Annotated in this window: 43 protein-coding genes and 1 tRNA gene; 38 read left to right on the forward strand and 6 right to left on the reverse strand. The window is 37.0% G+C overall.

Going from position 1 to position 48054, the window contains the following annotated elements:
• The first annotated feature begins 122 nt into the window (after nt 1–122).
• Nucleotides 123–195: transfer RNA gene (locus tag JUD45_RS05575), tRNA-Thr, on the forward strand.
• 41 nt (nt 196–236) lie between these two features.
• Here JUD45_RS05575 and helD read toward each other — a convergent pair.
• Nucleotides 237–2543, reverse strand: coding sequence for an RNA polymerase recycling motor HelD (gene helD / locus JUD45_RS05580; protein ID WP_203619827.1), 2307 nt, complete (start codon nt 2541–2543; stop codon nt 237–239).
• Between the two features lie 330 nt (nt 2544–2873).
• On the opposite strand from helD, the gene trpS reads away from it, so the two are divergent.
• The 16 genes from trpS to JUD45_RS05660 all read left to right on the forward strand — a co-directional run bounded on the left by trpS (nt 2874) and on the right by JUD45_RS05660 (nt 18308).
• Entirely contained in the window at nt 2874–3893 is a 1020-nt protein-coding gene (gene trpS / locus JUD45_RS05585) for a tryptophan--tRNA ligase (protein ID WP_054605383.1), read from the forward strand.
• 31 nt (nt 3894–3924) lie between these two features.
• Nucleotides 3925–4857, forward strand: coding sequence for a Ppx/GppA family phosphatase (locus JUD45_RS05590; RefSeq protein ID WP_034532451.1), 933 nt, complete (start codon nt 3925–3927; stop codon nt 4855–4857).
• Nucleotides 4858–4964: 107 nt separating this feature from the next.
• Entirely contained in the window at nt 4965–6230 is a 1266-nt protein-coding gene (locus JUD45_RS05595) for a hydroxymethylglutaryl-CoA reductase, degradative (RefSeq protein ID WP_203619828.1), read from the forward strand.
• Nucleotides 6230–7192 carry a hypothetical protein gene (locus tag JUD45_RS05600; protein WP_041152447.1) on the forward strand — a complete coding sequence of 321 codons (963 nt, stop codon included), beginning with the start codon at nt 6230–6232 and terminating at the stop codon, nt 7190–7192. The genes JUD45_RS05595 and JUD45_RS05600 overlap by 1 nt, the downstream gene beginning before the upstream one ends.
• 16 nt (nt 7193–7208) lie before the next feature.
• Entirely contained in the window at nt 7209–7913 is a 705-nt protein-coding gene (locus JUD45_RS05605) for an NAD-dependent protein deacylase (protein ID WP_190238349.1), read from the forward strand.
• Between the two features lie 19 nt (nt 7914–7932).
• Nucleotides 7933–8784 carry a DUF72 domain-containing protein gene (locus JUD45_RS05610; protein ID WP_138726645.1) on the forward strand — a complete coding sequence of 284 codons (852 nt, stop codon included), beginning with the start codon at nt 7933–7935 and terminating at the stop codon, nt 8782–8784.
• A gap of 74 nt (nt 8785–8858) precedes the next feature.
• The gene (gene metG / locus JUD45_RS05615; RefSeq protein ID WP_203619829.1) at nt 8859–10895 is read left to right on the forward strand and encodes a methionine--tRNA ligase; all 2037 of its coding nucleotides are present in this window, start codon (nt 8859–8861) and stop codon (nt 10893–10895) included.
• 77 nt (nt 10896–10972) lie between these two features.
• Nucleotides 10973–11740 carry a TatD family hydrolase gene (locus JUD45_RS05620; protein WP_203619830.1) on the forward strand — a complete coding sequence of 256 codons (768 nt, stop codon included), beginning with the start codon at nt 10973–10975 and terminating at the stop codon, nt 11738–11740.
• A complete protein-coding gene (gene rnmV / locus JUD45_RS05625) occupies nt 11740–12291 on the forward strand; it encodes a ribonuclease M5 (RefSeq protein ID WP_203619831.1) in 552 nt (183 codons plus the stop codon). Before JUD45_RS05620 ends, rnmV begins: the two co-directional genes overlap by 1 nt.
• A gap of 3 nt (nt 12292–12294) precedes the next feature.
• A complete protein-coding gene (rsmA, locus tag JUD45_RS05630) occupies nt 12295–13182 on the forward strand; it encodes a 16S rRNA (adenine(1518)-N(6)/adenine(1519)-N(6))-dimethyltransferase RsmA (protein ID WP_187155897.1) in 888 nt (295 codons plus the stop codon).
• Between the two features lie 89 nt (nt 13183–13271).
• Nucleotides 13272–13523, forward strand: a complete 252-nt coding sequence (locus JUD45_RS05635) for a Veg family protein (RefSeq protein ID WP_034532463.1) — start codon at nt 13272–13274, stop codon at nt 13521–13523.
• Between the two features lie 133 nt (nt 13524–13656).
• Nucleotides 13657–14505 carry a 4-(cytidine 5'-diphospho)-2-C-methyl-D-erythritol kinase gene (ispE, locus tag JUD45_RS05640; RefSeq protein ID WP_138726642.1) on the forward strand — a complete coding sequence of 283 codons (849 nt, stop codon included), beginning with the start codon at nt 13657–13659 and terminating at the stop codon, nt 14503–14505.
• Between the two features lie 120 nt (nt 14506–14625).
• Entirely contained in the window at nt 14626–15471 is an 846-nt protein-coding gene (gene purR / locus JUD45_RS05645) for a pur operon repressor (protein ID WP_138726641.1), read from the forward strand.
• Entirely contained in the window at nt 15471–16844 is a 1374-nt protein-coding gene (gene glmU, locus JUD45_RS05650) for a bifunctional UDP-N-acetylglucosamine diphosphorylase/glucosamine-1-phosphate N-acetyltransferase GlmU (RefSeq protein WP_187155896.1), read from the forward strand. Before purR ends, glmU begins: the two co-directional genes overlap by 1 nt.
• A gap of 133 nt (nt 16845–16977) precedes the next feature.
• Nucleotides 16978–17958 (forward strand): ribose-phosphate diphosphokinase, encoded by a 981-nt coding sequence (locus JUD45_RS05655; protein WP_034532467.1) that lies wholly within the window; start codon nt 16978–16980, stop codon nt 17956–17958.
• On the forward strand, nt 17958–18308 hold the full coding sequence (locus JUD45_RS05660; protein ID WP_138726639.1) for a DUF3899 domain-containing protein: 351 nt from the start codon (nt 17958–17960) through the stop codon (nt 18306–18308). The genes JUD45_RS05655 and JUD45_RS05660 overlap by 1 nt, the downstream gene beginning before the upstream one ends.
• A 45-nt stretch (nt 18309–18353) precedes the next feature.
• On the opposite strand, the gene yidA is transcribed toward JUD45_RS05660, so the two are convergent.
• On the reverse strand, nt 18354–19166 hold the full coding sequence (yidA, locus tag JUD45_RS05665; RefSeq protein ID WP_203619832.1) for a sugar-phosphatase: 813 nt from the start codon (nt 19164–19166) through the stop codon (nt 18354–18356).
• Between the two features lie 13 nt (nt 19167–19179).
• Nucleotides 19180–20526: an HD domain-containing protein gene (locus JUD45_RS05670; RefSeq protein ID WP_187155893.1), complete on the reverse strand. Its 1347-nt coding sequence runs from the start codon at nt 20524–20526 to the stop codon at nt 19180–19182.
• Between the two features lie 163 nt (nt 20527–20689).
• On the opposite strand from JUD45_RS05670, the gene JUD45_RS05675 reads away from it, so the two are divergent.
• The 5 genes from JUD45_RS05675 to JUD45_RS05695 all read left to right on the forward strand — a co-directional run bounded on the left by JUD45_RS05675 (nt 20690) and on the right by JUD45_RS05695 (nt 25342).
• Nucleotides 20690–21130, forward strand: a complete 441-nt coding sequence (locus JUD45_RS05675; RefSeq protein WP_187155892.1) for a YwiB family protein — start codon at nt 20690–20692, stop codon at nt 21128–21130.
• A 43-nt stretch (nt 21131–21173) separates the two neighbouring features.
• Nucleotides 21174–21755, forward strand: a complete 582-nt coding sequence (gene rpoE, locus JUD45_RS05680; protein ID WP_203619833.1) for a DNA-directed RNA polymerase subunit delta — start codon at nt 21174–21176, stop codon at nt 21753–21755.
• Between the two features lie 188 nt (nt 21756–21943).
• On the forward strand, nt 21944–23560 hold the full coding sequence (pyrG, locus tag JUD45_RS05685) for a CTP synthase (RefSeq protein ID WP_053791506.1): 1617 nt from the start codon (nt 21944–21946) through the stop codon (nt 23558–23560).
• A 159-nt stretch (nt 23561–23719) separates the two neighbouring features.
• A complete protein-coding gene (gene murA, locus JUD45_RS05690) occupies nt 23720–24994 on the forward strand; it encodes a UDP-N-acetylglucosamine 1-carboxyvinyltransferase (protein WP_187155891.1) in 1275 nt (424 codons plus the stop codon).
• Between the two features lie 102 nt (nt 24995–25096).
• Complete coding sequence (locus JUD45_RS05695; protein ID WP_053791508.1) at nt 25097–25342, forward strand: type B 50S ribosomal protein L31; 246 nt, start codon at nt 25097–25099, stop codon at nt 25340–25342.
• Between the two features lie 40 nt (nt 25343–25382).
• On the opposite strand, the gene JUD45_RS05700 is transcribed toward JUD45_RS05695, so the two are convergent.
• A complete protein-coding gene (locus tag JUD45_RS05700; RefSeq protein ID WP_203619834.1) occupies nt 25383–25844 on the reverse strand; it encodes a low molecular weight protein-tyrosine-phosphatase in 462 nt (153 codons plus the stop codon).
• A gap of 201 nt (nt 25845–26045) precedes the next feature.
• Between JUD45_RS05700 and JUD45_RS05705 the strand changes: the two genes are divergently transcribed.
• The 4 genes from JUD45_RS05705 (at nt 26046) to JUD45_RS05720 (ending at nt 31000) form a co-directional block, all read left to right on the forward strand.
• The gene (locus tag JUD45_RS05705; protein WP_203619835.1) at nt 26046–27416 is read left to right on the forward strand and encodes a UDP-N-acetylmuramoyl-tripeptide--D-alanyl-D-alanine ligase; all 1371 of its coding nucleotides are present in this window, start codon (nt 26046–26048) and stop codon (nt 27414–27416) included.
• A gap of 168 nt (nt 27417–27584) precedes the next feature.
• Nucleotides 27585–29111: a degradosome RNA helicase CshA gene (gene cshA, locus JUD45_RS05710; RefSeq protein ID WP_034532475.1), complete on the forward strand. Its 1527-nt coding sequence runs from the start codon at nt 27585–27587 to the stop codon at nt 29109–29111.
• Between the two features lie 102 nt (nt 29112–29213).
• The gene (alr, locus tag JUD45_RS05715) at nt 29214–30332 is read left to right on the forward strand and encodes an alanine racemase (RefSeq protein WP_203619836.1); all 1119 of its coding nucleotides are present in this window, start codon (nt 29214–29216) and stop codon (nt 30330–30332) included.
• Nucleotides 30333–30646: 314 nt separating this feature from the next.
• Nucleotides 30647–31000 carry a type II toxin-antitoxin system PemK/MazF family toxin gene (locus tag JUD45_RS05720; protein WP_034532478.1) on the forward strand — a complete coding sequence of 118 codons (354 nt, stop codon included), beginning with the start codon at nt 30647–30649 and terminating at the stop codon, nt 30998–31000.
• Between the two features lie 57 nt (nt 31001–31057).
• Here JUD45_RS05720 and cbpA read toward each other — a convergent pair whose 3' ends face one another.
• Together cbpA and JUD45_RS05730 are read right to left on the reverse strand one after the other, a co-directional pair.
• Entirely contained in the window at nt 31058–31699 is a 642-nt protein-coding gene (gene cbpA, locus JUD45_RS05725) for a cyclic di-AMP binding protein CbpA (RefSeq protein WP_203619837.1), read from the reverse strand.
• A 151-nt stretch (nt 31700–31850) separates the two neighbouring features.
• Nucleotides 31851–32801 carry an L-lactate dehydrogenase gene (locus JUD45_RS05730; protein WP_187155886.1) on the reverse strand — a complete coding sequence of 317 codons (951 nt, stop codon included), beginning with the start codon at nt 32799–32801 and terminating at the stop codon, nt 31851–31853.
• 191 nt (nt 32802–32992) lie between these two features.
• Here JUD45_RS05730 and pth point away from each other — a divergent pair, with 191 nt between their 5' ends.
• The 12 genes from pth to lysS all read left to right on the forward strand — a co-directional run bounded on the left by pth (nt 32993) and on the right by lysS (nt 47685).
• Nucleotides 32993–33550 carry an aminoacyl-tRNA hydrolase gene (gene pth, locus JUD45_RS05735; protein ID WP_034532481.1) on the forward strand — a complete coding sequence of 186 codons (558 nt, stop codon included), beginning with the start codon at nt 32993–32995 and terminating at the stop codon, nt 33548–33550.
• A 21-nt stretch (nt 33551–33571) separates the two neighbouring features.
• Nucleotides 33572–37099: a transcription-repair coupling factor gene (gene mfd / locus JUD45_RS05740; protein WP_236018492.1), complete on the forward strand. Its 3528-nt coding sequence runs from the start codon at nt 33572–33574 to the stop codon at nt 37097–37099.
• Nucleotides 37089–38666, forward strand: a complete 1578-nt coding sequence (locus JUD45_RS05745; protein WP_203619838.1) for a putative polysaccharide biosynthesis protein — start codon at nt 37089–37091, stop codon at nt 38664–38666. The genes mfd and JUD45_RS05745 overlap by 11 nt, the downstream gene beginning before the upstream one ends.
• On the forward strand, nt 38663–38935 hold the full coding sequence (locus tag JUD45_RS05750) for an RNA-binding S4 domain-containing protein (RefSeq protein WP_053795163.1): 273 nt from the start codon (nt 38663–38665) through the stop codon (nt 38933–38935). The genes JUD45_RS05745 and JUD45_RS05750 overlap by 4 nt, the downstream gene beginning before the upstream one ends.
• 87 nt (nt 38936–39022) lie before the next feature.
• Nucleotides 39023–39400 carry an FtsB family cell division protein gene (locus JUD45_RS05755; protein ID WP_138726631.1) on the forward strand — a complete coding sequence of 126 codons (378 nt, stop codon included), beginning with the start codon at nt 39023–39025 and terminating at the stop codon, nt 39398–39400.
• Nucleotides 39401–39495: 95 nt separating this feature from the next.
• Nucleotides 39496–39954, forward strand: a complete 459-nt coding sequence (locus tag JUD45_RS05760) for a S1 domain-containing RNA-binding protein (protein ID WP_138726630.1) — start codon at nt 39496–39498, stop codon at nt 39952–39954.
• Nucleotides 39955–40033: 79 nt separating this feature from the next.
• Nucleotides 40034–41401, forward strand: coding sequence for a tRNA lysidine(34) synthetase TilS (gene tilS, locus JUD45_RS05765; protein WP_203619839.1), 1368 nt, complete (start codon nt 40034–40036; stop codon nt 41399–41401).
• 21 nt (nt 41402–41422) lie between these two features.
• Nucleotides 41423–41965 (forward strand): hypoxanthine phosphoribosyltransferase, encoded by a 543-nt coding sequence (gene hpt / locus JUD45_RS05770; protein WP_041152423.1) that lies wholly within the window; start codon nt 41423–41425, stop codon nt 41963–41965.
• Nucleotides 41966–42082: 117 nt separating this feature from the next.
• On the forward strand, nt 42083–44068 hold the full coding sequence (gene ftsH, locus JUD45_RS05775) for an ATP-dependent zinc metalloprotease FtsH (RefSeq protein WP_138726628.1): 1986 nt from the start codon (nt 42083–42085) through the stop codon (nt 44066–44068).
• 67 nt (nt 44069–44135) lie between these two features.
• A complete protein-coding gene (gene hslO, locus JUD45_RS05780) occupies nt 44136–45026 on the forward strand; it encodes an Hsp33 family molecular chaperone HslO (RefSeq protein ID WP_203619840.1) in 891 nt (296 codons plus the stop codon).
• A 75-nt stretch (nt 45027–45101) separates the two neighbouring features.
• The gene (gene dusB / locus JUD45_RS05785) at nt 45102–46112 is read left to right on the forward strand and encodes a tRNA dihydrouridine synthase DusB (RefSeq protein WP_138726626.1); all 1011 of its coding nucleotides are present in this window, start codon (nt 45102–45104) and stop codon (nt 46110–46112) included.
• Nucleotides 46113–46176: 64 nt separating this feature from the next.
• Nucleotides 46177–47685 carry a lysine--tRNA ligase gene (gene lysS, locus JUD45_RS05790; protein ID WP_203619841.1) on the forward strand — a complete coding sequence of 503 codons (1509 nt, stop codon included), beginning with the start codon at nt 46177–46179 and terminating at the stop codon, nt 47683–47685.
• Nucleotides 47686–48054 lie beyond the last annotated feature (369 nt).

Here is a 48054-nt window from a genome sequence, read left to right on the forward strand (position 1 = left end):
GAACACAGAAGTTAAGCTTCTAAACGCCGAGAGTAGTTGAGGGATCGCCCTCTGCAAGGGTAGGACGTTGCCGCGCGAATAAAAAAGTCTTCGATGTAAATCGAAGGCTTTTTGTTAATATTGCCGTTTTAGCTCAGGAGGTAGAGCGTTTCCATGGTAAGGAAGAGGTCCCGGGTTCAAATCCCGGAAACGGCTTATATAAAAAGACCAATCGATTGATTGGTCTTTTTTGTTTGTTATTTAATTTTTCTATCAATTTTAACTTCATTAATTGGTAAGTTTGCGTTAGCAATAATTGGTGAAACAGGACCATTACTAATTAATGTAAGATGGTGCATCGCACGAGTAGCAATCGTGTAGAGTGTTCCGACATAATCATCATTTGGATAGTTATCTTTGGAGACATTCCAAGCAATGACAGAATCAAATTCTAACCCCTTAGCTAGATAGATTGGCATGATTACTACACCCTTTGGAAGTGATCTATCTGTATCTGCTAATAGGGTTGGATTAAGTTGATTATAGGTGTGTTGATGAAGTTGCTTAGCTTCTGTTAAGTTCTTGGTAACAATCGCTACGGTACCTTCATCCTCTAGTTCTTTCTTAGCGCATTCAATCAATGCATCAATACATTCATTTTCATTATGACGAATAAATATTTCTGGAGATTTACCAGGTCGATTAAACGCTTCAATTTCATCTCCATTTGGTAACAACGATTTAGCGAAGTTAGTAATTGGATAAGTTGAACGATATGAACGATTTAAAGTAATCAATCTTGATTTTTTAGTAGCAAAAGCTTCGTTTAACTTATTTAGTAATTCTTGAGGAGCCTCAACAGCCTTAAACAATGCCTGTTCACTATCACCAATCAAGTTAATCTTAGTTTGTGGGAAAGCATGCTTGATGTAAATCAATTGGGAAATTGAGTAGTCTTGCATTTCATCAACGAATAGATATTGCATTGTTTGATTTTGACCCCCACCAATCATTAAGTCACGCATGTATAGAAGTGGGGCGGCATCGTCCAATCGCACTTGATGTAATTCGATTGAATCAGCAAAACTATCGACATCATCATTCCATGCATCGACATTAACATCCTTAGGTAGGACAACTTGTTGCATGAAACGTTGGTATTGAAGATATGGATCAAAGAATGAACCATTATACAAAGCATCGTATACTTTTCTGAAATGTTCAGTCACGATTTGTTTAGCGATGAAGTATCTTTCGTCGTCTTCATCTTGGAAGCTACCTAGTTGGTGTCCTTCCATGAAATCATGATATTGTTCAGAATTAAGTTGGTCAATTGCATCATCAACCCATGGTTTATAAACTTCGACTTCAATTCGTTTCTTCAAGATTTCAATTAAACGGTTCTTAGTCTTTAAGAACTTGTCAGCCGGTTTCATTTGTTTAGGCTGAGAAGCGTAGATGTCCTTAATTACTTCGGAATCAAAGAACATCTTTCCGTCAATTAGAATGCTTTGAAAGGCGATGTCATCATTGAAAACTGTATTGATGTAATTCTCAATTGAGGTCATATATTGATGACTACGTTTGAATGATTGGATTGCCTTTTCATCATCGGTGTAGGATTGTTCAGTTTCATATTGATCAAATAAACTTTGGACATTTACACCTTCAAGACGATGATCAATGAATTCTTGAAGTGTTACCTGTCTCATATTGCGTTCACCCAAACTAGGTAAAACGTCTGAAATATAATGTGAGAACAAGCGGTTAGGGGAGAATAAAATAATTTGGTCGGCTTGAAGTGAACTTCTACTGTGATACAACAAGAATGCAATTCTTTGTAGAATAGCAGAAGTTTTTCCGGAACCGGCAACCCCTTGAACAACTAACAAATCACTATAAGTATCCCTAATGATATCGTTTTGTTCTTTTTGAATTGTTGAAACGATGTTTTGCATTACTTCATCGTGTTGTTGTCCTAACACAGATTGAAGCATTTCATCACCAACAGTCTCATTGGTATCAAACATGTTGTTGATTTCACCATGACTAATTTGGAACTGACGCTTCTTTTCTAGGTCGGTGCTTTGTTTACCGGCAGGGGTTTGATATGAAACCTTTCCCAACGTTCCGTTGTAATAGATACTAGAGATTGGAGCTCGCCAATCGTAAACTAGGAAATTTTCGTTATCGTCTACGAATGAGGCGGTGCCAATGTACAAGCTTTCGGTATCATCGTCACCATCATCTTTGATATCGATTCGACCAAAGTATGGAGAATCAGCTAATTTTTTGTATGTTTCCAGTTGATTTTTAATAATTGCTTCGCTTTGGACTACCTTATTAACAAGTCCTCTTTGTTGTTGGAGGTCGGCAGAAGTTTCAATTCTATCATCGACTTCGACGTAGTTAACAGAAGTATTATTACCGTAGTTTTGTTGAACACGCTTTGTTTCATTGTGTGCCTTTTGGTATTCAGCTTCTGTCTTATCGATTCGTTTGTGTAATTTGGCGACAACTTTATCGACACGATTTTGTTCATTTGTAAGATCGTTATTAGCCATTTTTACCTCCTAATTTATTGTTAAATCCGTTCATTTATGCTCAATAATTCTAATTAGATTTTACCGTCATGTCAATTAATATCCTTTTTGACATGTCAATTTAAATCCAGTAAAATATAGGTAATATTAAAGTAAGTAGCGATGTCATTTACAGAGAGATTATGTATTACTGAAAGTAATCACGACTAGCGAAATGGATGAATTTATGGGATTGCACCCTTATCGCAGAGTGGCAAATGATGAAACATTTGCAAGTTAGGTGGTACCGCGCTCAAGCGTCCTATTGTTTTTTTAACAATGGGGCGCTTTTTTTGGAAAGGAAGTAACAAAATGGCAGATAAAAAAGTAATTCTAACTGGTGATCGACCAACTGGTAAACTACATATCGGACACTACGTTGGATCATTAAAGAACAGAGTTGCACTACAAAACTCAGGTGAATACGACACCAATATCATGATTGCGGACATGCAAGCATTGACTGATAATGCGCGTGACCCAGAAAAAATCAGAAACTCACTATTACAAGTAGCTTTGGATTACTTAGCTGTCGGAATTGACCCAGAAAAATCAACAATCTTGGTTCAATCACAAATTCCTGCACTAAACGAATTAACAATGCACTACTTAAACTTAGTTTCAGTTAACCGTTTGAAGAGAAACCCAACTGTTAAGACTGAAATTCAACAAAAGAAGTTTGGTGAAAGTGTTCCTGCTGGATTCTTCATTTACCCAGTCAGCCAAGCTGCAGATATTACTGCATTTAAGGCCGACACTGTTCCAGTTGGTGAAGACCAAGAACCAATGCTAGAACAAACCAGAGAAATCGTTAGAAGCATTAACGGTATCTATGGTAAGGACGTATTAGTTGAACCAGAAGGATACTTCCCACCAAAGGGAATGGGTAGAATTCCTGGTCTAGATGGTAACGCTAAGATGAGTAAATCATTGAACAATGCCATCTACTTAGCAGACGATGCTGATACCATTCAAAAGAAAGTCATGTCAATGTACACAGACCCTAACCACATTCACGTTGAAGATCCTGGTCAAGTTGAAGGAAACACTGTATTTACTTACCTAGACATCTTTGCTGACGACAAGCAAAAGGTTGCTGAATTAAAGGAACAATACAGACACGGTGGTTTAGGTGATGTGAAGATTAAGCGTTACTTAAATGAAGTATTACAAGCTGAATTGGCTCCAATCAGAGAACGTCGTGAACAATTCGAAAAAGATCCACAAGCTGTTTATGACATTCTAAAGGCTGGTAGTGATAAAGCGAATAAGGTAGCCAACCAAACCCTAGATGAAGTAAGGGATGCTATTGGTATTAATTACTTTAAATAAAAAACTATTTTAGGAGTTTAGGGTGAATCGGATGGAGAACTTAGTAATTGTTGACATCGGTTCGAATTCTGCTCGAATGTCCATCTATCGGATTGAAAATGACGGTTATTGCGTTGAGCTAAAACGTAGTAAGAGTGATAGTCGTTTATCCGAAGGGATGGGGAAAGAAAAGATTCTACAACCGGTTGCAATTAATCGGACAATTAATGCTTTAAAGTCTTTCAAAAGAATTTATAGCTCAATGAATAATGCCACTGTGATTACCATTGCAACTGCTGCGGTTCGACAAGCTGAAAACCAAAAAGCTTTTATTCGCAAGGTAAGAAAGAAAGTTGGCTTAGACGTTAGAGTTTTATCAGGTCGTGAAGAAGCTTATTACGATTATTTAGGTGTCGTTAATAAGATTAAGATGAACGACTACATGGTGATGGATATTGGTGGTGCCAGTATCGAATTAGTCCGCGTTCAAGGAAAGAAACGTCGTGACTTAATCAGTTTACCAATTGGCGCCGTTAATATTTCAGAACGTTTTAAATTGAATAACTCAGTTCATGCAGCTGACTTGTTCAACGCGCAACGCTTCTTAAAGGAAAACATACATCGTGTTCCTTGGCTTAAAAAAGCCGATCACTATCAACTAGTTGTTTTGGGAGGAGCTGCCAGAAGTTTAGCGAGAATTAATCGCAGCCACCAACACTTCAAGAACTCTGATAACCTAAATGGCTATCACCTAAATCAACGCCAAGTGATGGGAACGTATGAATTACTTTTACGTAAGAACTTACACAATCGAAAAGAAATTCACGGATTAGAAAACGAGCGAGCTGATATTATACTAGGTGGTCTATTACCTCTTATTACAGTCATCGATGAAATTGATTCAAGACGAATCGTATTTTCTGAAGGTGGGGTAAGAGAAGGACTTATTGCTGAATATATAAAGAAGCACTATCGAAACTATTAGAGAGGTTTTTAATCCAATGGCGGGTTAAAAACCTTTTTAAATGCCTGAAATTTAAATAATGTTATTATAAATATCAGATATGAATACCGCATCCGGGGGGACTAATAATGGGAACTTTCAAACATTTCTATCATCGTAATTATGATGATAGAATGAAACTAATCAGTGAATTTGCTGGATTAGACACGAATCAAAAACATGAAATGACTAGCGACTATCATCAATCAAGTGATAGTTTAGTTGAAAACTATGTAACTGATTACTCCATTCCAGAAGGAGTGGCCGTTAATTTTATGATTAATGGCACTGAGAAAATTGTTCCAATGGTAACAGAAGAACCATCCGTGATTGCGGCGGCTAGTAATGGTGCCCGCTTATTTGCTAAGGGTACAGGGATTACTGCCGAAGTATTGGGTCGTAATCTAATGGGCCAAATCGTTGTTAAAACACATGATATTAACCTATTAATTGGAATCGTCAATACACATCAAGAACATATTATTGATATCGCTAACCAATCACATCCATCGATTCTAGAATACGGTGGTGGTGCTAAGAAGGTTCGCGTTAGAAAACTAGACGATGATTATGCATCAGTCGACTTGTTTGTTAACGTCGGAGAAGCGATGGGCGCAAACATCATCAATTCAATGCTAGAAGCTACTTCTGAGTTTATTGAAGAACACGTTAGTGGGGATGTTTTGATGAGTATCCTATCTAACTATGGTGAAGATAACCTGGTGAAGGTATCCGGATTCATTCCTGTTAGCCAACTGGGTAACCCTGATACTAACGGTAGTGATGTAGCGCAAAGAATTGTTGAAGCATCACACATCGCTCAAATCGATCCATATCGTGCTGCTACCCATAATAAGGGCATCATGAATGGAATCGATGCTGTGGTAATGGCAATGGGCAATGACTGGCGTGCTGTCGAAGCTGGCATTCATTCATATGCAAGTAAAGATGGCCAATACAAGGGCCTATCCAACTGGTCAGTTGAAGGTGACAAGTTAGTTGGTGAGATGACAATTCCATTGTCATTAGGTTTTATCGGTGGTGCCGTCAAGGTATTGCCAAAGGTTAAAATCAATCAACAATTATCTCAAGTAACCTCAAAGGAAGAGCTAAGCCAAATAGTTGCATCAGTTGGGTTAGCCCAAAACCTAGCGGCACTAAAGGCATTAGTTACCGATGGAATTCAAAAGGGGCACATGAGCTTACAATTGAATTCATTAGTAATGAGCGCCGGAGCTAAGGGTGAAGAAATCAAACAAGTGGTTTCAGAAATGAGAGCCAATCATTTAAACGACTTAAAGTCTGCACAAAAAATCTTAAACCAAATTAGAAATAATAATGAAGGTGAATTTTAATGGAAATCGAATTAAATCAAGATACACAAAGTTTAATTAACGTTGTAAATAAATTTTTCCCAGGTAAAATCGAAGTACAATTTATCGGACAACTTCAATCTGGATACGTTAGACATGATCAAGCACAAGTGGTGCAAGATGGTAAGAACCTATTTGTTCAAATCTCAGATATGTCAGCTCCTAACTACACTGCTTCACATGAACTAATTCACTTGTTGATGACACTACGTGGTTTCCCACAAGTATTCTTCTCACTATCAACTGGTCAAGATGAATTAGACGAACAACTAGAAGTAATGGGAACTGAATTATTTGATATCGTTGCCCACTTTGTTGTTGTTTCAGAACAAAGAAAACACGGACTAATCAACGAAGACATCGAAAAGATGTACCTAAAGGGAATCCAAAACACCATTGAACCTGAGCCAGAAGAATTAGACAACGCAATGGAATTACGTTTATTAACACTAATCGATGCTCACGTATTCTACGGTGACAAATTCGATTCATTTGCTCGTCCAACTCTTGAAAAAGATTACCCAGTTGCCTTAAAGGCTGCTGATGAAATCTACAAGATTATCACTGAAAAACCAACTGATTCACCATTTGGTTTCAGAAGAAACGTTGTTAAGTTATTCAAGGCCTTTGATGAACAACTAAAGAAGTGGGGACTACCTGCATTGCATAACTCAGAATTTGCAACTATCTCCAGTGTTGTTTCAGAAAGACAACTAAACTTAAACGTAAAACAACAATTTGAAATCTTCCATTCAGAACTACATGATAAGGAAACTGGTCGTCGTGCATACGTTGGTTTCAACAAGTCAGATGATCAAAACTCATTCGTGATTCCTGCTCCAACCGGTATGGATGACAGTCCAGAATACTTCAAAAAGTTATACGCTATGACTGTTCAAGAATTATTTAAAGAACTAAAAATGCCATATATCATTAGAAAATAAGGCAGGAGGCAATCTGATGGATAAGGAAATTCAATCATTATTTGATAATGCAAAAAATATCGTATATTTGACAGGAGCCGGGGTATCGACAGCTTCCAACATTCCAGACTATCGTTCTAAGAATGGATTATATGCAACTGATACAACTGGAAAACCAGCTGAATATTATTTAAGTCATGCATGTTTAGTTAATGAACCAGATGTGTTTTACACATTTGTGAAAGAAAATATGTACTATCCAGATGCCAAGCCCAATGTAATTCACGAAAAGCAAGCTGAACTTACTAGGGAAGGTAGAGCTAGTGTAATTACGCAAAATGTTGATGGGTTATACGGAGCTGCCGACACTAAGAACTTAATTGAATTTCACGGCAATCTATATGATGTATATTGCCAAAAGTGCCATCAAAGAGTTGATTGGCATGAATATATGCAAAACGATAAACACGCCGATTGTGGTGGTACTCTTCGTCCCGGAATTGTTTTATACGATGAAGGACTTAACCAAGCCAAAGTGGTTAACAGTGTTCAACTAATGGAAAAGGCTGACTTGGTAGTAATCGTTGGAACTTCCATGCGTGTCTATCCATTTGCTGGACTATTGGACTACCGAAATCCGGGTGCTAAAGTAATTGCGGTAAACCAAGAAAAGTTAAACTTAGGAATCGATTTTACAATGATTCAAGAGGATGCAACAAAATTCTTTAGCGAATTGAAATAAGAAGGAAGATGATGGTTTCATGATAACTTTAGGAGTAACGACTTGGAGTGAACATCCAGCATTGATTAATGGTGAGGACCGTGCCGTTAAGTTAAACGAATACGCAGCTCATTTTCCAGTTGTGGAAGTTGATAATCCGTTTTACGGCATTCCACAGGAAAAAACAGTGCGTCAATGGATGCGCCAAGTTCCAGAATCGTTCCAATTTATCTTAAAAGCCAATCAATTAATGACTAAGCATGATATGCGTTCGCAGATGGCTGCCGATGATGATCAAAGAAGACAGGCATTTAGTGATTACGTTAAAATGCTGAAACCATTAATTCAGACTAATCAATTAAAGACGGTCTTATTTCAATTCCCACCATATTTCCAACGCAATAACGACAACATTCGCTATCTAATGACCATCCGTGAAATGATGGGAAGAAAGGTGCCAATTGCAGTTGAGTTTAGAAACCCAACATGGACGGAAAAGTCGATGCAAAGCTCAATTCAAAATTATTTAAAACGCCTAGGGATGACTTTTGTGATTGCTGACGAGCCACATAATTTAAACGATGGCATTGAGTTATTACCAATGGTCACTACTTCTAAGATGGCGATGTTAAGACTGCATGGAAGAAACGCCCAGGGATGGTTTAACCAAGACAAAAACTGGCGTAGTCAAAGAACGTTGTACAAGTATAGTGAGGACGAACTAAAGCAATTTGCTGACATCGTCACTAAGTTAAATAAAGAAGTCGATGAGGTGTGTGTCATCTTTAACAATAACTCAGGTAGGGATGCTGCACCGAACGCACTACAATTAAAAGAGATGTTGCACGTGTCATTTAACGATTTGGCACCGATGCAATTAGATTTGTTCTAAGAGCAATATTATTGACAATTCAAGTATGATATACTAATAGTTAATATTAATTACTGGTTGAAAGGATGATTTACATGGCTGATAACAATACTTTTTATGTTACAACGCCTATCTACTACCCATCAGGACGTTTACATATCGGGAACTCATACACAACTATTGCTTGTGATGCGTTAGCTCGTTACAAACGTGCTGAAGGTTTTGACGTGTTCTTCCTAACAGGAACAGATGAACACGGACTAAAAATCGAAGAAAAGGCAGAATCATTAAACACTACTCCACAAGCATACGTGGATAAGATGGCTGCACAAATTAAAGACTTATGGAAGAAATTGGACATCTCAAACGACAAGTTCATCAGAACCACTGATGCACAACACAGAGAAGTTGTTCAAAAGATTTTCCAACAATTATTAGATCAAGGTGACATTTACCTAGGTGAATACTCTGGTTGGTACTCAGTATCTGACGAAGAATACTTCACCGAATCACAATTAGCCGAAGTATACAAAGACGATAACGGTAACGTTATTGGTGGAAAGGCTCCATCAGGACACGAAGTTGAACTAGTGAACGAAAAGTCATACTTCTTCAAGATGAGCAAGTACGCTGATTGGTTACTACAATACTACAAAGATCATCCTGATTTTATTCAACCAGAATCAAGAATGAACGAAATGATTAATAACTTCATCAAACCAGGTCTAGAAGACTTAGCTGTTTCTAGAACATCATTTAGTTGGGGAATTCCTGTTAAATCAAATCCAGAACACGTTGTTTACGTATGGATTGATGCGCTATCAAACTATATTAGTGCACTAGGATACGACACTGATGATGATTCACTATTCCAAAAATTCTGGCCTGCTGATGTCCACATGGTAGGTAAGGAAATCGTTAGATTCCATACCATCTACTGGCCAATTATCCTACATGCTTTAGGTTTACCATTACCAAAACATGTTATCGGACATGGTTGGTTAACCATGAAAGACGGTAAGATGTCTAAGTCAAAGGGTAACGTTATTTACCCAGAAGTCTTAGCTGAAAGATACGGCTTGGATGCTGTAAGATACTACTTACTAAAGGCCGTTCCATTTGGTAACGATGGTGTGTTCACACCAGAAGACTTCGTTGATCGTATTAACTACGACCTAGCCAATGATTTAGGTAACTTATTAAACCGTACCGTTTCAATGATTAACAAGTACGAAGACGGTGTAATTCCAGAATTTAAGTCTAACTTCTTAGAACCTGATAAGGAACTAGAAGCATTAAGCAAGGATGTCATTGCTGAATACAAGACTAAGATGGATGACTCACGTTTCTCAGATGCTTTAGCCGCAGTTTGGCAATTAGTTTCACAAACTAACAAGTACATCGACCAAACCACACCATGGATTTTAGCTAAGAATGAAAACGATGGTGATGCTGAAAAGCTTGCTGATGTAATGGCTCATTTAGCTGCCAGCTTACGTGTAATCGGTCTATTAATTAGCCCAATTATGACTAACGCACCAAAGGAAATCTTCACTCAATTAGGTTTAGACAATCAAGCAATTGATTTAACTAACATCGCGATTGAAGACTTACCAACAGGTGGTAAAGTTGTTGCTAAGGGAACTCCAATCTTCCCACGTCTAGACAGGGAAGAAGAAGTTGACTTTATCAAGAACCAAATGACTAAGTCAGACAAGAAAAAGGGTCGTGCAGCCAAAGAAGAAGCTAAGAAACAAGCTCAAGTTGCCCAAGAAGGCGCTGAAAGTGCTGCTGATAAGAAAGAAATCAAGTTCGACACCTTTGAAAAAGTAGAACTAAAAGTTGCCGAAGTTAAGAACGTTGAACGTGTTGAAGGGGCAGACAAGCTATTGAAGTTCACCCTAGATGCAGGTAAGGAAGAAACTACTCAAATCCTTTCAGGAATTGCTAAGTGGTATCCTGACTTCGACAAACTAATCGGTAAGAAAGTAATCATAGTTTCCAATTTGAAACCTAGAATGATGCGTGGCCAATTGAGCCAAGGAATGTTACTATCTGTTGAACATGACGATGGCAACATTGAATTAGTTACAATTGGTAGCCAATTTGAAAATGGTGCCACTTTGGAATAATGGTGAGATAACAAACTAAAAAATAGCCATTAATTCAAAACGAATTGATGGCTATTTTTACGATAGGAGCAAATATAATGCAAATTTTTGATTCACATACGCATTTAAATGATGATGCTTTTAGAGGACAAGTGCCAGAATACATTGAACATGCCAAAAAACTGGGTGTTACCAAGATGGCAATTGTTGGATCAAACCGTCAAATGAACGAAAAAGCGATTGAATTAGCTCATCAATATGATAATCTTTATGCAATCGTTGGGTTCCATCCTGAAGATGCGTTGAACTATAACGATGAAGAAGAGGCTATTTTATACAAGCAACTACAAGATGATAAGGTGGTTGCACTAGGTGAAATCGGTCTTGATTACAATCAAAGCACCGCACCCAAGAAGGCTCAATTCAACGTATTCAAACGCCAAATCGATATCGCCCAAGAACTTGGGATGCCAATTTCAGTGCATAACCGTGATGCCTTTGAAGATACCTACGCCATTTTAAAAGAAAAAGGTGTTAACAACGGTATTATTCATAGTTTTAATGGTGATGCGCAATGGTTAAACAAGATTATGGACCTAGGGATGTACGTTTCATACTCTGGTGTTGCTAGTTTCAAAAAGACTAAGGAAATCCATGATTCCGTTTCTAAAACACCAATCGATAGAATGCTTGTGGAAACAGATGCACCTTATTTAGCACCTGAACCATTACGTGGTCACCAAAATGAACCAGGGTATACTCTATATACTGTCGAAGCAGTCGCTCGTTTTAGAGATACAACTCCAGATAAGATTGCTGATGCAACTTATCAAAACGCACTACGAATTTTTGGATTGGATGAATAATGGAAAAAATCAAAGAAGTAATCGTGGTAGAAGGCCGCGATGATACCAAAAGAATTAAAATGGCGGTAGACTGTGACACCATCGAAACAAGGGGATCAGCAATTGATGAAAAGACGTTGGCGTTGATTAAGAAACTAGACAAGCAACGTGGTGTAATCGTATTTACTGACCCGGATTTTTCTGGTGAACGCATTAGAAAAATTATCACGCAGGCAGTACCAAATGCTAAACACGCGTTTGTTGACCGTAAAAAGTCGGTACCAACCAAGAGTGATGGTTCACTAGGTGTTGAACATGCCAGCGTCGAAACCATCAGAGAAGCACTAAAAAATGTCTATACAGCAGACACTAATCATGAAAGTGAAATTTCAGTTTCTGATTTAAATGCTGCAAGGGTCATTAATGATTCAGAGGCGAAAATCAGACGCACTCAATTATGTAATGAACTAAAGATTGGATATGTTAATGGGAAACAACTATTGAAACGACTATCCATGTTTGGAATTACTAAAGAACAATTTAACGAAGCACTAAGTCATATTAAGGAGTAAACAATGCCAAATAATCCAGAAATCGCTAGCCCAGCTAGAACACAAGCAATTTTAAATCGTTTCCATTTATCAGCTAAGAAGAGTTTAGGACAAAACTTCTTAACTGACCTAAATGTATTAACTAAGATTGTCGATGCTGCGCATTTAACAGATACAGATAATGTAATCGAAATTGGACCAGGTATCGGTGGATTAACCGAATTCCTAGCTCGTAGTTCAAAACGTGTTTTAGCGTTTGAAATTGACCAAAATTTATTGCCTGTATTGGATGAAACATTAAGTCCTTATGATAATGTCGAAGTAATTAATCAAGACATCTTACAAGCAAATTTGCCCGCTATTATCGAAGAAAAGTTCAATAACGAACGTCCAATTAAGGTTGTTGCTAACTTACCTTACTACATCACAACTCCAATCATTTTGGATCTATTGAAGGGCAATGCTGAATTCGACAACATTACCGTTATGATGCAAAAAGAAGTTGCTCAAAGACTAGAAGCCAAACCAGGTAGCAAGGATTACGGTTCACTATCAGTGATTATCCAATACCTAAATGATGTTAAGTTAGCATTTGAAGTATCTAGAAAATCATTTATCCCTGCACCAAATGTCGATTCAGCAATCGTGACTTTGGAAAGAAAAGAAACCATTGAAAACGAAGTGTTTGACGAAAAGGCATTTGCTAGTTTCGTAAGGGGATGCTTTGCCCACCGTCGAAAGACTCTATGGAACAACCTACAAGGATTGTTTGGTAAGGACGCTGAAACTAAAGAAAAGGTTCAAACTGTCCTAGATGAATTCGACATTCAACCAAGCATTCGTCCTGAAAAACTGACTGTTGATCAATACGTCGATTTAACAAATAAATTTCATTCTATAAAATTGGTATAATATTATTTGATTATTAAAAAACACTGTGATATAATTTTGATTTTTAATATTTTCCGTGGTATAATAAACATACTAGAGAGGTGAATATTATGCCAACCAGTTTGACTGACATTAAGAGCCACTTGGACACTCGCCTAGGCGAAAAAGTTGTTGTAACTGTTCAAGTAGGAAGAAACAAAACATTAGAACGCCATGGGATGTTAGCTGAAACATTCCCAGCAGTGTTTGTTGTTGAGTTAGAAGAAGATGAAAATCTTAAGAGAGTATCTTACAGCTACACTGATATTCTAACCAAGAACATTGAAATGGATTTTACCGACGAAGTAAGTGAAGAAGCTTAAAACTAAGAGCTAATAATGTTTATTAGCTCTTTTTATTTTGCACTTTTGACAAAATCCGAAAGTTTCACTGACTTTTCATTTTAACTTTAGTATAATGTTATTAAATAATTTAGTTAAATTGGGGGTGTGATACTTGAGAACCGTAGAGAAAGCATGCGCCAAACTTAACCTAGGCTTGGATACGCCGTATCGTCACAAGGACGGCAAAATTGAGTGGAATATGATAATGACCTCGATTGAATTATCTGATTACGTCGAGATTGTTACCGAAAAGGGAAACGGAATTTCCGTTCACTGTAATCGTGTGTTTTTACCACAAGATCATCGCAACTTAGCATATCAAGCAGCATTTCTACTTAAAAAGAAATTTGGAATTCAACAAAAAGTGGATATCCATATCAGAAAGAATATTCCTGTTGCTGCCGGAATGGGTGGAGGATCATCTGATGCTGCGGCTGTTATTCGAGGCCTGAATCGTCTCTGGGACCTACATATGACCGATCAAGAGATGGCAACATTCGGATTACAACTTGATTCTGATGTTCCTTATTGTGTATACAGTCAGACTGCGATGGTAACCGGTAAGGGTGATAATATTGAGTTAATGCCAAAATTGCCAAAGATGTATTTCGTAATTGTGAAACCAAAAGTTAGCGTTTCGACACCAGAAATCTTAAACAAGATTGATTACGACAAGTTAGAACATGTAAATGTTAACGAACTGGCGGCCGCGGTTGAAACACAAGATTATGACCAAATTGTTTCCCACATGGGAAATGTATTGGAGCCATTGTCTGCAAAGCATCACAGTGAGATTAAAAAGATTAAAGAAAAATTCGAAAAATACGGTGCTGATAGTGCTCAAATGAGTGGAACTGGTCCAACTGTCTTTGGAATTTGTAAGACAGAAAGCCAAGCAAAACACATTTTTAACAGCATTCGTGGATTCTGTTCCGAAGTATATATTGTAAGACCTGTATAAAAATATCCGTTTAGGTGAAAGCTTAAACGGATATTTTTTTATTATTTCGTTTAAAAAGTATCTTAAATCCGAACATTATGATAAAATTTAGATGTAGTTTTTACTTAATGAGGTGAAAGAATGAAAGCAAAGCGTAGTGCGCGTCTAGTAGATATGACTCGCTACTTAATGGAGAATCCTAATACGGTAGTACCATTGACTTTTTTTGCAAATCGTTATGATTCTGCTAAGTCATCTATTAGTGAAGACCTAACCATTTTACGAAAAACATTTATGGAAACAGGGACTGGTGTATTAGAAACCATTCCAGGTGCCGCTGGTGGAAGTATGTTTATGCCCGGCATTCAAAAACATGAAGCAAGTCTATTCATTGACGAAGTTCAATCAGCATTAGCTGACAATTCAAGAGTTCTACCTGGTGGATATGTATATATGAACGACCTACTTAACCGTCCATCAATTTTGAGACAAATTGGTCGAATTATTGCAACATTATACAGTGACAAGAAAATTGACGCTGTATTAACAGTTGCCACTAAGGGTATTCCGGTTGCACAAAGCGTTGCAACCTTATTAAACGTTCCATTCGTAATCGCTAGACATGATTCTAGAATTACCGATGGTTCTACTATCAGTGTGAACTATATTTCTGGTTCTCAAAAGAGAATTGAAAAGATGGTTCTTTCAAAACGTAGTTTACCTGCTAATTCCAACGTTTTAATCGTAGATGATTTTCTACGTGGTGGTGGATCAGCTGATGGACTATGCAGTTTAATCAAAGAATTTGATAGTGAAGTCGCTGGAATTGCATTCGTTGCTGAACGTGATTATGAAGGTCAACGTAAGATTAGCGAAGATGATTACACTTCATTATTCAAGATTGATACTAATGACGGTGATATTAAAGTTGATTTAGGTAATTTTACCTACGATAACTTTAGTGAGGTCACCAAGGAGGAAGAATAATGACGACTAGAAATACAATTATTTTAGCTGCCGGTAAAGGTACGCGAATGAAGTCAAAACTATACAAAGTTTTGCATCGAGTTTGTGGTCGTACAATGGTTGATTGTGTATTAACACAAGTTGAAAAAATTCATATGGACAATATTGTTACTGTTGTTGGTTTTGGTGCCGAAGACGTTAAAACTCAACTAGGTGACAGAAGCCAATATGCATTACAAGAAAAACAACTAGGAACAGGGGATGCAGTTAAAAAGACTGCTGACATTCTAGAAAACGTTGATGGATCAACAATGGTTGTTAGTGGAGATACTCCATTATTCACTGCTGAAACCTTTGATCACTTATTTACTCAACACGAAGAAAGCGGTGCTGTTGCAACCGTATTAACTTCTAAGGCACCTAACCCATTTGGTTATGGTCGTGTTGTAAGAGACGATAAGGGTAACGTTAACAAGATTGTTGAACAAAAAGATGCCTCAGTTGCCGAACAACACATCGATGAAATTAACACAGGTGTATATGTTTTCGATAACCATGAATTATTCGAAGCGCTTAAGAAAGTTAAAAACGATAACGCTCAAGGTGAATACTACCTACCAGACGTTATTGGTATTTTCAAAGAAGAAGGTAAGAACGTTGGGGCTTACCAAATGAAAGACTTTGATGAATCAATGGGTGTAAATGATAGAATTGCACTTTCAAAGGCTAACCAAGTAATGCAACAACGCATTAACGAATATCACATGTCAAACGGTGTTACTATGCCAAATCCTAATGACACATACATTGATTTTGGCGTTGAAATTGGCCAAGACACAATCGTAGAACCTGGTGTTCACATTAGTGGTAATACCAAGATTGGTAGCGACTGTAAGATTGGTGCTAACTCAGAAATTAGAGATTGTATCATTCATGACAATGTTACTGTGACATCATCACTACTTGAAGAATCAGAAATGATGGAAGGCTCAAACATTGGACCTTACTCACATCTTCGTCCAGAAGCTAAGATTGGTGAAAACGTTCATCTTGGAAACTTCGTTGAAGTTAAGAAGGCCCAAATTGATGAAGGTACTAAGGTAGGTCACTTAACTTACGTTGGTAACGCTCATCTAGGCAAGAACATTAACGTTGGTTGTGGTGTTATCTTCGCTAACTACGATGGTAAGAACAAACACAATACCGAAGTTGGTGACAACTCATTTATTGGTAGTAACGCTAACTTGATTGCACCATTACACATTGATGACCACACATTTATTGCTGCTGGTTCAACAATTACTGATGACGTAAAACAATACGATATGGCGATTGCAAGACAACGTCAAACCAATAAACCAGGATATTTCAAAAAGCTTCCATATGCTGATTAAGAGATAATCCAATGACATTTTATTTATTATTTGTATAATTTTTGAATGAAAAATTATCAATTATAGTGTAAAATTAACTGTGAATTAAGAATATAGTTACGAATTATAGAATTTATTGTTAGGTGGAGGACTTATGGCTGAAAGATATTCTGATCCTAAATTGAAGATTTTCGCTTTAAACTCTAACATTCCTTTGGCAGAAAAGATTGCTGATCGTGTTGGTGTTGATTTAGGTGAAACATCTGTTGATAGATTTAGCGATGGCGAAATTAGAATTAACATTGAAGAAAGTATCCGTGGGGATAACTGTTATATCATTCAATCTACATCAGCTCCCGTTAATGATAATTTAATGGAATTAATGATTATGATTGATGCTCTTAGACGTGCAAGTGCTAAGACAATTAATGTGGTAATCCCATATTATGGTTACGCTAGACAAGACCGTAAGGCTCGTTCTAGAGAACCAATTACTGCAAAGCTAGTTGCTAACATGCTAGAAACTGCTGGAATTGACCGTGTAGTTGCATTGGACCTACATGCTGCTCAAATTCAAGGTTTCTTCGATGTTCCAGTTGATCACATGATGGGTGCACCATTATTAGCTGATCACTTTATTAACCACGGCTGGGACTCAAACGCAGTCGTAGTTTCACCTGACCATGGTGGTGTAGTTCGTGCCCGTGCATTGGCCGAATTCCTAAAGGCACCAATTGCCATTATCGACAAGCGTCGTCCTAAGGCAAACGTTGCTGAAATCATGAACATCATTGGTGATGTTAAAGGCAAGTCATGTTTGATGGTTGATGACATGATTGATACTGCTGGTACAATTACTTTAGGTGCTCAAGCATTGATGGATGCAGGTGCTAAAGAAGTATATGCATGTTGTACACACCCTGTATTATCAGGTCCTGCAATTGATCGTATCCAACAATCACCAATCAAGAAGCTAGTTGTTACTGATACAATTCGCTTACCAAAAGAAAAGCAAATTGATAAGATTGAACAAATCTCAGTTGCTCCATTAATTGGGGACGCAATTAAGCGTATTAACGAAGATCGTGCCGTTAGTCCATTATTCAGCAACCGTTTCAGAAGTAACGCAGAATAATGAATAAACCAAAAAGATTAGGGCTGTTAATAGCGTTAGCCGGAATCGTCATTGCTTTAATAGCAATGGTGTTTAAAGTTAGTGCTATTACGATTAGTAACTATCTATTCTTGATAGGGTTACTAATCACAGTCATTGGCTTAATTGGAGTATTATCCAAAGGACATCTTTTTACGGGATGGCGTATTTTTCACCGTAAAGGTGATGATGAACGTTTTGAAAACGAAAAGATTCCTGCCAATAAAATTGGTGGCATGAAGAATGCAAAAATTGTGGTACGTCCATTTGCACAGTTAATGTTAATAATTGGAATTATCTGGATTGCGTTTGCAATCATTATCACACTATAAAAAAGAACTCACTTCATTGAAGTGAGTTCTTTTGTTTATGATTAATTATTTTAAAGCAAAGTTTCTAATGGCGTATGCAACACCGTTTTCTTTGTTAGTTTTAGTAATCTTATTGGCAATCTTCTTTAATTCATCTGAAGCGTTACCCATTGCAACACCGGTACCTGCGTAGGTAACCATGCTGATGTCGTTTCCTTGATCACCGATAGCCATTACGTTATCAGCAGTTAATCCTAAACGAGTAGCAAGTTTACTTAATGAAGTACCTTTTGAAGCTTTTTGGTTAACGAATTCTAGAAATACTGGTTCGCTTCTAACCATTGTTAAGTGGTCTAAGAAACTTTCCGGAATATTTGGAATAGCTTTATCAATGATATCGGGATCAGCAATTAGCATTGCCTTAACGATTTCAGTTTCATCAGTGATTTCTTGTGGTTCACGAACGCGGATTGGCATTCTTACAAGGTAACTTTCAGCAACACTGTATGGACTTAGGTCGCGGTTAGTAGTGTAGATGTAGTCAGTAGTTTCGATTTGGAAGTTAGTGTTTAACTTGTGACTTAATTTTTCTAGTCCAACGAAGTCGTTGTAATCTAGATCGAATTTTTCAATGATGTTAGCATCAGCATCTTGCACTTGGGCACCATTGAATGTGATTGCGTATTCATCATTACCTGAAATGTTTAATTTCTTTAGGTATGGTTTAACACCAGTCAAAGGACGACCAGTACATAGAACAACCTTGATGCCGTTGTTTCTTGCTTCAGTAACTGCATCGATTGTTTCTTGAGCTAAAATGTTTTCTTCGTTTAAAAGGGTACCATCGATATCAATGGCGATTAATTTGATTTCACTCATGGAGAAATCCTCCTTACTTAATTAATTCATCGTTTTTAATGTGTTTTTGAAACTCTTGATAGACTGGTTCGAATAAGTCGATGTCACTATCTTTAGATAACATTTCCTTAGGGAAGAAGAAGCGTTCGTCACCTAAGTGTTTACCAGTAACGGCACTAACTAGTTGAGAAATCTTGGATAGTTCAATCATTGTGCCATCGTTTCTTCTAAGTTCAATTTGCGTAGCATGATGTTTTTTGTTTGGATCATAAGCATCATATGGCAAGTCAAAACTGTTATTAACGGCGGTGTAGTAAGTAGTTTCAAACCCAGCTTCTTGAATCCATTTTTGCATGGTTGGAATCAATGATTCAGTTTCATTATTGTATTCTACAGATTTAAGTGGCTTTCTGTTAATAAAACGATCAGCTAAATCAGATAGAATCTTGTCGTCTGAATCAATCCAGTTAATGAAGTAGGTGTTTAAGACACCATCATCTAGTTTCAAATAGTCATCGATAGTAAAGTCATTCTTGAAGAATGGCATTAACAGATGAGGAGTTAGACGGTCATTTTTATCCAATTGACTGGCTAGTTCCTTGGCTCTTTGAAGAAGGTGACTTAGGATAACTTCCATTGAGCGTGATACTGGATGGAAGTACACTTGCATGTACATTTGTAAACGAGAGATGATGTAATCTTCAACGGCATGCATCCCGTTAATTTCAAAACAGATACCACCTTCGTAAGGTCTCATCACACGCAAAATTCTGGTTAGGTCAAAGTTACCGTAGTTGGCACCAGTGTTGTATGCATCCCTCAATAGGTAATCCATTCTATCAGCATCGCATTGACTGGAAATCATTTGAACCACTTGTTGGTTTGGATAAGTGTGGTCGATTACACTAGCAACTTCCTTAGGGAAGTTAGGACTAATCTTACTTAGCACTTGGTTAACTTCAGTTTTTTCAGAAGTGATGATTTCTTGAGTAATTGCTTCGTGGTTGGTACCAAAGATGTGTTCAAAGGTATGTGAGTATGCACCGTGTCCGATGTCATGGAGCAATGCGGCACAAAGTGCGACTAATCTTTGGGAATCGTCCCACAAACCATCACCGGCAACTTTGCTAGGGTAGTTTCTAAGAAAACCGTCACAGATGCGACGAGTAATTTCGTACACTCCTAAACTGTGAGTAAATCTTGAATGTTCTGCACCATGGAATGTGTATGAAGCAGGACCTAATTGTTTAATTCGTCTTAATCGTTGAAATTCTTTAGTATTAATCAAATCTAAAATGACTTGGTGTTGTACGTAAATGTAGTTAAGAACCGGATCTCGAAAAACCTTTTCTCGAGGTAGTAGTTTTTCTTGGTATTCCAAATTCTTACCTCCTTACTATCTATATATAAGTTATTTATGCTTATTATAACAAAGTTTTAAATGAAATAATTAATTTTCCGACCAATAATTAATGCATTTATGTAGATGTCCGTATATAATATTAGTTTGTGATATATGAAATGAGGGAAGGTGAGTCAGTGTGATGGATAAAAATGAAAATGCTCAAAAGGTTGTTGTGAACTTAAAGACAACTATTTTCCAAGATGCAGAGCGCGAAGACTTTATATTTGAAGAAGTGGGTAGCCTGGTTCAAATGAACAACGGACTATACCTTCGCTTCACCGAACATCAAGATAATCAAGCGGTAGCAAACGTTACTTTGAAAATTACCGATGAACATGTTCAATTAACACGCCAAGCCAATGGTGGACATCACTCTAGAATGATTTTTGATGAAAACAAAGATCACGACACAATTTACCAAACTGAGTATGGACCAATAAAAATTTTGGTCAAAACAAAAGAGTTAAACTACAATTATAATGAAGATATAATGAATGGTAAGCTCGGGATTGACTATGAATTACATTCTGGCGGAATGATTGTAGGAGAATACAATCTTACATTGCAATTTTCTGCTTAAAAAGGTATGATATTAATAGTATTTTGAAAGGACGTGCACCGATTTGAAATTACAAGCCTTAGAAGGTAAAGACAAAAAAGAATTATCAATGGTCGAAGTTGCTCACGCAATTCTTTCTGAACGTGGGGAAGTAATGGCCTTTGCTGATATCGCCAACGAAATCCAAAAATATTTGGGTGATTCTGATGAAGAAATTCGTAAACGATTGGTACAGTTCTACACAGATATGAACGTTGATGGTAGTTTTATTTCTTTAGGTGATAATCTTTGGGGACTAAGAACTTGGTATCCATATGATTCAATCGATGAAGCTACAGTTCATCCTGAAGACGAAGATATCGATCGTCCTAGAAAGAAAAAGCGTCGTAAGGTTAACGCATTCTTAGCTGATGCTTCTGACGATGATGACGTTATCGATTACGATGATGATGATCCAGAAGACCAAGACGACGAATTTGAAGATGCCGATGAAGGTGTCGACGAAACCGACAAGTATCACAAAGATTTAGATGAAATTGACGAAGAGAACGATGTCGAAGACGATAACATCCCTGATGGTATCGAAGGCGAATTGTCAGAATTACATGATGATGACGATGACATCGACGATGATTCTAAAGATTAATTTTTCCTAGAAATAATAATTATATTTCTTGACTATAAACCTAGAACAATGTAATATTATTTTTGGGCTCCTTACAAAAGAGTTTGTAAGGACAATTGATCGATTATAGTAATCAATGACTCCCTATTCTCAATGAATAGGGAGTTTTTAATTTTTACCCTAATAGATTTTATGAGGAGTTTTTTCACATGACTAAATATGTTTTTGTTACTGGTGGGGTTGTTTCTTCACTAGGAAAAGGAATTGTTTCTGCATCACTAGGACGTTTATTAAAAAACCGTGGAATCAACATTACTATTCAAAAGTTTGATCCATACGTTAACGTCGACCCAGGTACTATGAGCCCATACCAACACGGTGAAGTGTTTGTTACTAATGATGGTACTGAAACTGACCTTGATTTAGGTCACTATGAACGTTTCATTGATAATGACTTAAATAAATACTCAAATGTAACTACTGGTAAAATTTATTCAGAAGTATTGAGAAAAGAACGCCGCGGTGACTACTTGGGTGCAACTGTTCAAGTTATTCCTCATATCACTGGTATGATTAAAGAAAAAATCATGCGTGCAGCTAAGGTATCAAACGCTGATATCGTAATTACTGAAATTGGTGGTACTGTTGGTGATATCGAATCACTACCATTCCTAGAAGCTATTCGTCAAATGAAGAGCGAAGTAGGGGATGAAAATGTATTCTACATCCACACCACTTTAATTCCTTACTTACGTGCTGCTGGCGAAATGAAGACCAAGCCAACACAACACTCAGTTAAAGAACTACGTGGTTTAGGTATCCAACCAAACCTATTAGTTGTTAGAACTGAACAAGATGTTACTGATGCAATGAAGAGAAAGATTGCTTTATTCTGTGACGTTAAGCCAGAAGCTGTTGTTGAATCAAAAGATGCTCCAACACTTTACACTGTTCCATTGATGCTAGAAGCTCAAGGTATGGATCAACAAGTTGTTGACCACTTTGGTATCGATGCTCCTAAGGCTGACATGACAGAATGGAAAGCACTAGAACAAAAAGTTCAAAACTTAAAGAATGTTGTTAACATTACTTTAGTTGGTAAATACGTAAAACTAAAGGATGCTTACATCTCAATTACTGAATCATTACGCCATGCTGGTTACCCAGTTGATGCAAAGATTAACCTAAAGATGTTAAATTCAGAACTAGTTACTGAAGATAACGTTGAAGAATTACTTGGTGATGCTGATGGTATCATCGTTCCTGGTGGATTCGGTGACCGTGGTATCGAAGGTATGATTACTGCAGTTAAGTACGCTCGTGAAAACGACGTTCCTTACCTAGGTGTATGTTTAGGTATGCAAATTGCAAGTATCGAATTTGCTCGTGATGTTTTAGGTTACAAAGATGCTAACACTACTGAAATTGACCCAGAAACTCCACACAAGATTATTGACTTAATGGCTGATCAAGCTGATATTGATGGTATGGGTGGAACTCAACGTCTAGGTGCTTACCCATGTAAGTTAAAACCTGGTACTGTAACTGCTGCAGCTTACGGTAACAAGGCTGAAATTTCAGAACGTCACAGACACCGTTACGAATACAACAACGAATACAGAGAAGAAATGGAAGCTCACGGTCTTGTTATTGCCGGTACTTCTCCTGATGATCACTTGGTAGAAGTTGTTGAAATTCCTACTAACAAGTTCTTCGTTGCTGCTCAATACCACCCAGAATTCCTATCACGTCCAACTAGACCTGAAGGATTATTCAAGGCATTCGTTGCAGCTGCTCATGAACAACATGAAGAAAACAACAAATAATATGTTTTAAAAAAAAGGCCAGGATATTTCCGGCCTTTTTTATTGTTTTTATTAAATGTATGTTTAATTTGTATGAAACTATTGTATTTTTAATATTTATTATTTAATATTGTTATTGTTCACTATTATTAGTGAAACTGTAAGCGAGGAATTTAAACAATGAATAAAATGATAATAAAGGGTGGCCATCGTCTATCTGGTAACGTGACCATTGGTGGAGCTAAAAATAGTACAGTTGCATTAATCCCAGCTGCTATTCTAGCCGACACACCGGTGCAATTCGATATGGTGCCAAACATCTTGGATGTTCATAATCTAATGGTGATTTTGGAATCAATGAATGTCTCATCAGATTTTGCCGATGGAATATTAAACGTCGACCCAACAACAATAAATGAAAGTGCTTTACCAAGTAAGGCAATTAAAAGTTTAAGAGCATCATACTACTTCATGGGTGCATTATTAGGACGCTTTGGTCGTGCTAAGATTACTTTCCCTGGTGGAGATAACATCGGTCCTAGACCAATCGATCAACACATTAAGGCTTTTGAAGCAATGGGTGCAAAGGTTGAAAATGATGGTGACGAAATCATCATTACAACTGATGAAGATGGTTTACATGGCGCACAAATCTTCTTAGATGTTGTGTCTGTGGGGGCAACCATCAACGCCATTTTAGCTGCTGTAAAAGCAAAGGGTTTAACTGTCATCAGAAATGCTGCCAAGGAACCTGAAATTATTGATGTTGTTACATTCTTAAATAACATGGGTGCAAAGGTTAGAGGTGCTGGTACAGATGTTATTAGAATCGAAGGGGTAGACTCACTTCGTGCCAAGAATACTCACATCATTATTCCTGATCGAATTGAAGCTGGAACATACTTATCCATGGCTGCGGCATATGGTGACGGTGTGAAGATTCAAAACGTGATTCCTGAACATTTAGAATCATTTATCGCAAAGCTTCAAGAAATGGGCATCAATTTGGAAATCAATGAAGATAGCATTTATGTTCCAAAGACTGAAGAACTAAAGAATATCGAAATTAAGACAATGCCATATCCAGGTTTTGCCACTGATTTACAACAACCAATCACACCACTACTACTAATGGCTGCTGGTGATAGTACTATCATTGATACTATTTATCCAAAGAGAACTAAGCATATCTCTGAACTAAAGAAGATGGGTGCCAAGATTAGATATGACGAAGGTAACGGTACAATTATCGTTAGTCATACTGATGGACTTGTTGGTTCAAAAATTGAAGCAGGAGAAATCCGTGCCGGAGCATCAGAAATGATTGCTGGTTTAATGGCTCAAGGAACTACTGTGATTGACAATGCTGATAACATTTTACGTGGTTATGATAACATTATTGATAAGCTAACTAATCTAAACGCTGTCGTTGAATTAGTTAATGATGAAAGTTAATTTTCGTGTTGAATTAACTTCTATTTAGTGTTACTATAATCAAGTCGACTAAACGATAATCTCTGAATCAACATATGATGCAGGGCAAAGGAGCGATTTATAATGAAACAAGGAATTCATCCAGAATACCGCCAAGTGGTATTCCAAGATACAAGTACTGGTTTTAAATTCATGGCTGGTTCAACTATGAACTCAGCTGAAACTATCACTATGGATGATGGTAATGAATACCCATTAGTACGTCTTGAAATTTCTTCAGATTCTCATCCATTCTACACTGGCCGTGAAAAGTTCACTCAAGCCGATGGTGCTGTGGATCGTTTCAACAAGAAATACGGTTTCAAGTAAAGATAAAAAAAGACATATCCGTTTCGGATATGTCTTTTTTTTACATATTTAATACGTAGTCAATCCATTTTGGCATTGCTTCTTTAATTTGATCAAAGGTTAAATCAAAATTACCGGTATACCAAGGATCTGCGATTTCTTTACCTTGCATTCCATCAATAACATCTAAGCAAAGATGAATCTTGTGAGCTTGGTCTTTAGGTGCCCAGTGAAGAAGGTTGTTAATGTTTTCGAAGTCCATTCCAATGATTAAATCGTATTTTTGGAAGTCCGATGATTCGATTTGTCTAGAGTGTTGACCAGCATAACTGATTTGTTTTTGATCTAACAACTTACGAACTTCTGGGTGTGGCGGATTGCCAATTTCTTCGGTACTTGTTGCAGCAGAGTCTACTGCGATTTGATTTTCTAGTCCACGTTCTTTAATGATTTTACTAAAAATAGCCTGAGCCATTGCAGAACGACAAACGTTTCCATGGCACACAAATAAGACTTTTTTCAAAGTAGTCACGTCCCCATTAATTATTATCCAATAAACATATTAACAGTGTTTTGACAATTAGTTAATAGTTTTTATAAGACCTCATTAAAAACAAAGTTTTGTCTCATAAAGGATTGGAAAATCAGGTTTAAAATAATTTCTCGTTTCATGTTATAATATGTGTAACAATTATCGAACTGATGAAATGGAGATTTATTAGATATGAAAATGTCACTTACAGAAGTTGCTCGTGCAGTTTCTGCGCAAAACGATATTAGCGAATATGAAGATATTGATATTACTAGTGTTGCTTTTGATAGCAGGGAACTAACAAACGGGGCACTATTTGTGCCACTTGTGAGTCAAAACGATGGTCACGACTACATTCAAAGTGCAATTGATAATGGTGCCGTTGCAACTTTCTGGCAAAAAGACCACGAAAATGCTCCAACAGATTTTCCAATTATCGTTGTTGATAATACTTTAGAAGCACTACAAAGATTAAGCCAATACTACTTGGCAAAGATTAATCCTAAGGTAGTCGCAATTACTGGAAGTAATGGAAAAACTACTACTAAGGATATGGTTGCTTCAGTATTATCAACTCAATTCAATGTTACTAAGACCCATGCCAACTTCAACAATGAAATTGGTGTTCCAATGACTATTTTAGATATGGAACCAAACACCGAAGTATTGGTTGTTGAAATGGGAATGGATCGTCCAGGTCAACTAGACTTCCTAAGTCATTTGGTTGAACCAGACATTGCTGCCATCACAATGATTGGTGAAGCACATATTGAATTCTTTGGCACTCGTGACAAGATTGCCGATGCCAAGATGGAAATTGTTAACGGGCTAAAAGAAGATGGTATTTTTGTCTACAATGGTGACGAACCATTGCTAACTAGTCGAAGCGAAAACTTGCCATTTAAACGTACGTTTGGATTGGCTGAAGATGATGATTTTTATGCTTACGATATTGCTGGAACAGAAGTGCAAACTACATTCAAGGTTAATAAGTATCCAGATGTTGAATTCAAGATTCCAATGATTGGTAAATACAACGTTAACAACGCATTGGTTGCTATCACCATCGGTGACTTATACAGGATCAGAGAAGAAAACATCCAAAAAGCATTATTAAATGTTAATTTGACTAATAACCGTACTGAATGGATTGAAGGAAGTAAACACGAAATGATCCTTTCAGACGTTTATAATTCAAATCCTACTGCTGTTAAAGAAGTAGTGAACGCATTTACTCGTGAAAAAATTGATGGCCGTAAAATTGCCGTTTTAGGTGATATGTTGGAGCTAGGTGATCAATCAATCGAATTACACGAGTCATTAGCCGAAGTATTGGATCCAAATGAAGTACAAAGCGTTTACTTAATTGGTCCAGATATGAAGTACTTGTACGACAAGTTAAGTTCAGTTTATCCATCAGAAAATCTTTTCTACTTTAAGGCAGACCAATTGGATGATTTATATGACCAATTAAATGCTGAAATTTATGAAGGTGACCAAGTACTATTAAAAGCTAGTCACGGAATTCATTTAGAAAAACTATTAGATAAACTAACAAATTAATATAGGTAATTCATTTGCTAATTTGACCCAAAAGGGTTATATTAGTCTAGTTACATTTTTTAGAACACGGAATTTTTATAATCAAGTGATTAGCGCATTAACGGGAACGGACTCTTCCTTAGCTAATGACGGTATTATATTGAATGTTTCGTTTAGGAGGAAACATATTTGAAGTTTAGAGAATTAGGTCTTTCAGAAGACCTATTAAAAGCGATTGAAGACAAGGGTTTTAAGGAAGCCACTCCAATCCAAGCAGAAACAATTCCTTTATCACTACAAGGTAAGGATGTTTTAGGACAAGCACAAACAGGTACAGGTAAGACAGCTGCTTTTGCTCTTCCTATTATTGAACACGTTGATTTAGATAATCCAAACGTGCAAGCATTAGTTATTTCACCAACTCGTGAATTAGCTATTCAAACACAAGGCGAAATTAGTCGTTTTGGAAAAGAAAAGGGCGTTAAGGCTGTATCAGTTTTTGGTGGTTCTGACATCAGAAGACAAATCCAAAGCTTAAAGCGTAAACCACAAGTTGTTGTGGGTACTCCTGGACGTTTATTGGATCATATCAACAGACGTACATTAAAATTAGACCATGTTAAGACATTGGTTCTAGATGAAGCCGATGACATGTTGGACATGGGATTCCTAGATGATATTGAAAGTATCGTAAAACAAGTTCCAGAAGAAAGACAAACATTGTTATTCTCTGCAACTATGCCACCACAAATCAAACGTGTTGGTGTTCAATTCATGAAGGACCCTCAACAAGTTACTATTAAGGCTAAAGAATTAACTACTGATTTAGTTGATCAATACTACATCAGAGTAAAACAATTTGAAAAGTTTGATATCATGACTAGATTTTTTGATATCCAAGCACCTAAGGTAACTATTGTATTCTGTCGTACTAAGCGTCGTGTTGACGAAGTTTCTAAGGGACTTCTACTACGTGGATACCGTGCAGCAGGAATTCATGGTGACCTAACTCAAAACCGTCGTTCACAAATCATGAAGGACTTCAAGCATGACAAGGTTGACGTTTTAGTTGCAACCGACGTTGCTGCTAGAGGTATTGATATCTCAAGTGTTACTCACGTATACAACTACGATATCCCTCAAGATTCAGAAAGTTACGTTCACAGAATTGGTCGTACCGGTCGTGCCGGACGCCATGGTGTTTCAATGACTTTTGTTGAACCAAACGAAACTAGTTACTTAAGAGATATTGAAAAGCTAACTAAGGTTAGAATGTTACCTCTTAAGCCACCTTCAGCTGATGAAGCATTGAAGGGTCAACTAGAAGTAGCTACTAAGGAAATTGGTTCATTAATCGAAAAGACTAAGATGGAACCATTCTCAGAAGCTTCTGACGAATTGTTAGAAAAATACGATGCTAAAGAATTAGTATCAGTGCTATTAAGCAAGATGACTAGAAACCAAGTTAAGGTTCACATTACTGCTGAAAAGCCACTTCCTAACAAGAACAAGCGCGGTCATGGTGGTGGATATCACCGTGGTGGTGGTAACCGTCGTGGCGGATTCAAACGTGGTGGTAACAGAAATGGTGGCGGAAACCGTCGTCGTTACAATGGTAATGGCGGTGGCAACCATCGTGATGATCACAAGAAGGGTAACCGTTCATCAAACCACAAACGTCCAAACAAGTCATTTACAATTAAAAACAAAGATTAATAATAAAAAAGCTGTTGATATGAAAATTTGTCAATAGCTTTTTTTTACATAAAGAACTACAATAAAAGGAAATGCCCATTATTAATTGGAGGAAAGATTAATATGGTAGTAGGAACTCATAGAAATGCACAAATACTAATTAGTAAGAGTGCTTTATATCATAATATTAGTAACGAAAAGAAACGTTTGAAAAATAACGAATATTTATTCATGGTCGTAAAGGCCAATGGATACGGTCACGGGGCGGTCGCAGTAGCACATGAAGCGAAGAAGGCTGGCGCCGATGGCTTTTGTGTGGCCATTTTAGATGAAGCATTACAACTAAGGGATGCTGGTTTTGACGAACCTATCTTAGTGCTAGGTATCACCGACGTTCAACATGCATCATTAATGGCAGAGAAAAACATTTCAGCAACCGTTTCATCTAAAGAATGGTTGAAAGAAGCTGATGAACAACTAGCTAAAAAGAATCTACCAAAACTAAACGTTCATATCGGTTTGGATACTGGGATGGGCAGAATTGGTTTTCAAGATAAAGATTCACTTAAAGAAGCTGTCGATTTCTTGAATCAATCTGACAATTTAAACTTTGAAGGAATCTTTACACACTTCTCAACCGCTGATACACATAACGTAGAGTATTTTGATTTGCAAGTTAAACGATTTAATGATTTAATTTCAGTTATAGGTACATTACCAAAATATGTGCATGTATCTAACTCAGCTACTAGCTTGTGGCATAGTGAATTTAATTGCAATATGATCAGATTTGGTGTTGCTGGTTATGGTTTGAATCCATCTGGTGGGGAACTAGACTTACCATATGAATTAAAACCAGCGCTTAGTTTAACAACAGAAGTTGTATACTGTAAGAAGATTGATGCAGGTCGTTCAGTTGGGTATGGCGCGACATACACATCCGATGAACCCGAATGGATTGCTACAGTTCCTGTTGGTTATGCCGACGGAATTGTTCGCGCAATGCAAGGATTCTCTCTACTAGTGAATGGAAAGTTCTGTCCAATCGTAGGAAGAGTCTGCATGGATCAACTAATGCTTAAACTAGATGAACCAGTAGAACCAGGCACAAAAGTTACAATTGTGGGTCAAGACGGTAAAGAAAAGATTACTTTACAAGACATTGCGTCATATTGTGATACAATTCATTATGAAGTAGCTTGCTTACTCACTGATAGACTACCACGCATTGTGGTAGAATGACCCGTTTTAAGAGGATTAATCAATGCAATCTAAGAATCGATACGTTTATTCACTTCTAAGCACAGCTACATCAAGTAACAAAGCAAAAATATCACATCCTAGAATGAATGTTTCATTTGATACACATACTAGGATTGTGATTAATCCATGTTTTAACGATTATTTGATAGTCCAGAATTTAATTGCTGGGTACACTGAGATGACCGATATTAATCGTGCTATTTCAAAGGAATTTACTTTTTGTGAATCCTCAAGTGTGCATCACATTACGTTTTAGAATTCAGATGAATTCATTACAGATAGGGGATGTTAGAATGGCTAACGTTGAAATCAAACGTGGCGACGTTTTTTATGCTGACCTATCACCAGTTGTTGGTTCCGAACAGGGTGGAATGAGACCGGTGTTAATCATTCAAAATAATATCGGGAATCACTACAGTCCTACCGTGATTGTTGCCGCAATTACTGCTAGAATTTCAAAGCCAAAGATGCCTACTCACGTAGCTATTAGTGCTGATAAGACCAGAATCGAAAAAGATTCAGTTATCCTATTAGAACAAATTAGAACAATTGATAAACAACGATTACATGATCGAGTTGATCACTTAAGTGATAAGTTTATGAAACGAGTGGACGAATCATTGAAATTAAGTATTGGTGTACAGTAAAACATACATAAAAAAAGGATGCGAATTTTATTCGCATCCTTTTTTGTTTTGATAATGTTATTTCTCGTCCGCTAAATCTTCAATCTCTGCGATTTTAAAACCTTTACGTTCTAATGCAGCGATGATTCGTTTTAACAATTTCTTATCTACCTCTTCGGGAAGGGTGAACATAACTCTATGTACCAATTCACCTTCTTGACCATCTAGACTGATAACACTGGCGATTGCAGTGTACTTAGTGATAATCTTAGACATTGATTCTAGATCACCACGATTACCAGGAGCTAGGACAGTAATTACATAACTGCCAACGTTTACGTTCCATGATTGTGAAAGCATGTCCAATAAACGAGTGTGGGTCAAGATACCGTAGAAACGATTATTATCATCCAATACAGCGATATAAGGTAAATCCTTAATCGAAAAGAAAATGTGGAAGAAGGCTGAATTAACATTGATGAACTTAGTGGCATTCTTTAGTAGGGTTGTAACAGGTTGAGACATATCACCACCGTTAGCTTTGTGACGGTAGATATGCATCTTGTAAATGTTTCCTCTAAAGATTGTACCTGTTTCGTCTAGGATAGGAATACATCTGTAACCAGATTCTTCCAATGTTTCAAGAGCTTGTTCTAATGAAACGTTTTCTGAAACGGTAACTAGGTTGCCCTTAGGTTTAACCAATGACTTCAATAGCATAACATAACCTCCTTTTTAATTATTAGAATTTTTCTCATATTCTAATTTTAACATAAAATGATGAATTTGTGGCGATAAATCAACAATTGTTCAAAATAAAAAGCCGGGGGCAAAGTGCACCTCGACTTAATATTTTAATCAAGTTAATCGATTATTTTAAAGCTTCCATACCTTTTTCGGCAGTTTCCTTTAGGGTCTTACCTGAAGCTTCCATCTTAGCTTTTTCTTCATCGCTTAGAGGAACTTCGATTACTTGTTTAATACCTGATGCGTTAACAACAGCTGGAGTACCGATGTAGATATCGCTTAAACCATATTCACCGTTAACTGGAGCACCAACAGGTAGTACTGAGTTTTCGTCACGTAAGATAGCACGTGAAATTCTCATTAGGGCAGTTGCAACACCGTAGAAAGTAGCACCTTTCTTGTTGATGATTGTGTATGCCTTGTTTCTAGTTTCATCTTCTAATTTTAGTAAGTCATCTTTGCTTACGCCAGCATCTTTAGCTACGTCTAATAGAGGACGTGAACCAACAGTTGCTTCGTCAATAGCAGCAAATTCTGAGTCACCATGTTCACCCATGATGTATGCGTTAACGTCAGCAGGGTTAACACCTAACTTCTTAGCTACAGCAACTTGGAAACGAGTAGTATCCAATGAAGTACCTGAACCTACAACCTTTTCCTTTGGCCAACCTGAAAGTTTTTGAACACCGTAAGTTAAGATGTCAACTGGGTTAGCAGCAACTAAGAAAATACCCTTAAATCCTGACTTAACAACTTCAGGAACGATTGATGAAAGAATCTTTAAGTTCTTTCCAACTAGATCTAATCTAGTTTCACCTGGTTTTTGAGGTGCACCGGCAGTGATAACAACTAAGTCAGCATCTGCACAGTCACTGTAATCACCAGCGTAAATGTTCTTAGGAGCAGTAAATACTTGAGCATCTTCTAAGTCAAGTGCGTCTCCTTCGATACGATCTCTAATAATATCAACGATGACGAATTCTTCGCCTAGTCCTTGTTGCATCATAGCAAATGCGTATGAAGAACCAACGGCACCGTCACCAACTAAAACAACTTTTTGATGTTTTAAAGCCACAATAATCATCCCTTCAAAAACATATTTAAATCTACAACTGAATTATATCATTAATTTGGAAATTAGTAATTACAAAGCGCTAAAAAAACGAATAGTTTTATATATTTCTATAAGTGACGTGATAAATATCGAATTGCATACTATGATATAATTTACATAATTAATTGAGCGAAAAAAGGAGCGGATTTTTTATGAAGATGATTGTGGGATTAGGAAACGTGGGACCACAATATAAGGAAACCAGACACAATACTGGTTTTATGGTAGTAGACGAGTTTGCAGACAAACACGGAGTCGAACTATCAACACAAAAAATGGAAGCAAAGATTGGATCTACTAATATTAATGGTGAAAAGGTAATGTTAGTCGAACCACTAACATTTATGAACGAATCGGGTCGTTCAGTTGGACCTTTAATGAAGTTCTTTAAGTTGGATTTAAGCGATTTAATAGTAATATATGATGATATGGATTTACCAATCGGAAAAATCAGATTGAGAAACCATGGATCAGCCGGTGGGCATAATGGAATTAAGAGTTTAATTGCTCATTTAGGAACCGACAAGTTTAACCGTATCAAGGTCGGAACAGACCACCCAACCAAGGAAAGCGTCGTTAACTATGTATTAGGTCACTTTACAGATGACCAAAAACCAGGATTAAACCAAGCAATTGACAACAGTGTTTCAGCACTAGAAGAATTTATTGATGGGGAAGAATTTAACAAGCTAGAAAACAAGTATAACTAATATTTAGAGGGGATAACTATTTTGGAATTAAGTCAATTTTTCACACAATTGCCACAATACGATGAGATTGTTAATGATTTAGCACCTAAACATCGTCAGTTAGTGACTGGTTTATCAGGTTCTGCGAAGACAATGATGATTGCAGCTTTGTTTAACTCAACAAAGCGTAACTTCTTGATTGTGACTGATACTTTATCCAGATGTGATGATATTGTTGAAGATTTACAAAATGTTGTCTCCGAAGATGATGTATTAGAATTTCCAGTCGAAGAAGTATTAGCTGCAGAAGTTGCCACTAGTTCACCCGAATACAAGGCCACTCGTGTGCAAGCTTTATCAAAGCTATTAAGAGATGAACCAAAAATTATTGTAACGTCTGTTTCCGGTACTAAACGTATTTTGCCGGAACCAGGCGATTTTTCAGATGCTAATTTGACCATTTCAATCGATGATGAAGTCAATTTAGATGAATTAAGAAACAAACTATTTCAAATGGGATACACACCAGAAAAGATGGTTGCAGCCCCAGGAGAATTTTCACTTCGTGGATCAATTATTGATATTTATCCATTGAACTCAGAATATCCGGTTCGAATTGATTTATTCGATACTGACGTCGACTCATTGAGATATTTTGACGTATCTAATCAAAGAAGCTTAGAAAATATTGAAACCATTTCAGTGTTACCTGCAACTGATATGGTATTAAACAAATCACAAAGACAACAAGCAGTTGCTAATTTAACACAACTACGTGATAAACGTTTAGCCAAACTGGATAACGACGAACTAAAGCAACGCCTAAGTGATGCTGTTTCAACCATGATTGATGATGCCAATGAAGGAATCATTGATCCAGATTGGATAATGTATGCTAAGGCAATGTATGAAAACGAAACGACCATCTTTGACTATCTGGATGATGATGGTGTCGTTTTATTCGATGACTACAGTCGTATCTTAGAAAACAGCCAACAACTAGTCGAAGAAGAACAATCATGGGCTAATGATAAGTTTGACCATGGTGAAATTGCATCCACCGATTTATTTAGCGTGGACTTTAGAGAACACTTCCACAGAATTAATCAGGCAGAAATTTTAATGTCATTGTTCCAAAAGGGCATTGGAAATCTTAAGTTAACCCAATTGAATGACATTAAGGTTCGACCAATGCAAAAGTTCTTCGGTCAAATGCCACTATTGAAGACTGAAATCGATAGATGGCACAAACAAGATGACACCGTTGTGATTTTGGTTAAGGACAAGGCCAGAATGCAAAAGGTATCGCAAACATTGACTGACTTTGAAATCGAATCTGTTCAAACTACTAGTGACAACATTTTGGAACATCAAGTTCAAGTTGTTAGTGAACGTTTGAAGAATGGGTTTGAACTACCAATCAAACAATTGGCGGTAATTACCGAATCAGAAATGTTTACGACTGTGCATAAGAAACGACCACGTCGTCAAACATTCTCCAATGCGGAACGAATCAAAAGTTATGCTGATTTAAAACCGGGCGACTATGTAGTTCATGCTAACCACGGGATTGGTAAGTATGAAGGTATGGAGACGATGGAAGTCGACGGTAAGCACCAAGACTACATGACAATTGCTTACCAAAAGAACGCCAAGTTGTTCATTCCAGTGACTCAATTAAACTTGATTCAAAAATACGTTTCATCCGAAGACAAACACCCACGTGTTAACAAGCTGGGTGGAAGTGAATGGCAAAAGACGAAGTCAAAGGTCCAAGGAAAGATTGAAGATATTGCTGATGACCTAATTGATTTATACGCTAAACGTTCTAATCAGGTTGGTTATGCCTTCCCAGAAGATGACGAATATCAAGAAGAGTTTGAAGGAGCATTCCCATACCAACCAACACCTGATCAGGTGAAGAGTTCAGAAGAAATCAAAAAGGATATGGAACAACCACATCCAATGGATCGTTTGTTAGTTGGGGATGTTGGTTATGGTAAGACCGAAGTAGCATTGCACGCCGCCTTTAAGGCTGTCGAAGCCGGTAAACAGGTTGCTTTCTTGGTACCAACTACCGTGTTAGCACAACAACACTATGAAACAATGGTAAACCGTTTTGAAGGCTTCCCAGTGTCAGTAGCAGTGCTATCTCGTTTCAGAACCAAGAAGCAGGTTGAAGAAACCAAAAAAGGTTTACTTGACGGTTCTATCGATATCGTTGTCGGAACCCATCGTTTGTTATCTGATGACATCAAGTTTGCCGACTTAGGACTATTGATGGTCGATGAAGAGCAACGCTTTGGTGTTAAGCACAAGGAAAAGATTAAGCAATTAAAATCTAACGTTGATGTTTTGACACTAACTGCAACTCCAATCCCTAGAACATTAAACATGTCCATGATGGGGGTTCGTGATTTATCAGTTATTGAAACACCACCAGCAAACCGTTACCCAATTCAAACATACGTAATGGAAGAAAATGCTGGAGCAATTCGTGAGGGGATTACCCGTGAAATGCATCGTGGTGGCCAAGTATTCTTTATGCACAATCGTGTTTCTGACATTGAAGACACCGTCATGAAGCTACAAACATTGGTTCCGGATGCTAGAATTGCCTATATTCACGGTCAAATGACCGAAAACCAATTGGAAACCATCCTATATGATTTTGTTAACGGTGAATACGACGTGTTAGTAACCACAACAATCATCGAAACTGGGGTCGACATTCCAAACGCCAATACGTTGTTTGTCGAAGATGCCGATCACATGGGACTATCCCAGTTGTATCAAATTCGTGGACGAATCGGTCGTTCTAACCGTGTCGCTTATGCGTACTTTATGTATAAACCAAACAAAGTGTTGACCGAAGTTTCAGAAAACCGTTTGGAAGCTATCAGGGACTTTACCGAACTGGGTTCTGGTTTCAAGATTGCCATGCGTGACTTATCACTTCGTGGTGCCGGGAACCTATTAGGTAAGCAACAATCAGGATTCGTCGATTCGGTTGGTTATGATATGTATACTCAAATGTTAGCCGATGCCGTTGCAACTAAGCGTGGTCGTCGTGCCGAACAACGAGTTGATACAACTGTCGAAATGGACATTGAAGCATACTTGCCTAGCGAATATATTCAAGATGAAAAACAAAAGATCGAATTATACAAGCGAATTAGACAAATGCAAAACGACGATCAATATCGTGAACTACAGTCTGATTTAATTGACCGTTTCGGTGATTATCCAACTGCGGTTGAAAACCTATTAACAATCAGTCGCATCAAGATGTATGCCGACTCATCGTTAATTGAAAAGATTAGGCAAACACCAAAACAAATTACAGTCACTCTATCAACGATTGGAACTCAATTCTATGACAGCAAGCAAGTGCTAAAGGCAATTGCGCAAACAGAGTTTAGATCAATGGTTGGTACTGCTAACAACAAGATGCAAATTACCTTAATCATTCAACCTAATATGGATGAACAAAAGTGGTTAGGTGAATTGAGTAAGTTTGTCGAAGCATTAGATAAAGAACACACAGGAAACTTAACAAATGAAAAATGACAATAAACTATCAGTGATAATGAAAGGTGCGATGATTTTATCAGTCGCTTCCTTAATCAGTAAGGTATTAAGTGCCGTTTACCGAGTACCGTTTCAAAACTTAGTTGGAAACATTGGTTTTTATGTTTTTCAACAGGTTTACCCAATCTATGGAATTGGGATGGTGTTAGCATTAAGTGGGATGCCGATTATTATTTCACGTGTTATCGCTGAGCAGGAAACAACATTGCAGAAAAAAGCCCTCTTAAGACAACTGTTTATTATGCTTTCAATCTTTGGTGGATTAATATTTATCATCTTTCAAATTAAGGCAACGTCAATCGCTGCCTTAATGGGAGACCTCAGATTAGATAGTTTGATTCGAGCAGTTAGCTGGATGTTTTTAATGATGCCAATATTGGCTTGCTTAAGGGGTTACTTCCAGGCAACATTAATTATGAAACCCACCGCTTATTCGCAGGTAGTTGAACAAGTGATTCGTGTTGGTTTAATCATTGCATCAGCATATGTATGGGTTAGACATCACGTGAATCCATACACGATTGGGAGCTACGCTATGATAGCTACTCCTGTTGCTGAGATTTTTTCAGTGGCAATTTTAATTAGATACTATGCGGTGGATATCAAGCGTCTACCAAATCAAAAGGTGATGTCGTATCAATCATTATTGAAACGATTATTGTTTGAAGGTGGCACAATTTGTATGCTTTCATCATTAATGGTGTTGATGCAATTGGTGGACTCGTTTACTGTTCGTAAGGGATTACTTTTAAACGGATTGAATATGATTGATTCACAGGCAGTCAAAGGGATTTACGATCGCGGACAACCGTTAGTTCAATTGGGATTAGTGATTGCTACATCTTTTGCATCTGCGATTTTACCATCATTAAGTCTGGCTTATTCAAAGAAGCAGATGAAGTCTTTTCATAGTCTAGCATCAGAGATGCTTAGAGTCAGCATGTTCATGACCGTTGGCGTTGCAGCAGGAATGATTAGTTTGATGCCTTTGATTAACCGTTTGCTATTTAATAGTGGCCAACAAAACACTACTATCAGTATTTTTATGATTAGTGTTGTCTTAACAACGATGATTACAATTTATAGTAGTATTTTGCAGAGTGCTAATCACTTTAAAATAACCATTATCGCTATTATATTGGGGTTGGTAAGTAAAATATTGATTACTAAAGAAATGGTTGCTCATATGGGAATTGCCGGAGCAAGTATTTCCACGGTAATTAGTTTATTGTTAATGTTAATTATTGAAGTTAAATTTGCACCTACTGACATTGTTAAAATTGAACATAAGTGGAACTTCTTGTGGAAGCTATCATTGATAGCATTAATCATGTTAATTATTGAAATGATTCTAATGAGTTTATTTGGCTCAATTCATTTGGTCCATAGCCAAAGATTAAGTGCCATCATTTCATTGTGTTTCTTGGTCCCCATCGGCGCAGCTGTATTTGGTGTCTTAGCAATTAAATGGAAATTATTAACATATCAAGAATGGCAATCAGTGCCAGTAGTCAATAAGTTTATAGATAGGTGGATATCAAAATGAGATTAGACAAGTTTTTGAAGATTTCAAGAATTATTAAGAGAAGAACTGTAGCAAAGGATATTGCTGATCAAGGTAGAATTACCATTAATGACCGTGTTGCAAAATCATCATCAAACGTTAATTCAAATGATAAGTTAGTGATTAAGTTTGGTAACAAGACATTAACTGTTCAAGTTAATCAATTATTCGAAACAACCAAAAAGGCTGATGCAGACAGAATGTACACCGTTTTGGATGAACAATACGAAAGAGATTTCAATGCTGAATAATTAAAATTTAGTTACAAAATTAATTATCTATTTATTTTTTTTAAGAATCATCTATACTATTAAGTAACGAAATGAGGAGGGGATACCATGGATGCTGATAACGTTCATCAATTGAATAATCGATACACGAAGATTAAGAAATCTCGACATCAAGAAATTTTACGCAGTCGAAAAAAACGTGGAATTATCCTGGTAAGCTTTTTCCTCGTCGTTATTTTAATGTTGCTTGCCCAAATTTTTATAACGAAATCTAAGATTAGCAACGTTTCTGAACAACAAGTTCAAACCAAAAAAGAACTTAAGAAGAGTAAAGTTGATAACAAAAAGCTAAAACAAAATATTAAGCAGTTACATGATAAGGACTATATTCAAAAAGTCATTCGTGAAAAATATTATTACACCAAGCCAGGAGAGACTGTTTACAGTCTTCCAGGGGATGTTTCAAAGGATGTAACTCAAAATTAAAATGGTATGAAAAAATACCATTTTTTTTATACAATTATCATTTAAATGGTGCTATACTAAAGTTACTAATCATTATTAGGAGGACAAATTTTTTTATGGCAATTGAAGTTGGAGCAAAAGTTTCCGGCAAAGTATCAGGAATCACTAATTTTGGTGCTTTTGTTGATCTAGGCGAACACAAAACGGGATTGGTTCACATTAGTGAAATTTCTGATGGCTATATCAAAGATATCAAAGATGTTTTAAAAGTTGGCGATGACGTTAAGGTTAAGGTTCTAAACGTTGGTGACGATGGAAAGATTGCTTTGTCAATCAGAAAAGCAGTTGACAAACCTGCTGAACCACAAAGAAGAGAACAACCAAAGATGGCCCATGGACATTCAAATCATGGTAAGTTTAGTGATAACCGTCATCACAATGATAACCATAAAAATAATAAGGCTAGTTTCGATGACTTAATGGACAGTTTCTTAAAGGAAAGTGAAAGCAGACTAGCTACAATCAAGAAAAATACTGAAGGTAAGCGTGGAGGCCGTGGCGGTCGCCGTAGTTAACCAAATAAAAAATGATTGGGGTAGATTACCTTAATCATTTTATTTTTACCAAAAATTGTGACTAAAGGGGACGGTATTAATGCCGGAACAAAATATTACCCAACAAAAATTTAATCAGTTGATTGAGAGCAAGAAGTGGTTTACGTCAGGGGAGAAAGTAGTGGTTGCAGTGTCTGCTGGAGTGGATTCAATGGCGCTACTTAACCTAATGATGAATTTACCAGAGAAGAACAAACCGAAAATCATAGTTGCTCACGTTAACCATCATTTAAGATTCCAAAGTGCTGAGGAAGAACAATATATCAGAGACTTCTGCCAAGTTCACAATTTCAAAATTGAAGTTGGTAATTGGGAAGAACGATTTCACCCAAGCAATGGAATTGAAATGGCTGCTAGGAAATATAGATATGACTTCTTTTCAAAGGTCATGAAAGACAATAATTCACGTATATTATTAACAGCACATCATGCCAATGACCAAGCAGAAACGGTCTTGATGCGATTAATTCGTGGTTCGTTTATCAAGGATTTAATTGGAATTAGAGAAAGCCGAAAGTTTAATGATGATAGATTGATTCGACCACTACTTGGTTTTAGCAAACAAGAACTAACGCAATACATGCAAACATTATCAATCAAATGGTATGAAGATGACACTAATCAAAAACTAGATGTCACCAGAAATAGAATTAGGCATCGATTAATTCCATTTATTGAAGAAGAAAACAGTCGTGGAATTAAACACATCAATGATTTTTCTCAACAATTGAAATTGATGAAAAAACAAAATGACTTTTTCTTTGAGAAATTGGCAAAAGATATCATTGGTGACGCTAAGACGTATGATTTAGATGCATTCTTGGAATTGCCAAAACACGTTCAAACCGGATTAATCGATTATTTAATTGATCAAGAGGTGGTTGATGGTTTCAACGTAGATATCGTTAATCAAGTGACCTCGCTACTTAATAATGATGAAAAACCACAGGGTGTTGTTGAGTTATCAAACAATTTGAGCATAAAAAAGGAATATGACAGATTTTTAATCGAAAATATCAATCAAAACCAAATAACTGGATTTAAAAACGATTATTTTGTGGTAACATTGAATAAATGGTATTTCGAAGATGATATCCAGTGGATGATTACGGATAATTCCGATTTTTCAGATGATGAAGCAAGAAGAGTTTCTCGTTTTAATCTTTTGGATTCAGAATTCCCATTGATTGTACAAAAGACGCAAAATCGTGATAGAATAACGCTTAAAAATGGTGGTCATCAAACGGCTAGGCGACTGTTTATTAACAAGAAAGTTCCTGTTGATAAAAGGCATTCAGCCAATAGTCTGATGACTGATCAGGGAAGGCTATTAGCCGTTTTAGGCTACAGTGAATCTGTATCTATCGATAACTCTAACGCTAGAGTTTATACATTAATCATTAAATAAAGTATGTGGAAGGAGAAACTAATGAACAACGACATTCTAAAAACCTTGTATAGTAAGGAAGACATCACAGATGCTTGTCGCAGATTAGGTCAACAAATTACAACTGATTACAAAGACAGAAAACCAGTGGTAGTTGGTGTATTGAAAGGTGCTATTTTCTTCATGACTGATATTGTCAGAGAAATGGACCTATACATGGACATCGATTTTATTGACGTTTCAAGCTACCATGGAGGTACTGCATCAAGCGGAACCATTGAATTAATGAAAGATATTGATGTGGATGTTAACGGTAGGGATGTTATTTTCATTGAAGATATTATCGATACTGGTAGAACATTGAAATATTTAGAAGACCTATTAGCTGAACGCGGTGCAAGATCTATTAAGGTATGTACTTTAATGGACAAGCCTGAAGGAAGAGTAGTTGAAGCTAAAGCCGATTACGTTGGTTTAGAAGTACCAAACGAATTCGTAGTTGGTTACGGTTTAGATTACCAAGGTAAGTATCGTAACCTTCCATATGTTGGAGTATTAAAACCAGAGGTTTATTCAGACAAATAAATGGTTAATTCTTCTGAAAAATGATAATATATGCTTCGTGTAATGTATTGAAAAATTGGCGGGTCTCACCATGTTATTTTTAATACATAAACAAGCATTGAACACAGGAGGCAATTGATGCGTAATAATAATAAAGGATTATTCAAGAACAGCCTGTTCTACATAGTGTGCTTCTTGATTGTCTTGGGAGTTACTTTCTTTGTCACATCAAAGAACGGTCAACCTCAAAACAAAGAATTACAATCTAGTCAGTTTGTTCAAGAACTAAAAGATAACAAAATTAAGAGCTTTTCAATTCAACCTGAAAATGGTGTTTACACTGTTTCTGGTGAATATAGAAAAGCCCAAAGCGTTAAATCAAATAATTCTAGTAGCATTTTATTCAGTAATACCAAGAGTGAAACTAAGGTTTCATCATTCAAGACTAAGGTTTTGAAGAATAACGGTACTATTAATGAAATTACAAACTATGCTAAGAAGAATAACGTTAAGATGGGTGCAAAGGCTGCTGACACTGATGGCGGTTTCTGGTCAAACCTAATCTTCTCATTACTACCAATGCTAATCATCATCATTTTCTTCTTCGTTATGATGAACCAAATGGGTGGTAAGAATGGCAGTAAGGGCGGCATCATGGGTGTTGGCAAGTCAAAAGCTAAACCAACTAAGAGTGATGTTCGTTTCACAGACGTTGCTGGTGAAGAAGAAGAAAAGCAAGAACTTGTTGAAATCGTTGAATTCTTAAAGGATCCAAAGAAGTTCACCAAGTTAGGTGCTAAGATTCCTCACGGTGTCCTATTAGAAGGACCTCCAGGAACTGGTAAAACTTTACTAGCTAAAGCTGTATCAGGTGAAGCTGGTGTTCCATTTTACTCAATTTCAGGTTCTGATTTCGTTGAAATGTTTGTTGGGGTTGGGGCTAGTCGTGTTCGTGACTTATTCACACAGGCTAAAAAAGAAGCTCCAGCAATCATTTTCATTGATGAAATTGATGCTGTTGGTAGAAAACGTGGCAACGGCATGGGCGGTGGCCATGATGAAAGAGAACAAACATTGAACCAACTATTGGTTGAAATGGATGGTTTCTCAGGTAATGATGGTGTTATCGTAATTGCTGCAACTAACCGTGCTGACGTGTTGGATCCTGCTTTGACTCGTCCAGGTCGTTTCGACCGTAAGGTACTAGTTGGTAGACCAGACGTTAAGGGTAGAGAAGCAATCTTAAAGGTACATGCTAAGAACAAGCCAATCGCTGATAACGTTGACTTACATGAAATTGCTAAACAAACTCCAGGTTTTGTTGGTGCCGATTTAGCTAACTTGTTAAACGAAGCTGCTTTATTAGCTGCTAGAAGAAACAAGACAGAAATTGGCCCATCAGAATTGGATGAAGCTGAAGACCGTGTAATTGCTGGTCCAGCTAAGAAAGATAAAGTTGTTAGTCAAAAAGAACAAAACATTGTTGCCAACCACGAAGCTGGTCACACAATTGTTGGTTTAGTTCTAAATGATGCTCGTGTAGTTCACAAGGTAACTATTGTTCCTCGTGGACGTGCCGGCGGATACGCAATTATGCTTCCAAGAGAAGACCAACAATTGCTATCTAAGAAGAACGCAATGGAACAACTTGCTGGTTTAATGGGTGGTAGAACTGCCGAAGAAATCATCTTCGACTCATTGTCTTCAGGTGCTTCTAATGATTTCGAACAAGCTACTAACTTAGCTCGTGCTATGGTTACTCAATATGGTATGAGTGAAAAGCTAGGAACTGTTCAATTGGAAAGTCCAAACGATGACCCATACGCAAGAAGATATTCTGAAAAGACTGCTTCAGTTATCGATGAGGAAGTAAGAAGATTAATTGATGAAGCTCATGGTCAAGCTCATGACATTATTGAACAACACCGTGAACAACATAAGGCAATCGCTGACGCATTGATTAAGTACGAAACATTAGACGAAAAGGAAATTTTGAGTCTATACCGTACTGGTAAGATGCCAGAAGAAACTACTTCAAGTGATAACGAAGATGCTTCTTTTGAAGAAAGCAAAGAACAACTAGAACAAAAAGAAAATCAACATCAAGATAATGATGAAGACTAACTAATAGAGCGTGGGTTGAATTTATTTGACTCACGCTTTTTTAGGTGATTATGGAGGAAAAAACAAAATGGCAGACTATTTAACAAAGAGTGTCACTAAAGATGGTATGTTTAGAGCATATGCAATGGAAGCTACTGGAGTAGTTGACAAAGCACAAAAAGATCATAGAACATGGCCTGTATCTTCAGCTGTATTAGGTCGTTCATTGGTAGCTAGTCTATTATTGGCTACATCAGTATTAAAGGGTAAAGAGACAATGACTGTAAAGGTATTGGGTGATGGCCCTGCTGGACCAGTCTTGGTCGACGTTGATGCAAACGGTCACGTTAAGGGATACATTCACAATCCACACGTTGACTTACCATTAAACAAACACCACAAACTAGACGTTGGTGGTGCTGTTGGACAAGGTAGTTTAGAAGTAATGAAAAATCTAGGTGGAGATGAACCATACGTAAGTAACGTTCAACTAGTTTCAGGTGAAATTGGTGATGACTTTACTTTCTACCTAGCTCAATCAGAACAAATTCCATCAGCTGTTGGTGTATCTGTATACGTAAATGAAGATGGAACCATTGGCGCTGCTGGTGGTTACTTGATTCAAGTACTACCTGGGGCATCAGATGATGCGATCAGCAAACTCGAAGAACGTTTGAAGTCAATTCCAATGATTTCAGAACTATTCTTATCAAAGCAAAAACCAGAAGATATCTTGAAACTAATCTTTGGTGAAGATAACATCGATATCTTACAAAACATGCCTGTAGAATTTAAGTGTGATTGTTCAAAGGAAAAGTTTGGTGAAAAGATTGCCGGTTTAAACGATAAGGAAATTCAAGCCATGATTGACGAAGACCATGGAGCAAAAGTTATTTGTAACTTCTGTGAAAACGAATATAACTACAGTGAAGATGACTTGAGAGCATTGTTGTCAGATAATCAAGATTCAAAAGAATAGTAAGTATGCAGTTTTATTTTTAGTGTGATATGATATTTATCATGCTAAACGTGTTTAAAATTGAGGTGAATATAAATGGAATGGAAAATCGGAGATGTTACAATCCCCAATCAAGTAGTTGTTGCTCCAATGGCTGGGGTTACTAACACTGCTTTTAGAATGATTTGTAAAGAATCAGGAGCTGGACTTGTTGTCTGTGAAATGATTTCTGATCGTGGTTTAATGCACAAGAACAAGAAGACTCTAAGTATGTTGGATATCGATCCAAAGGAACACCCAATGAGTATTCAAATTTTTGGTGGTACTAAGGAAACCCTTGTAGAAGGGGCTAAGTTTATCGACCAAGAAACTGATGCAGATATCATTGATATCAACATGGGTTGCCCTGTAAACAAGGTTATTAAGACTGATGCTGGTTCAAAATGGCTATTGGATCCTAATAAGGTATACGAAATGGTTTCATACGTTACAGATGCTGTTAAGAAACCAGTTACTGTTAAGATGAGAACTGGATGGGATGAAGACCACGTATACGCAGTTCAAAATGCATTGATGGCAGAAAAGGCCGGTGCCTCAGCTATTGCAATGCATGGTAGAACTAGAAAGCAAATGTACACTGGTAGCGCTGACTGGGATGTTTTAAAACAAGTTGCTGATGCTTTAACAATTCCATTTATGGGTAATGGGGATGTTAGAACTCCTCAAGAAGCTAAAAAGATGTTAGACGAAGTTGGAGCAGACGCTGTAATGATTGGTCGTGCCGCTGAAGGTAACCCATGGATGCTACAACAAACCAGACACTACCTAGAAACTGGTGAACTTTTGAAGGAACCTACAGTTGATGAAAAGATTGCAACTGCTAAGGAGCATTTACACCGTTTAGTAGGTGTGAAGGGTGAATTCACTGGTCCTCGTGAATTTAGAGGTCAAGCTGCATACTACCTAAAGGGTATTTCTCACTCAGCTAGAACTAAGGTAGCTTTAAACAATGCAGAAACTGAACAAGAAATGGACGATATTTTCGACAATTTCCTTGAAAAGACCCATAAAAGAGCAGCAAAAAATGCGGATTTAAGTGAAATGTAATTTTTTAAATTATTTTATGGTATTATGTTAATATAAAATAATTTATTCTGATGGAGGTTTTACTGTGGCACAAGAAAAGCAAATGAATGACCAATTGCGAGTTCGTCGCCAAAAGATGAATGAATTACGAGAAGAAGGGGTCGACCCATTCGGTAGCCGTTTTGAACGTACTCATTTAGCTAAACAATTACACGATAAATACAACGGTAGTACTAAAGAAGAACTAGAAGAAGAAAATCTAAAAGTTGTTATCGCTGGACGTATGGTTGCAAAACGTGGAAAAGGTAAGGTAGGTTTTGGTGATTTACAAGACCGTACTGGCAGAATTCAACTATACGTAAGAAAAGATGAAGTAGGTGAAGACAACTACCATTTCTTCAAGCGTGCCGACTTAGGTGACCACTTAGGTATCGAAGGTGAACTAATTAAGACAGACATGGGTGAATTAACTGTTAAGGCTACTCATGTAACTTTCTTATCAAAGGCTTTGCGTCCATTGCCAGACAAGTACCATGGTCTACAAAACAAGGAACAAAAATACCGTCAAAGATATCTTGATTTGATTTCAAACCGTGATAGTTTTGACCGTTTCCAAAAACGTAGCAAGATTATTTCTGCAATCAGAAACTATCTTGATAATGAAATGGATTGTACTGAAGTAGAAACACCTGTACTACACAACCAAGCTGGTGGTGCTAGTGCACGTCCATTTATTACTCACCACAATGCATTAGACATCGACTTATACTTACGTATTGCACTAGAATTACACTTAAAACGTTTAATCGTTGGTGGTATGGAACGTGTATATGAAATCGGTCGTGTATTCAGAAATGAAGGTATGGATCAAAACCATAACCCAGAATTTACTGAATTAGAATCATACATTGCATACTTCGACTTCCATGATGTTATGGATGAAACTGAAGGTATTTTCAAGGCAGCTGCTAAGGTTGTTACTGATAACGGTATTATTAACTATCGTGGTGAAGAAGTAGACTTTAACAAGCCATTTGAACGTTTACACATGGTAGACGCAATTAAAGAATTTACTGGAATTGACTTCTGGAAAGAAATGAGTCTAGAAGAAGCAAGAAAGCTTGCAGACAAGAACAACATTGAATACCAAGATTTCTGGACTGTTGGACACATTATCAACGAATTTTTCGAAGAAAAGGTTCAACCAGAAATTAAAAACCCAACATTTATTTACGGACACCCAGTAGAAATTTCACCATTAGCTAAGAAGAACGCTGATGATCCAAGATTTACTGATCGTTTCGAACTATATGTTGAAGGTATGGAATATGCTAACGCATTCTCTGAACTAAACGATCCAATCGATCAAAAGGAAAGATTCCAAGCCCAAGCTGCTGAAAAGGCTAACGGTAATGATGAAGCACAACCAGTCGACTTAGACTACGTTGAAGCTCTAGAATACGGTATGCCACCAACAGGGGGACTAGGTATCGGTATTGATCGTCTAGTTATGTTATTAACTGACGCTGAATCAATCAGAGATGTTCTACTATTCCCAACAATGAGACCAGAAGATAACTCTGAACAAGACTAATATCTGTAATTAAGCGTAAAGAATTGATTAAATTCAATTCTTTACGTTTTTTTTGTTGAAAGTGGTTGACGATGTTCCACAATCTTGATAATATATTAAATGTTGTTTGAAAGACGGACAGCTAAAAAAAATTAAATATAAAAAGTTGTTGACATAACAGCGATTGCGTGGCATAATATTTATTGTTGTCGTTAAGAGATGACGTTAATAAATTTGATTGCTTAAAATTAGTTGTTGACATTGTTTCACAACTTTGATATACTTAAGAAGTCGTAATTTTAGACATATAAATGGTAGATCTTTGAAAACTGAACAAGATTGATAATCGATGATGTGTAAGGAACTTACAACTTGGTTGTAAGAATTAAA

Origin of the sequence: Apilactobacillus nanyangensis (genome assembly GCF_016861915.1) — a bacterium.
GTDB classification, from domain to species: Bacteria; Bacillota; Bacilli; order Lactobacillales; family Lactobacillaceae; genus Apilactobacillus; species Apilactobacillus nanyangensis.

What these genes read in the sequence shown, in the direction of transcription:
- ftsH (WP_138726628.1), top strand. Translation starts at nt 42,083, where the DNA reads ATGCGTAATAATAATAAAGGATTATTCAAGAACAGCCTGTTCTACATA.
- hpt (WP_041152423.1), top strand. Translation starts at nt 41,423, where the DNA reads ATGAACAACGACATTCTAAAAACCTTGTATAGTAAGGAAGACATCACA.
- JUD45_RS05750 (WP_053795163.1), top strand. Translation starts at nt 38,663, where the DNA reads ATGAGATTAGACAAGTTTTTGAAGATTTCAAGAATTATTAAGAGAAGA.
- JUD45_RS05610 (WP_138726645.1), top strand. Translation starts at nt 7,933, where the DNA reads ATGATAACTTTAGGAGTAACGACTTGGAGTGAACATCCAGCATTGATT.
- rsmA (WP_187155897.1), top strand. Translation starts at nt 12,295, where the DNA reads ATGCCAAATAATCCAGAAATCGCTAGCCCAGCTAGAACACAAGCAATT.
- JUD45_RS05590 (WP_034532451.1), top strand. Translation starts at nt 3,925, where the DNA reads ATGGAGAACTTAGTAATTGTTGACATCGGTTCGAATTCTGCTCGAATG.
- hslO (WP_203619840.1), top strand. Translation starts at nt 44,136, where the DNA reads ATGGCAGACTATTTAACAAAGAGTGTCACTAAAGATGGTATGTTTAGA.
- JUD45_RS05720 (WP_034532478.1), top strand. Translation starts at nt 30,647, where the DNA reads ATGGCTAACGTTGAAATCAAACGTGGCGACGTTTTTTATGCTGACCTA.
- JUD45_RS05660 (WP_138726639.1), top strand. Translation starts at nt 17,958, where the DNA reads ATGAATAAACCAAAAAGATTAGGGCTGTTAATAGCGTTAGCCGGAATC.
- JUD45_RS05620 (WP_203619830.1), top strand. Translation starts at nt 10,973, where the DNA reads ATGCAAATTTTTGATTCACATACGCATTTAAATGATGATGCTTTTAGA.
- glmU (WP_187155896.1), top strand. Translation starts at nt 15,471, where the DNA reads ATGACGACTAGAAATACAATTATTTTAGCTGCCGGTAAAGGTACGCGA.
- JUD45_RS05605 (WP_190238349.1), top strand. Translation starts at nt 7,209, where the DNA reads ATGGATAAGGAAATTCAATCATTATTTGATAATGCAAAAAATATCGTA.
- dusB (WP_138726626.1), top strand. Translation starts at nt 45,102, where the DNA reads ATGGAATGGAAAATCGGAGATGTTACAATCCCCAATCAAGTAGTTGTT.
- pth (WP_034532481.1), top strand. Translation starts at nt 32,993, where the DNA reads ATGAAGATGATTGTGGGATTAGGAAACGTGGGACCACAATATAAGGAA.
- JUD45_RS05705 (WP_203619835.1), top strand. Translation starts at nt 26,046, where the DNA reads ATGAAAATGTCACTTACAGAAGTTGCTCGTGCAGTTTCTGCGCAAAAC.
- cbpA (WP_203619837.1), bottom strand. Translation starts at nt 31,699, where the DNA reads ATGCTATTGAAGTCATTGGTTAAACCTAAGGGCAACCTAGTTACCGTT.
- JUD45_RS05600 (WP_041152447.1), top strand. Translation starts at nt 6,230, where the DNA reads ATGGAAATCGAATTAAATCAAGATACACAAAGTTTAATTAACGTTGTA.
- pyrG (WP_053791506.1), top strand. Translation starts at nt 21,944, where the DNA reads ATGACTAAATATGTTTTTGTTACTGGTGGGGTTGTTTCTTCACTAGGA.
- JUD45_RS05595 (WP_203619828.1), top strand. Translation starts at nt 4,965, where the DNA reads ATGGGAACTTTCAAACATTTCTATCATCGTAATTATGATGATAGAATG.
- rnmV (WP_203619831.1), top strand. Translation starts at nt 11,740, where the DNA reads ATGGAAAAAATCAAAGAAGTAATCGTGGTAGAAGGCCGCGATGATACC.
- helD (WP_203619827.1), bottom strand. Translation starts at nt 2,543, where the DNA reads ATGGCTAATAACGATCTTACAAATGAACAAAATCGTGTCGATAAAGTT.
- JUD45_RS05745 (WP_203619838.1), top strand. Translation starts at nt 37,089, where the DNA reads ATGAAAAATGACAATAAACTATCAGTGATAATGAAAGGTGCGATGATT.
- trpS (WP_054605383.1), top strand. Translation starts at nt 2,874, where the DNA reads ATGGCAGATAAAAAAGTAATTCTAACTGGTGATCGACCAACTGGTAAA.
- metG (WP_203619829.1), top strand. Translation starts at nt 8,859, where the DNA reads ATGGCTGATAACAATACTTTTTATGTTACAACGCCTATCTACTACCCA.
- purR (WP_138726641.1), top strand. Translation starts at nt 14,626, where the DNA reads ATGAAAGCAAAGCGTAGTGCGCGTCTAGTAGATATGACTCGCTACTTA.
- JUD45_RS05695 (WP_053791508.1), top strand. Translation starts at nt 25,097, where the DNA reads ATGAAACAAGGAATTCATCCAGAATACCGCCAAGTGGTATTCCAAGAT.
- JUD45_RS05760 (WP_138726630.1), top strand. Translation starts at nt 39,496, where the DNA reads ATGGCAATTGAAGTTGGAGCAAAAGTTTCCGGCAAAGTATCAGGAATC.
- JUD45_RS05755 (WP_138726631.1), top strand. Translation starts at nt 39,023, where the DNA reads ATGGATGCTGATAACGTTCATCAATTGAATAATCGATACACGAAGATT.
- JUD45_RS05635 (WP_034532463.1), top strand. Translation starts at nt 13,272, where the DNA reads ATGCCAACCAGTTTGACTGACATTAAGAGCCACTTGGACACTCGCCTA.
- JUD45_RS05675 (WP_187155892.1), top strand. Translation starts at nt 20,690, where the DNA reads ATGGATAAAAATGAAAATGCTCAAAAGGTTGTTGTGAACTTAAAGACA.
- tilS (WP_203619839.1), top strand. Translation starts at nt 40,034, where the DNA reads ATGCCGGAACAAAATATTACCCAACAAAAATTTAATCAGTTGATTGAG.
- alr (WP_203619836.1), top strand. Translation starts at nt 29,214, where the DNA reads ATGGTAGTAGGAACTCATAGAAATGCACAAATACTAATTAGTAAGAGT.
- JUD45_RS05655 (WP_034532467.1), top strand. Translation starts at nt 16,978, where the DNA reads ATGGCTGAAAGATATTCTGATCCTAAATTGAAGATTTTCGCTTTAAAC.
- yidA (WP_203619832.1), bottom strand. Translation starts at nt 19,166, where the DNA reads ATGAGTGAAATCAAATTAATCGCCATTGATATCGATGGTACCCTTTTA.
- murA (WP_187155891.1), top strand. Translation starts at nt 23,720, where the DNA reads ATGAATAAAATGATAATAAAGGGTGGCCATCGTCTATCTGGTAACGTG.